59 protein-coding genes and 3 pseudogenes (2 of these 62 only partly in view) are annotated in these 57,466 nt (G+C 51.3%); 11 read left to right on the forward strand and 51 right to left on the reverse strand.

The window, feature by feature from the left end; all coding sequences use genetic code 11:
* Positions 1–408 carry the end of a choline kinase family protein gene (locus tag DQX05_RS12870; RefSeq protein WP_119794027.1) on the forward strand. 540 nt of this gene lie to the left of the window's left edge, so only the last 408 of its 948 coding nucleotides appear in the window; its start codon lies off the left edge, out of view; it ends in the stop codon at positions 406–408.
* Positions 409–1,445: 1,037 nt separating this feature from the next.
* Here the strand turns inward: DQX05_RS12870 and DQX05_RS12880 are convergent.
* The 13 genes from DQX05_RS12880 to DQX05_RS12940 form a co-directional block, all read right to left on the reverse strand.
* Complete coding sequence (locus DQX05_RS12880) at positions 1,446–2,966, reverse strand: thiol-activated cytolysin family protein (protein ID WP_119794028.1); 1,521 nt, start codon at positions 2,964–2,966, stop codon at positions 1,446–1,448.
* Between the two features lie 431 nt (positions 2,967–3,397).
* Positions 3,398–4,600 (reverse strand): macrolide family glycosyltransferase, encoded by a 1,203-nt coding sequence (locus tag DQX05_RS12885; protein ID WP_119794029.1) that lies wholly within the window; start codon positions 4,598–4,600, stop codon positions 3,398–3,400.
* A gap of 228 nt (positions 4,601–4,828) precedes the next feature.
* Positions 4,829–5,725: a LysR family transcriptional regulator gene (locus tag DQX05_RS12890; protein WP_119794030.1), complete on the reverse strand. Its 897-nt coding sequence runs from the start codon at positions 5,723–5,725 to the stop codon at positions 4,829–4,831.
* A 150-nt stretch (positions 5,726–5,875) separates the two neighbouring features.
* A complete protein-coding gene (locus DQX05_RS12895; protein ID WP_119794031.1) occupies positions 5,876–7,414 on the reverse strand; it encodes an acyl-CoA carboxylase subunit beta in 1,539 nt (512 codons plus the stop codon).
* Positions 7,415–7,445: 31 nt separating this feature from the next.
* Positions 7,446–8,228 carry an enoyl-CoA hydratase gene (locus DQX05_RS12900; RefSeq protein ID WP_119794032.1) on the reverse strand — a complete coding sequence of 261 codons (783 nt, stop codon included), beginning with the start codon at positions 8,226–8,228 and terminating at the stop codon, positions 7,446–7,448.
* Positions 8,229–8,265: 37 nt separating this feature from the next.
* Complete coding sequence (locus tag DQX05_RS12905) at positions 8,266–9,168, reverse strand: hydroxymethylglutaryl-CoA lyase (protein WP_119794122.1); 903 nt, start codon at positions 9,166–9,168, stop codon at positions 8,266–8,268.
* A gap of 22 nt (positions 9,169–9,190) precedes the next feature.
* The gene (locus DQX05_RS12910) at positions 9,191–9,403 is read right to left on the reverse strand and encodes an acetyl-CoA carboxylase biotin carboxyl carrier protein subunit (protein WP_006677949.1); all 213 of its coding nucleotides are present in this window, start codon (positions 9,401–9,403) and stop codon (positions 9,191–9,193) included.
* Positions 9,404–9,461: 58 nt separating this feature from the next.
* Positions 9,462–10,808 (reverse strand): acetyl-CoA carboxylase biotin carboxylase subunit, encoded by a 1,347-nt coding sequence (locus DQX05_RS12915; protein ID WP_119794033.1) that lies wholly within the window; start codon positions 10,806–10,808, stop codon positions 9,462–9,464.
* Between the two features lie 14 nt (positions 10,809–10,822).
* Positions 10,823–11,962 carry an acyl-CoA dehydrogenase gene (locus DQX05_RS12920; protein WP_119794034.1) on the reverse strand — a complete coding sequence of 380 codons (1,140 nt, stop codon included), beginning with the start codon at positions 11,960–11,962 and terminating at the stop codon, positions 10,823–10,825.
* Positions 11,963–11,982: 20 nt separating this feature from the next.
* The gene (locus tag DQX05_RS12925; protein ID WP_119794035.1) at positions 11,983–13,158 is read right to left on the reverse strand and encodes a dihydrolipoamide acetyltransferase family protein; all 1,176 of its coding nucleotides are present in this window, start codon (positions 13,156–13,158) and stop codon (positions 11,983–11,985) included.
* Between the two features lie 18 nt (positions 13,159–13,176).
* Positions 13,177–14,160 carry an alpha-ketoacid dehydrogenase subunit beta gene (locus DQX05_RS12930; protein WP_119794036.1) on the reverse strand — a complete coding sequence of 328 codons (984 nt, stop codon included), beginning with the start codon at positions 14,158–14,160 and terminating at the stop codon, positions 13,177–13,179.
* A gap of 12 nt (positions 14,161–14,172) precedes the next feature.
* Positions 14,173–15,186 carry a thiamine pyrophosphate-dependent dehydrogenase E1 component subunit alpha gene (locus DQX05_RS12935; RefSeq protein WP_119794037.1) on the reverse strand — a complete coding sequence of 338 codons (1,014 nt, stop codon included), beginning with the start codon at positions 15,184–15,186 and terminating at the stop codon, positions 14,173–14,175.
* A 250-nt stretch (positions 15,187–15,436) separates the two neighbouring features.
* Positions 15,437–16,564: an NAD(P)/FAD-dependent oxidoreductase gene (locus DQX05_RS12940; RefSeq protein WP_119794123.1), complete on the reverse strand. Its 1,128-nt coding sequence runs from the start codon at positions 16,562–16,564 to the stop codon at positions 15,437–15,439.
* 134 nt (positions 16,565–16,698) lie between these two features.
* Between DQX05_RS12940 and DQX05_RS12945 the strand changes: the two genes are divergently transcribed.
* On the forward strand, positions 16,699–17,343 hold the full coding sequence (locus DQX05_RS12945) for a hypothetical protein (protein ID WP_119794038.1): 645 nt from the start codon (positions 16,699–16,701) through the stop codon (positions 17,341–17,343).
* Between the two features lie 63 nt (positions 17,344–17,406).
* Here DQX05_RS12945 and DQX05_RS12950 read toward each other — a convergent pair whose 3' ends face one another.
* From DQX05_RS12950 to DQX05_RS12990, 9 genes and pseudogenes are all read right to left on the reverse strand, one after another.
* Positions 17,407–17,850: a hypothetical protein gene (locus tag DQX05_RS12950; protein ID WP_119794039.1), complete on the reverse strand. Its 444-nt coding sequence runs from the start codon at positions 17,848–17,850 to the stop codon at positions 17,407–17,409.
* A gap of 122 nt (positions 17,851–17,972) precedes the next feature.
* Positions 17,973–18,542 carry a hypothetical protein gene (locus DQX05_RS12955; RefSeq protein WP_259391960.1) on the reverse strand — a complete coding sequence of 190 codons (570 nt, stop codon included), beginning with the start codon at positions 18,540–18,542 and terminating at the stop codon, positions 17,973–17,975.
* Positions 18,543–20,744: 2,202 nt separating this feature from the next.
* A complete protein-coding gene (locus DQX05_RS12965; RefSeq protein ID WP_119794041.1) occupies positions 20,745–21,476 on the reverse strand; it encodes a hypothetical protein in 732 nt (243 codons plus the stop codon).
* 206 nt (positions 21,477–21,682) lie between these two features.
* Positions 21,683–21,883 (reverse strand): aspartyl-phosphate phosphatase Spo0E family protein, encoded by a 201-nt coding sequence (locus DQX05_RS12970; protein WP_119794042.1) that lies wholly within the window; start codon positions 21,881–21,883, stop codon positions 21,683–21,685.
* Positions 21,884–22,202: 319 nt separating this feature from the next.
* The gene (locus DQX05_RS12975) at positions 22,203–22,958 is read right to left on the reverse strand and encodes a hypothetical protein (RefSeq protein WP_259391961.1); all 756 of its coding nucleotides are present in this window, start codon (positions 22,956–22,958) and stop codon (positions 22,203–22,205) included.
* Between the two features lie 46 nt (positions 22,959–23,004).
* Complete coding sequence (locus DQX05_RS32010) at positions 23,005–23,334, reverse strand: helix-turn-helix domain-containing protein (protein WP_259391962.1); 330 nt, start codon at positions 23,332–23,334, stop codon at positions 23,005–23,007.
* A gap of 416 nt (positions 23,335–23,750) precedes the next feature.
* A pseudogene (locus DQX05_RS12980) lies at positions 23,751–24,137 on the reverse strand (nuclear transport factor 2 family protein); the annotation flags it as partial.
* Between the two features lie 34 nt (positions 24,138–24,171).
* Positions 24,172–24,716, reverse strand: a pseudogene (locus tag DQX05_RS12985) (nitroreductase family protein).
* Complete coding sequence (locus DQX05_RS12990) at positions 24,713–25,318, reverse strand: DsbA family oxidoreductase (RefSeq protein WP_119794043.1); 606 nt, start codon at positions 25,316–25,318, stop codon at positions 24,713–24,715. The pseudogene DQX05_RS12985 and the gene DQX05_RS12990 overlap by 4 nt, the downstream one beginning before the upstream one ends.
* A 283-nt stretch (positions 25,319–25,601) precedes the next feature.
* Here DQX05_RS12990 and DQX05_RS12995 point away from each other — a divergent pair, with 283 nt between their 5' ends.
* Positions 25,602–26,108, forward strand: coding sequence for a DoxX family protein (locus DQX05_RS12995; protein WP_119794044.1), 507 nt, complete (start codon positions 25,602–25,604; stop codon positions 26,106–26,108).
* 411 nt (positions 26,109–26,519) lie between these two features.
* On the opposite strand, the gene DQX05_RS13000 is transcribed toward DQX05_RS12995, so the two are convergent.
* Complete coding sequence (locus DQX05_RS13000) at positions 26,520–27,128, reverse strand: YqaA family protein (RefSeq protein ID WP_119794045.1); 609 nt, start codon at positions 27,126–27,128, stop codon at positions 26,520–26,522.
* A gap of 490 nt (positions 27,129–27,618) precedes the next feature.
* Here DQX05_RS13000 and DQX05_RS13005 point away from each other — a divergent pair, with 490 nt between their 5' ends.
* Positions 27,619–28,302, forward strand: coding sequence for a response regulator transcription factor (locus DQX05_RS13005; protein ID WP_220483176.1), 684 nt, complete (start codon positions 27,619–27,621; stop codon positions 28,300–28,302).
* Positions 28,299–29,612, forward strand: coding sequence for a sensor histidine kinase (locus tag DQX05_RS13010; protein ID WP_119794047.1), 1,314 nt, complete (start codon positions 28,299–28,301; stop codon positions 29,610–29,612). Before DQX05_RS13005 ends, DQX05_RS13010 begins: the two co-directional genes overlap by 4 nt.
* Positions 29,613–29,857: 245 nt before the next feature.
* On the opposite strand, the gene DQX05_RS13015 is transcribed toward DQX05_RS13010, so the two are convergent.
* From DQX05_RS13015 to DQX05_RS13025, 4 genes and pseudogenes are all read right to left on the reverse strand, one after another.
* Positions 29,858–30,238 carry a hypothetical protein gene (locus DQX05_RS13015; RefSeq protein WP_147385182.1) on the reverse strand — a complete coding sequence of 127 codons (381 nt, stop codon included), beginning with the start codon at positions 30,236–30,238 and terminating at the stop codon, positions 29,858–29,860.
* A 139-nt stretch (positions 30,239–30,377) separates the two neighbouring features.
* Positions 30,378–30,530 (reverse strand): hypothetical protein, encoded by a 153-nt coding sequence (locus tag DQX05_RS30710; RefSeq protein ID WP_182914729.1) that lies wholly within the window; start codon positions 30,528–30,530, stop codon positions 30,378–30,380.
* Positions 30,496–31,734, reverse strand: a complete 1,239-nt coding sequence (locus DQX05_RS13020; RefSeq protein WP_119794049.1) for an MFS transporter — start codon at positions 31,732–31,734, stop codon at positions 30,496–30,498. The genes DQX05_RS30710 and DQX05_RS13020 overlap by 35 nt, the downstream gene beginning before the upstream one ends.
* A 2-nt stretch (positions 31,735–31,736) precedes the next feature.
* Positions 31,737–32,019 (reverse strand): annotated as a pseudogene (locus tag DQX05_RS13025) (DUF6530 family protein).
* Between the two features lie 336 nt (positions 32,020–32,355).
* Here DQX05_RS13025 and DQX05_RS13030 point away from each other — a divergent pair.
* Complete coding sequence (locus DQX05_RS13030; RefSeq protein ID WP_259391963.1) at positions 32,356–33,924, forward strand: M2 family metallopeptidase; 1,569 nt, start codon at positions 32,356–32,358, stop codon at positions 33,922–33,924.
* A gap of 88 nt (positions 33,925–34,012) precedes the next feature.
* On the opposite strand, the gene DQX05_RS32015 is transcribed toward DQX05_RS13030, so the two are convergent.
* The 4 genes from DQX05_RS32015 to DQX05_RS13045 form a co-directional block, all read right to left on the reverse strand.
* Entirely contained in the window at positions 34,013–34,144 is a 132-nt protein-coding gene (locus DQX05_RS32015) for a hypothetical protein (protein WP_259391964.1), read from the reverse strand.
* A 16-nt stretch (positions 34,145–34,160) separates the two neighbouring features.
* The gene (locus DQX05_RS13035) at positions 34,161–34,787 is read right to left on the reverse strand and encodes an FMN-dependent NADH-azoreductase (protein ID WP_119794050.1); all 627 of its coding nucleotides are present in this window, start codon (positions 34,785–34,787) and stop codon (positions 34,161–34,163) included.
* A 153-nt stretch (positions 34,788–34,940) separates the two neighbouring features.
* On the reverse strand, positions 34,941–35,321 hold the full coding sequence (locus DQX05_RS13040; protein ID WP_259391965.1) for a LuxR C-terminal-related transcriptional regulator: 381 nt from the start codon (positions 35,319–35,321) through the stop codon (positions 34,941–34,943).
* 154 nt (positions 35,322–35,475) lie between these two features.
* Positions 35,476–35,766, reverse strand: coding sequence for a TFIIB-type zinc ribbon-containing protein (locus DQX05_RS13045; protein ID WP_119794051.1), 291 nt, complete (start codon positions 35,764–35,766; stop codon positions 35,476–35,478).
* Between the two features lie 442 nt (positions 35,767–36,208).
* Here DQX05_RS13045 and DQX05_RS13050 point away from each other — a divergent pair, with 442 nt between their 5' ends.
* Positions 36,209–37,429, forward strand: coding sequence for a GNAT family N-acetyltransferase (locus DQX05_RS13050; protein ID WP_119794052.1), 1,221 nt, complete (start codon positions 36,209–36,211; stop codon positions 37,427–37,429).
* Positions 37,430–37,480: 51 nt separating this feature from the next.
* On the opposite strand, the gene DQX05_RS13055 is transcribed toward DQX05_RS13050, so the two are convergent.
* From DQX05_RS13055 to DQX05_RS13075, 5 genes are all read right to left on the reverse strand, one after another.
* Positions 37,481–38,281: a M15 family metallopeptidase gene (locus DQX05_RS13055; protein ID WP_259391966.1), complete on the reverse strand. Its 801-nt coding sequence runs from the start codon at positions 38,279–38,281 to the stop codon at positions 37,481–37,483.
* A gap of 172 nt (positions 38,282–38,453) precedes the next feature.
* Positions 38,454–39,059 carry a 50S ribosomal protein L25 gene (locus tag DQX05_RS13060; protein ID WP_119794054.1) on the reverse strand — a complete coding sequence of 202 codons (606 nt, stop codon included), beginning with the start codon at positions 39,057–39,059 and terminating at the stop codon, positions 38,454–38,456.
* Positions 39,060–39,221: 162 nt separating this feature from the next.
* Positions 39,222–39,464: a hypothetical protein gene (locus DQX05_RS13065; RefSeq protein WP_119794055.1), complete on the reverse strand. Its 243-nt coding sequence runs from the start codon at positions 39,462–39,464 to the stop codon at positions 39,222–39,224.
* Positions 39,458–39,787 (reverse strand): YbjQ family protein, encoded by a 330-nt coding sequence (locus DQX05_RS13070; RefSeq protein ID WP_119794056.1) that lies wholly within the window; start codon positions 39,785–39,787, stop codon positions 39,458–39,460. The genes DQX05_RS13065 and DQX05_RS13070 overlap by 7 nt, the downstream gene beginning before the upstream one ends.
* A gap of 200 nt (positions 39,788–39,987) precedes the next feature.
* Positions 39,988–41,439: an aminotransferase-like domain-containing protein gene (locus DQX05_RS13075; RefSeq protein WP_119794057.1), complete on the reverse strand. Its 1,452-nt coding sequence runs from the start codon at positions 41,437–41,439 to the stop codon at positions 39,988–39,990.
* Between the two features lie 37 nt (positions 41,440–41,476).
* Between DQX05_RS13075 and DQX05_RS13080 the strand changes: the two genes are divergently transcribed.
* The gene (locus tag DQX05_RS13080; protein WP_119794125.1) at positions 41,477–42,091 is read left to right on the forward strand and encodes a LysE/ArgO family amino acid transporter; all 615 of its coding nucleotides are present in this window, start codon (positions 41,477–41,479) and stop codon (positions 42,089–42,091) included.
* 61 nt (positions 42,092–42,152) lie between these two features.
* Here the strand turns inward: DQX05_RS13080 and DQX05_RS30715 are convergent, their stop codons facing one another.
* Positions 42,153–42,299, reverse strand: coding sequence for a hypothetical protein (locus DQX05_RS30715; protein ID WP_182914730.1), 147 nt, complete (start codon positions 42,297–42,299; stop codon positions 42,153–42,155).
* 240 nt (positions 42,300–42,539) lie between these two features.
* Here DQX05_RS30715 and DQX05_RS13085 point away from each other — a divergent pair, with 240 nt between their 5' ends.
* Positions 42,540–44,285, forward strand: a complete 1,746-nt coding sequence (locus DQX05_RS13085) for an alpha-L-fucosidase (RefSeq protein ID WP_119794058.1) — start codon at positions 42,540–42,542, stop codon at positions 44,283–44,285.
* Positions 44,286–44,333: 48 nt separating this feature from the next.
* Here DQX05_RS13085 and DQX05_RS13090 read toward each other — a convergent pair whose 3' ends face one another.
* The 5 genes from DQX05_RS13090 to DQX05_RS33135 are packed head-to-tail and all read right to left on the reverse strand — an operon-like array spanning position 44,334 to position 46,829.
* Entirely contained in the window at positions 44,334–45,230 is an 897-nt protein-coding gene (locus tag DQX05_RS13090) for a hypothetical protein (protein WP_119794059.1), read from the reverse strand.
* Positions 45,231–45,273: 43 nt separating this feature from the next.
* Positions 45,274–45,951: an AlkZ-related protein gene (locus DQX05_RS13095; protein WP_119794060.1), complete on the reverse strand. Its 678-nt coding sequence runs from the start codon at positions 45,949–45,951 to the stop codon at positions 45,274–45,276.
* Positions 45,952–45,954: 3 nt separating this feature from the next.
* Positions 45,955–46,095: a hypothetical protein gene (locus DQX05_RS33125; RefSeq protein ID WP_397335413.1), complete on the reverse strand. Its 141-nt coding sequence runs from the start codon at positions 46,093–46,095 to the stop codon at positions 45,955–45,957.
* Entirely contained in the window at positions 46,040–46,492 is a 453-nt protein-coding gene (locus DQX05_RS33130; RefSeq protein WP_397335415.1) for a WYL domain-containing protein, read from the reverse strand. Before DQX05_RS33130 ends, DQX05_RS33125 begins: the two co-directional genes overlap by 56 nt.
* Positions 46,374–46,829 carry a helix-turn-helix transcriptional regulator gene (locus DQX05_RS33135; RefSeq protein WP_119794062.1) on the reverse strand — a complete coding sequence of 152 codons (456 nt, stop codon included), beginning with the start codon at positions 46,827–46,829 and terminating at the stop codon, positions 46,374–46,376. The genes DQX05_RS33130 and DQX05_RS33135 overlap by 119 nt, the downstream gene beginning before the upstream one ends.
* Before the next feature lie 300 nt (positions 46,830–47,129).
* Between DQX05_RS33135 and DQX05_RS13110 the strand changes: the two genes are divergently transcribed.
* The gene (locus DQX05_RS13110) at positions 47,130–48,230 is read left to right on the forward strand and encodes a nitric oxide synthase oxygenase (RefSeq protein ID WP_119794063.1); all 1,101 of its coding nucleotides are present in this window, start codon (positions 47,130–47,132) and stop codon (positions 48,228–48,230) included.
* 127 nt (positions 48,231–48,357) lie between these two features.
* Here DQX05_RS13110 and DQX05_RS13115 read toward each other — a convergent pair whose 3' ends face one another.
* Positions 48,358–48,798, reverse strand: coding sequence for a VOC family protein (locus DQX05_RS13115; RefSeq protein ID WP_119794064.1), 441 nt, complete (start codon positions 48,796–48,798; stop codon positions 48,358–48,360).
* A gap of 248 nt (positions 48,799–49,046) precedes the next feature.
* Between DQX05_RS13115 and DQX05_RS13120 the strand changes: the two genes are divergently transcribed.
* Positions 49,047–49,469 (forward strand): AbrB/MazE/SpoVT family DNA-binding domain-containing protein, encoded by a 423-nt coding sequence (locus tag DQX05_RS13120; protein ID WP_119794065.1) that lies wholly within the window; start codon positions 49,047–49,049, stop codon positions 49,467–49,469.
* Between the two features lie 140 nt (positions 49,470–49,609).
* On the opposite strand, the gene DQX05_RS13125 is transcribed toward DQX05_RS13120, so the two are convergent.
* The 8 genes from DQX05_RS13125 to DQX05_RS13160 all read right to left on the reverse strand — a co-directional run.
* Positions 49,610–50,023 carry a thiol-disulfide oxidoreductase DCC family protein gene (locus DQX05_RS13125; RefSeq protein ID WP_119794066.1) on the reverse strand — a complete coding sequence of 138 codons (414 nt, stop codon included), beginning with the start codon at positions 50,021–50,023 and terminating at the stop codon, positions 49,610–49,612.
* A 989-nt stretch (positions 50,024–51,012) separates the two neighbouring features.
* Positions 51,013–51,210: a hypothetical protein gene (locus DQX05_RS13130; RefSeq protein ID WP_119794067.1), complete on the reverse strand. Its 198-nt coding sequence runs from the start codon at positions 51,208–51,210 to the stop codon at positions 51,013–51,015.
* 124 nt (positions 51,211–51,334) lie between these two features.
* Positions 51,335–51,736 (reverse strand): VOC family protein, encoded by a 402-nt coding sequence (locus DQX05_RS13135; protein WP_119794068.1) that lies wholly within the window; start codon positions 51,734–51,736, stop codon positions 51,335–51,337.
* A gap of 250 nt (positions 51,737–51,986) precedes the next feature.
* Positions 51,987–53,123, reverse strand: coding sequence for a hypothetical protein (locus tag DQX05_RS13140; RefSeq protein ID WP_119794069.1), 1,137 nt, complete (start codon positions 53,121–53,123; stop codon positions 51,987–51,989).
* A 268-nt stretch (positions 53,124–53,391) separates the two neighbouring features.
* Positions 53,392–54,081: an LrgB family protein gene (locus DQX05_RS13145; RefSeq protein ID WP_119794070.1), complete on the reverse strand. Its 690-nt coding sequence runs from the start codon at positions 54,079–54,081 to the stop codon at positions 53,392–53,394.
* Complete coding sequence (locus DQX05_RS13150) at positions 54,078–54,464, reverse strand: CidA/LrgA family protein (RefSeq protein ID WP_119794071.1); 387 nt, start codon at positions 54,462–54,464, stop codon at positions 54,078–54,080. Before DQX05_RS13150 ends, DQX05_RS13145 begins: the two co-directional genes overlap by 4 nt.
* Before the next feature lie 174 nt (positions 54,465–54,638).
* Positions 54,639–57,218, reverse strand: a complete 2,580-nt coding sequence (locus DQX05_RS13155) for a flippase-like domain-containing protein (protein WP_119794072.1) — start codon at positions 57,216–57,218, stop codon at positions 54,639–54,641.
* A 100-nt stretch (positions 57,219–57,318) separates the two neighbouring features.
* Positions 57,319–57,466: the end of a tyrosine-type recombinase/integrase gene (locus DQX05_RS13160; protein WP_119794073.1), read on the reverse strand. Its footprint extends 821 nt past the window's final position; the window shows 148 of its 969 coding nt (coding positions 822–969); its start codon lies beyond the right edge, outside the window; the stop codon is at positions 57,319–57,321.

Genomic DNA, 57,466 nt, shown 5'->3' on the forward strand with positions numbered 1-57,466 from the left:
AATGTCAAGAATGAAATTTCCGTACCTTGCCATAATGATACGGTTCCCGAGAATTTTCTCGTAGATGGGAATGGCAGCGTCTATTTGATAGATTGGGAATATTCCGGAATGAACGATCCGGCCTTTGATATTGCCGCATATATCATCGAATCGCGTTTGACAGCAGAGGCGATTGACCAACTGTTTGAAGCCTATTACGGCAATACGTTCACGCAGGATGATCTGATGAAGGTCAAATGTTACATGATGGCCCAGGATTTGTTGTGGACTGTATGGGCCCTGCTGCGTCATTATACGGGGGATGATTACCTGGATTACTGCTCGCTGCGCTATAACCGCCTGCGTCGAAATATTCAAGTATTAAGCATGCAGCCGGATTACCCTATTGCCGACATGGTGATGCGATAGCACTAGTCGTTGCTTGCTCTGGAATGAGAAACTTTCGGAGGTTTAACCAATCCCTTTCAAAACGATTGACCGTTTAGACATATACAAAAACCTGTACTTTCTTATCTGCATGGATAAAAAAGTACAGGTTTTTTGTAATTTGACAATGTGATTCCTGATATAACCCCAAGATCGCGTGCCTATACGGCTGTAAATCTTGGGGTTACTTGCATACGTAAAGAAGTCATCATCTAGGCGAAATCCGCATAACTGCGCGATTGTTCCAGACACGCCGATTCGGTAAGCTTGTTCGGTAAGCAAAATCCTGCTAAAATACAGCAATTCGATATGGACGTCTTCAGCAGAAAGGGAATCCTGCACAACGGCAGCAATTTCACCCGTTTCCCTTCAACTTAGCTCAAAAGGGCCTAAATTGATGTAGCTGTGCAGCAATTTCTCGGAAGGTGGACTCATTGAGCCGAAATTCCTGTAAAATCGCATCAATTCCCTACAATAGATGGCGAAAGACCGCCACAGCTGAAAATAAATTTCGTTCATTACATCTTCGATTTCATTTTTTTCCGTCATCAAAAAGACAACGGAGCGGTAGATTCCGGGGAATGACCATTCATAAATCACTCGATATCCAGATGGCTCCCCCTCCTTCATCCGTTCATCCAATGCTCAATATTGATGTCTTTCATGAAAAAAGGGCCCTCCTTAGTAAGCTTACAATCTATATTGCCTCGTTCATTCGAAAAGGTTCGATGGAAGCCCTAAGAAAATTAAATAAGCACGCCTTCCCAGAATGAATCCTTGATTGCTTTGCAATATCGAGTGCCGGTGTGCAGCTACATTCGGGAACGATTAGTCCAGAACTATTTTTATTCCGATTGTTTGGTTCTTCTGTGATAATGTCACCCTACCCTACTGTTACTATGGGACAGGAGATAATGACATTGACGAAAGCAGAAATGAAGAAGGTACTCCTTGTGGAGAAAATCATAGATACCAAAAAGAAAATCTCCCCAAATGAATGGGAAGATTTTCTGAACTGACTATTCATGACTAATGGATGCTGATGGATGTAACGTTGTTCCCCAAATCGAAACTTTTATATTGCTGGATAACGGAACGTTTGTTTCATTTACAACTGTTCTCCACCATTCCCAGGCAAGACCTGTACATTCTCTTGCAAAGATTTTTATGTTCTTGGCATTAGGCGGAAGTGGAATCTGTGTCGAGAAATGCGCTGTTTTATCTTGCCAATTTCCTTCCCAATTTTTATGAGTAATGATTTCTTTTCCATTTTCATCAAATGTAAACTCGTCCCAAGTTACTTCAAACTGAGCTACATATGCACCACTATGATCAAGCGTTATTTTACCTTTCGAATATTCTGTCGTTTTCGTCTCAATATAGTCTGTATTGTTGTGAACCGCAGCTATGGAATTGTCTTTCAAGAAGACACTGGTATAAGAAATAGGGTAACCTGGATTCTTACTGCTAAATTCTGCATTGTCCTTGATAACATTTTGGATGACATTGAAGTCTTTCGTGACGACCTGGTTATGTGTTTGTGCATCGCCGCCTAATACAACAGCCGTGAACGAGCTGTTTTCATAAATATCTTTGTACTGTCCGCTAGCTTGTATGCTCGGATTATTGAGCAATAATTTAAATGCTGTTTGTACATCATTGCTCTTTGAGGTCGTCTCCAATTTCACGTAAATGGTTCTTCCATAAGCTACATTAGATACCATCAGTGGCGGAGCCTCATTACTTACCCCTTTACGGACTAATTCAGCAAACGTCACACTGTCATCAAACAATTCCGATGGATTGTTAGGAAGCGCTGCGCTTACGGTATAAAAGATTTGCTTATAAGCAGCAATCATCACTTTTTTCTCGCCGCTTATGACCGCGTTAAAGTCGATTCCGAGCGTACCGTTAAGCACTTTAGAATTCACATTCAGTGCAGTCGCAATTTGATTTTGGCTGTAAACCATGGATTCTGCGTACTGTAATCTCGCAGGCAGTGTATGCGTGTCGGAATACTTCTCACCCCAAGTCGACACGAGCTGATCAACGGCACTAGAAACACTGCTGTAAGTTGGATTTTGAACGGTAATTGTATTTTCACTCTTCAACCCGGGCAGATCAATGCTAATATCTAATGGTTTTCTCGCGGCCATAACCAGACTAGGCTGATTATCCGCAAAATCCTTATTTGCAAGCTGTATTGCGCCTGGATAAGTACGATTCGTGATCGAATCAATAATTGAAATATCTACGGGCGAGGTTGTGAGTGATTTTTTCTCCCGTTCAACCACGATAAATTTACCATTGGACTGGACGCCTTCTTTGGGAACATAACTACTGACTTGATCACCATTTACGGCCAAAACTTCATTGCGATCATAATTTAGGCCTGCGATCCCGGCATCAATGTCATTAAGTTCGCTTGTAGCAGCATAGGAAATACTTGAATAACTAAACACTTGTAAACCAATTAATAGACTTAAGAGAACTTTTACTCCTTTCGCATGTTTTGTTTGCCTCTGTTTTGTTTTCCTCATAAATATCTCCTCCTTTTATGTAAAAATTGTATCGGTCTTTTGGTATATAATTATGAGATTTCTAGAAAAATTACAATGCTCCGTAACTTTTATAACACTACTTATATTATTTTGAGTCTAATTAAGAATCTTGTGTAATATATGCCTATTCTTGGGCTTCCCGAATAATTCTAAAATCGTATATGCAACACGATATTTCTAAAAAATACTTAGACTGAATGGATTGCGTATTTCCATTTTTAAAAACGAGAAATGGAAATTTACTTGGGAATCCATCCGATCCGACGTAATTCGGCATACCTTCCCCCTAGAAATCATAATGTCCAATTAGCAAGCCGGCCTCTTGGAAATATAAAGCCGATTTTCCTACTCTAAGGAAGGAAGAATCGGCTTTTGTTCCTTTAATATGCTATCGATATCAGTTACTTCCATCAATCATTCAATCCTAGACTTCGTTTATACGCGAAGATCTCCTCGACGGCTCGATGATACCCACCCGCAGATCGGAACGAATCGCCAATTTCAACACATGCCTTTCGAATTGACGCATCTTGGAGCACACGTTCCGCCGCCTCTCTGAGATCTCCCGCGACTAAGTCTTCTTGATTTAGGTAAATGCCTACACTGATTTCAGCGACACGTCGCGCCACAATCGGTTGATCAGCGCTTTGGGGAAGTACAATCAGCGGCACTCCATAATAAAGGCCCTCACTGGTGCTGTTCATGCCGCCGTGTGTGATAAACAATTTGGCATGTTGCAGTACTTCGAGTTGCGGCACGTAGTTGCGAACGATAAAATTCGCAGGGATGTCTCCCAATTCCGCAATCTGGGTTTGACTGCCGACGGATAAAATCACAGTGTACTTCGTTTCGGCGAACGCCGCAAAACAGAGCTTGTAAAAATCCTTTGCTTGATTGAAAACCGTACCGAGTGAGATGTAAATCAGGTGATCCGTGTCCACATCAGAGAAATCAAATGGACTGTGAGAACGCGGCACGATTGACGGTCCAACAAACTTATACGTCCCATCGAAGCTTTCTCCATCGGGTTGGAAGCGTTTCGACGTGTAGACGATGGTCAATGGCGCGGGATTGCAGAAAACCTCGTAGCCGGAGCTAATCTGCACCTTGTATCTTGATTGCACGTTACTGACCAGTTGTTGAAACTCTTGTTGTGCACGTTCATTCACGTCTGCTGGGAATTGGCGCGAGAGGTGATCTTGCAGATTGTCAAAGCTGTTTTGTTGAATTGCAAAACTCGTGCACGAATTGATTGCTGGCAGGTCGAGTATTTGTGCAAGCAACCGCCCGCAGCCGAACATCGAGTCATGAATGATATAGTCAAAGCGCGCTCCTCTGATTTGCTCCAGGGCACTGGGAATGACGATGTCAGCGGTGCGCAAAAGTCCCCCCACTCGTGCCCAAGGATCTCGTCCTCCGGCAAGGAACGCCTCCACGAATTTGCCGCCATCGAATGTGATCACCTCTGCGCCCGTTGGCTCGACGCGATCACGATATTGTTCCGCGATAAAGTAAACCACCTCTTCGCCACGTCGGATAAGCTCTTGAACCACACCAAGAGTTGGATTGATATGTCCTTCGGAACCTCCATTGATTAGCAAAACGCGTGCCATAGTCATCACCTTTCATAACAAAGTACACCGCTCTGAGCGCCCAACAGCTGCGGTTGATCGGAGCTTGTCCAACCGATGCCGAAGCCAGATCAGAATGTATGCCGTTTAGTTGCTTTTAGTATATCAAAAGGATAACTTCGTTATAAAAAACATCACTAAGCAGATCGACCACCCCAGCGGAGCTGTACGCACAATACGATTGGTCGGGTCATGATGGAACCAGAATGTTCATAATCCCGGCTGATTCGGCGGATTGGCCTGGATATAAGCAATTAACTCTCGGGATGCATAAGAAAGGTATTTATCCCGGGGATAAATAAGCGCCAACTCCCAAGCAATCTCCGGATGGGAAATCGAAACGGCATGAACGGCAAGATGATGCAAACGGTTCGCCATCGATCGGGGGATCAATGAAATTCCTAATTGAGACGCCACCATCTCACAGCAGAAATCCCACAGGGAGGTCATATGAGCTACCTCGGGTTCGAACCCGGCCTGCAAGCAGCCTTGCCACACTACGTCATGAAGGGCGAATTCCTTGGTGAACAGGATAAACGGCTCATTCTTTAATTCAACCAAACTGACGGATTTTCTTCCGGCAAGCCAGTGGCGGCTGCTTACAATGACAACCAGCTCTTCCGTTAACAACGGAACCGTTCGATACATTCGAGTGTTCACCGGCAACACCGTAACCCCAAAATCGATCTTTCCTTGCTCCATCTGCGTCTCTACCTGTTTCGCACTGTACTCTACCATTTGAATCTCAATCCTGGGATATCTTTTCTTGAACCCGGCAATTATTTTGGGGAAAAGCAATGCGCTGATTGTAGGCATGATTCCCATCTTCACTTTTCCCCTTTGTACTTGGACCAGCTCATTAACAGAAGAAGATAACTCCTCTAGCTGTTGCAAAATTTTTAAAGCCTTCTCGTTAACCAGCTGTCCTGTATCCGTGAGTACAACCTCCCTCTCTGAACGATCAAGCAAAATAACTCCCAATTCGTCTTCGAGGCTTTTGATCATCTTGCTGATAGATGGCTGAGAAACAAACAGGACCTGCGAAGCTTTTGTAAAATTTTTATGTTTGGCCACTTCGGTAAAATAATGAAGCTGTCGAATATCCATCTGATCCGGATCTGCCTCCTTCCCCTATAGGCAAAGTGGTAATCCATCCAAACCATTCATCCTCTGGCTCAACATTATGATATGCTGTCAACGCAAAAAACAGCACCGTGCGCCGCTAAACGCTTGGTGCTGTTCGGAAATGCCAGCCAATTATACCGGATATACCGGATGCTTCCGCTCAGAGAAGACGACAACCTTGGATGAATAAGCCTCGAACCGATTCACTAACTCGTCACGCAACGAATTGGCCGGAATAATCCCGTCAATAATCATTTCGGAGGCCAGCCGGTAAATATCAATATCCTGCTTATATTTCTCCCGCTCTTGTGCAATAAAAGAGGCCCGCTCGTTTTCCGGAAGTTGAGCAATTTTATTCGCATAGACGGCGTTGACCGCAGCCTCCGGTCCCATCACCGCAATTTGAGCCGTTGGCAATGCGAGACAGCAATCCGGTTCAAACGCAGGACCAGCCATCGCATACAGGCCTGCTCCGTATGCTTTGCGGACGATCACCGAGATTTTGGGGACGCTCGCTTCGGACATGGCCGAAATCATTTTCGCGCCATGACGGATAATTCCTGCCCGCTCCACCTTGGTGCCGATCATAAAACCGGGAACGTCGGCGAGAAACAGAAGCGGGATATGAAACGCATCGCAAAGGGTAATAAATCGAGCGGCCTTATCCGCCGAATCGTGAAACAGCACGCCTCCTTTTACCCGCGGCTGATTGGCAATAATCCCGACCGTTCTTCCGTTTATTCGGGCCAATCCCGTGATCAGTTCGGCGGCAAACAGCTTCTTCATCTCAAAGAACGAGCCCCTGTCAATAATCCGGTCAATCAAGTCATACATATTAAACGGCGCATTCTGATTGGACGGGATGATTTCTTCTAATGATTGCTCAAAGTATTGAGGTGCCGCTGCTTCCACGACCGGCGGTTTTTCTGAAAAGTTGGCGGGAAAATAGGAGAGATATTGTCGTGCCATCGAAATGGCTTCTTCTTCGTTGTTGGCCAGCACATCGCCGCATCCGGAGACCGAGCAATGCATGCGCGCCCCGCCCATTTCTTCTAACGTCACCTTTTCTCCGATAACCATCTCCGCCATCCGCGGGGAACCGAGATACATGGATGCATTTCCGTCCACCATAATCACGATATCGCAAAATGCCGGAATGTATGCTCCGCCTGCAGCCGAAGGCCCAAAGAGCAGGCAGATTTGAGGAATTTTACCCGACAATTTGACCTGATTGTAAAAAATGCGGCCCGCCCCGCGCCTGCCGGGGAACATCTCGACCTGGTCCGTAATGCGAGCGCCTGCTGAATCCACGAGGTAGATCAACGGCACTCTCATTTTCTCTGCCGTCTCTTGTATGCGAATGATCTTCTCTACCGTACGCGATCCCCAAGAACCGGCTTTTACGGTGGAATCATTGGCCATCACACAGACGATTCTCCCGTTAATCTTGCCAATCGCCGTAACCACGCCATCCGCCGGAAGGTCTTCCGCCGCGCAGTTGGCAAATAACGCATCCTCCAGCTCGAAACCCGGATCTAACAATAGCTTCAACCGGTCGCGAACAAATCGTTTTCCTCGCTCCGCATTCTTTTGATGATAAGCCGGCGTCCCCCCTTGGCGGATCCGTGAACTGCGTTCCTGCAGCTCCTCCCGATTAATTTCCATGGACATCCCCTATTCCTCCTTATCTCCAACATGCTTGTTACTCGCCCTTAAATATGGGGGGACGCTTCTCTTTGAACGCCTGCAGTCCTTCCGAGCGATCCTTTGTCGGAATCGTGACGTCATAGGCATGTTGCTCAATCGCAAGCCCGGTGCTCAGATCCGCATCATATCCCTTATCGATGGCGAACTTGGCCTGCGCCACGGCGATAGGAGCATTTCGAACAATGTTACCTGATATTTCCAGTGCTTTATCGAGAAGGGATTCAGGCGGCGTGACAACCTCTACCACTCCCATGTCCCTTGCCTCGTTGGCATCGATTGTTCTTGCCGTGAAAATGAGCTCTTTGGCGCGCCCCTTCCCGATCATCCTCGGCAACCGCTGCGTTCCGCCTGCGCCTGGAATAATCCCTAGCGAAGTCTCCGCAAGGGCGAATGCTGCCGTGTCGGAAGCGATCCGAATGTCACATGCCAACGCCAATTCCATTCCCCCGCCCACAGCGGCTCCGTTCACGGCGGCAATGACAGGCTGGGGCAGGGCTTCTACATCATTGACAGTCTCGCGGATCATAGTCACCGTCCTCCGCACCCGGTTCATGTCCATTCCCGCGCGCTCTTTTAAATCGGCGCCTGCGCAAAAAGCTTTCTCTCCTGCCCCTGTGACCACGATACAGCGAACAGACCGGTCAAATTTACATGCCGCAGCCGCATCCCGCAATTGTTCCAGCATCTGTATCGATAGCGCATTGGCGGCTTCCGGCCGGTTTAACGTCATGAGCACAATTCCATTTCCCATGTCAGAGACCAATACGGCTTTTTCCATGCTCCCCCTCCTTCCCTGAACCGAATCATGAGTCTGCCTATCCGTTCGAGCTGCCGGCCTGAAGATTGCGGCTTGGCAACTCCCTCCCTATCTTTTCCTGAATAAAACGGGCCGCAGAGAGCAGCTTTTCCTGATTTACCCCCGTGCGAATCCCCATCGCATCCAGCATGTAAAGCAAATCGTCCGAAGCCACATTGCCCGAGGCCCCCGGCGCATACGGGCATCCGCCCAAACCGCCGACCGAGGCATCGAACGTCGTGATCCCCATATCCATAGACACCAGAATGTTTGCCAGAGCCGTCCCGCGCGTATCGTGAAAGTGCAGGGCTAATTTGTTGGCATCAAAACGCTCCAAAAGAATATCCAATACCTCTTGCACCTGCTTCGGATTTGCAATGCCAATCGTATCCCCGAGAGATAACTCGCCAATCCCCATTTCGAACAACGTGTCCGACACCCGGATCACCTCGTCGATGGACACAGGACCTTCATAGGGACAACCGAAGACGGTTGACACATAACCGCGGACTGACTTTCCTGCAGCAAGCGCTTCTTGCGCCACTTCTCTTAGCATAGGAAAGGTAACGCGAATAGACTTGTTTATGTTCCTAAGATTATGAGTTTCGCTGGCGGACATAAAGACGGCTGCTTCATCCACATCGGCTTCCAGCGCCCGCTCCAGACCTTGACGATTCGGAACGAGAGCGGAATAACGGATGCCAGGCATCCGTTCAATTCCTGCCGCAACTTCAGCGGCATCGGCCAGCGCCGGGATCCACTTGGGATTCACGAACGAAGTGATTTCAATGGATTTGAGTCCGGTGCCGGACAATTGGTTGATCCAAGCGATTTTATCCTCTGTTGGCACAAAGACCTTCTCATTCTGTAATCCATCCCTCGGCCCAACCTCTTTGATCGTCACACTCGCCGGCCAGTTCATCTCCCCAACCCCCAGCATACGTTTACTCGAGCTCGATCAATAGATCTCCTTCATTAACAAAGTCGCCTTCGCTCACGATTACTTCCTTCACCGTCCCGCCGGAACCAACCGTGATCGCGATCTCCATTTTCATCGATTCCAACACGACCACGTTTTGTCCCGCTTCGACTTGGTCCCCAGGCTTGACAAGAATTTGATACACATTCCCCGCCATAACCGCCACGATTTTGCTCATCTGAATAACCTCCTGTTCTACGAATAGCCTTCCGGAAGCTCGCCGAGGCTTCGTCATGTCATGTCTTTTCTAGTACATACTTCGCAACGAAACTCGTTGTCGTATCGCCTGAACGGAATGCGGGATGCGCGATGACTTCTTGGAGCATCGGGATGTTCGTTTTGATGCCCTCGACCTGATAATCGGCCAGCGCCTGTTGAAGCCGGTCAATCGCTTCGTCGCGATCCTTCCCTTTGACTATGAGCTTAGCAATCATCGGATCATAGAAAGGAGTGACCATGGAACCATCATGTACAGCCAACTCATGGCGGATTCCGTCTCCTTCAGGTATAGCCAACTTCGTGATCACTCCCGGTGATGGGAAGAACGTCTTCGGATCTTCCGCATAAATTCGCACTTCAATCGCATGACCGTCTCGTGTCACAGCGGATTGGCCAAAATTCAAGCAATGTCCGGCCGCAATTCGCAATTGCTCTGCAACCAAGTCCAAGCCGGTAATCTCTTCTGTAATCGTATGCTCCACCTGTAGACGAGTATTCATTTCAAGGAAATAGAAATTTTTATTCCCGTCAACCAAAAACTCGATGGTTCCTGCATTCCGGTAGCCGATGGATTGAGCCGCCCTTACAGCCGCTTCTCCCATTTTGCTTCTCGTGAGTTCGTCCAAATAGGCAGAAGGGGCTTCCTCCACTACTTTTTGATGACGGCGTTGAATGGAGCACTCCCGTTCCCCTAAGTGGACTGTATTCCCATAGGAATCGGCCAAAATCTGAATTTCGATGTGCCGGGGATTTTCCACAACCTTCTCTATATACATGGCCCCGTCTCCGAAGAAATCAGAGGCGCGTTTCCGGTTCCCTTCAAATGCTTGCTTCATTTCCGATTCGTTATAAACGATCTGCATGCCGATCCCGCCACCGCCGGCCGAAGCCTTGAGCATGACCGGATAGCCGATACGATGGGCTTCCCGTGCTGCTTCTTCCGCATCCGCTAATGGATAGGAAATGCCGGGGACTACAGGCACACCCGCTTTTTCCATGCTATTCCGGGATTCAATTTTACTGCCCATGCGGGAGATGACATCCGCGGATGGACCGATGAATACGATCCCGGCCTCCTCACAGCGGCGGGCAAATTCGGCATTTTCCGAGAGAAGGCCGTATCCGGGGTGAATAGCATCCGCTTTTGAAAGACGGGCGATTTCTAAAATTTTGTCGATTTTTAAATAGCTATCGGTTACTCTGGGATTTCCGCACTCGTAGGCCTCATCCGCCATTGTGACATGAGGGGCTTCCTTATCCACTTTCGAGTATATGCTGACGGTGGCAATGCCCAGCGATTTGCACGTACGGATCACTCGAGCCGCAATTTCGCCCCGGTTAGCGATTAGAATCTTTTTGAACATAGTACCAATCCCCTTTAACAGCCGATCTGGCGTGCAATCACCATTCGTTGCACCTCCGAAGTTCCTTCCCCGATCTCTAACAGCTTGGCGTCCCGGAAGAACCGCTCCACCTGGTATTCCTTCATATAACCATACCCGCCATGAATCTGAACGGCTTGATCGCACACCTTCATACATATTTCCGAAGCAAATAATTTGGCCATCGCCGCTTCCTTCTTAAATCCTCTTCCTTGATCCTTAAGCCATGCCGCTTTATAAACCATGTTGCGTGCGATTTCAATATTCATGGCCATGTCGGCCAGTTTAAATTGGATGGCTTGAAAGGCAGATAAGCTGTGGCCAAATTGTTTTCTTACTTTGGCATATTGGAGCGATTTTTCATAAGCTCCTTGCGCGATCCCGACCGCCATGGCTCCGATCCCGATTCTCCCTCCGTCAAGCGTAGCCAAAAATTGCTTGTATCCATTTCCTTCTTTCCCCAAGAGATTTTCTTTGGGAACGGTTACATTTTCCAAAACTAACTCCGTTGTATTCGAAGCGTGAAGACCCATCTTTTCATAATTGCTAAGGACTGTAAATCCTGGCGCATCGGTAGGCACGATAAACGCACTGATTCCATCCGTCCCTTTGGAGCGATCCGTTACGGCCGTGAGCGCCAGGCTTTTGGCAAAGCTTGCATTGGTAATAAAGCATTTGGAGCCGGAAATCATCCACTGATCCCCATGCAGCTTCGCTGTCGTTCGGGTTCCGCCTGCATCGGAACCGGCATTCGGTTCCGTCAGCCCGAACGCCCCCAAGTATTCTCCTGTACATAGGGGGGTTAAGTATTTTTCCTTTTGCTCGTGCGTTCCGAACAAATGGATGGGTGCCCCGCCTAACGAAATATGGGCAGAATAGGTGATACCCGTGGATGCGCATACCCGGCTTAATTCTTCTACAGCGATAGCAAAGCTTATTGTATCTGCTCCCCCGCCGCCATATTGTTCGGGAAAAGGCAGGCCCATGACTCCCAGCTTCGTTATTTTATCGAACACATCCTCCGGAAATTGCTTTGTGCGATCCCGTTCATCTGCGCCCGGGGCAACCTCGCCTTCCGCAAAATCACGCATCATCTTCTTTATCAACGCTTGTTCCTCGGTTAAATCAAAATACATGATTTCATCGCCCCTTTCCTTTAATCGAGTCCGGTGTCCGCGCTGTAACTCTCGATCTTTTGCTTGACTGTATTCAAGAAGCGGCCGCATACCAGACCGTCCAAAACCCGGTGATCCATGGAAAGACAGATGTTCACCATATCGCGAACAGCAATCATGTTATCGATGACGATCGGACGTTGTACGATGGCTTCCACACTTAAATTCGCCACTTGCGGAGGAATGATGATTGGGGCGGAAAGAACGGAGCCGAAAGAGCCTGTGTTATTAACGGTAAAAGTTCCTCCGGTGGTATCCTCTGGCGTTAACCTGCCCTCCCTCGTCTTCTTGACCAATTCATCTACTGCTTTGGCAAGATCGAAAATGCTTTTTTGGTCGGCGTCCTTAATGACGGGAACGAATAATGCTTGATCCGTGGCCACGGCAATCGAAATATGAACCGCTTTTTTGACGATAATGTGATCATCTGCCCACTGCGAATGTAAGATGGGGAATTCCTTCAAGGCTTCTACTACCGACTTGATAAAGAATGGCAAATAAGTTAAATGGATTCCTTCTTTTTTCTGAAACTCCTCTTTGATCTGGCCCCGATAACGTACCAGATTGGTGACATCGCATTCGACCATAAGCCAGGCGTGGGGGATTTCCTGCTTGCTTTTTAGCATTCGTTGGGCAATCGTTTTGCGGATGGCGGTAACCGGGATCGTCTCGTCGTCAACTGAACTCTTTCCTTGCAAAATCTCCAAGATGTCTTTCCGGGTGATGCGTCCGGCAATGCCTGATCCTTCGATACGGGAAAGATCCAGGTTGTTTTCTTGCGCCAGTTTAAGCACGGCCGGCGAATAGCGTTGGTTCTTGGCTGCTTGCGTTGTCAGATCACTGGTTCCCTGCGTTGTCACATCATCGGCTTCCTGATAGGGAGCGGAGGTCTTGGATTCAACCGGCGTGATCGCATTATCTTCCGCCGCAATACAGCAAATCAAAGCCCCTACCTCTACCGTTTCGCCTTCTTGAACGACAATTTCGGATATCGTGCCGCTAAAAGAAGAAGGAACCTCCGCAATCACTTTATCGGTAATCACTTCGCATACAGGATCATACTTTTTGACTTTATCCCCGATGTTGACGAGCCACTTGGAGATGGTTCCTTCCGTTATACTTTCTCCTAACTGGGGCATAATGATTTTCTCAGCCATATTCTCCTCCCGATCGGATCATAATTGCGCCAATTCTTTCATGGCTTGGTATACTTTATCCGGATTGAGCATGAAGAATTTCTCCATTGGCAAACTGTAAGGTATAGCGGGAACGTCTGGACCGCAAAGGCGTTTGATTGGAGCATCCAATTCAAAAAGGCATTCCTCTGCGAGCACAGCTGCTACTTCAGCCCCTACCCCTCCCTCTTTGTTGTCTTCGTGAATAATCAGCACTTTACCAGTTTTACGAGCGGCCTCTACAATAGATTCCTTATCCAGAGGATAGAGAGTACGCAAATCGAGAATGTGAGCGCTGTATCCTTCTTGGGCGAGCTTTTCTGCCGCTTCCAACGCAAAATGCAAGGCAAGTCCGTAAGAAATAACCGTGAGGTCTTCTCCTTGCCGCTTAATATCCGACTTCCCGATGGGAACAATGTAATCCGAGTCCGGCACTTCTCCTTTGATCAATCGATAGCATCGCTTATGTTCAAAGAAAAGAACAGGATCTTCATCGCGAATGGCTGCTTTTAGCAGTCCTTTGGCATCATAAGGAGTGGAAGGTGTGACCACTTTTAGACCGGGTATGTTGCAAAACATGGCTTCGACGCATTGCGAATGATAGAGGGCGCCGCGAACTCCTCCTCCATAAGGAGCACGAATGACCAAGGGACAGTTCCAATCTCCGTTCGAGCGGTATCTCATTTTGGCTGCTTCATTCACAATTTGATTGACGGCTGGCATGATATACTCGGCAAACTGAATTTCTGCTACTGGCCTCATTCCATAAGCGGCTGCCCCAACCGATACACCTGCAATAGCCGCTTCGGATAGGGGCGTATCGATAACCCGTTGTTCCCCGAACTCCTCATAAAATCCCTGTGTAACCCGAAATACCCCCCCGCGTACCCCAACGTCTTCTCCTAGTACAAATACCCTGGTATCTCGCTGCATTTCCTCCCGAAGAGCTTGAGTCACTGCATCAATATAAGAAATTACAGCCATTTCTCACTCCCCCTATTCTGCATACACGTGCTTAAGGGCATCTTCCGGAGCCGAATCCGGGGCAATCTCCGCATATTCCGTGGCCTCATCGACTTCCATGAGCATCCGGTCATGGATTTCCTTTTCTTTTGATTCATCTAATAGCCCCGCATCTTTAAGATAATTGCTGAAGGTTACTAGCGGATCCTTCTTCCTGGCTTCTTCCACTTCTGCACGGGAACGGTAGGTGCGATCATCGTCGTCGCTGGAATGAGGGACCAAACGATAGACGACCGCCTCGATAAGCGTTGGCCCTTCTCCTCTTCTTGCCCGATCGGCCGCCTCTGTCGTGACCTTATATACCTCCAAAGGATCATTGCCATCCACACTGATGCCGGGAAACCCATAGCCTTGTGCCCGATCCGCGATACTGTCACAAGCCGCCTGCTTTGAAAAGGGGACAGAAATGGCATACTTGTTGTTCTCGCACAAGAAAATGACAGGAAGCTTGTGCACCCCCGCAAAGTTCGCCGCTTCGTGAAACTCCCCTTGATTGCTGCCCCCGTCCCCAAAGGCCGTTAATACGACGAGTTTTTCTCCTTGCATTTTTCCAGATAAAGCGATTCCAACACCATGCGGCACTTGACTCGAGACGACACTGGACCCGGAAAGAATATTCAGTCTTTTACTTCCGTAATGTCCTGGCATTTGGCGTCCGCCACTGTTTGGATCTCCCGCCCTGGCAAAAGCGGAAAGCATCAATTCCTTTGCCGTCATCCCGAATACAATAGCCATACCCATGTCCCGATAATACGGACAAAGAAAATCTTTCATTCGATCCAACGCATAAGCCGCTCCTACTTGTGCTGCTTCATGACCTTGGCAGGACACGAGAAAAGGGATCTTTCCCGCACGATTTAGAATCCACATCCGTTCATCTACTTTGCGCGCCAACACCATATGCTGATACATTTCAAGAACCTGCTGATCCGATAAACCTAGTGCTTTGTGCCGGTTCTTAACTTGGCCAATTTCGGCATTGTTCATATCGTATCCCCCCGACAATTGTACCGCTGCATACTGCGGCTTCCTTTATTTTACACACCCTCATTTCCATCGTGAAATATATATTGTGCATAGAAACTATGCCTAAAAAATATAGGCCGTATTAGAATGCCGGCCGTCTCAATCCTCGGATTACGTCCTCATAATGAAGACAAACCCCCGCGAATGTCCTACATCCGCGGGAGTTCTATATGGTAAGGTTCGGTTTAAGATGCTGACGACATGCATTCATCTAGCATTCATCCATTGCTGTTCGAATATCATAATCATGGATATCAATATCCAGATCCATTCCCAATGCCAGCTTTGCGAGCTGCAATCCAATAAATGGGCCCATCGTCAATCCGGACGCTCCAAGTCCGTTGGCCGTGATCAGGCCATCCCAGCCAGGAACAGCGCCTATTACCGGAAGAAAGCCGGGCGTAAAAGGACGAAAACCGACTCTTACCTCTTGCACCGTGCTGTTGGCTAAGCCCGGTGCCAATCCCAACCCTTTATTCAGGATTTCCTGGATTCCGCCTGCTGTTACCCTTGTATCGTAACCTTCGATGTCATCTTCGTGCGTCGCGCCCATCACGATCTTTTGTGCGTCAAAAGCTAGCAGATATTGATCAGACGGCGGCATCACTACAGGCCAGGTCCCCGTGTCTTGTCTACCCGGAACCTGCAGATGCATGATCTGCGCTTTTTGATAACTTACCTTAAAGTGAATACCTGCAGGCTGCAGCAGTTGATTGGCCCACGCCCCTGCACACACGATGACTTCGTCAGACGAGAAGCTTTCAGCACCGACAGCTGCTCCGGTTACACGGTTCGCTTGATAGTAAAGCGCAGCATCCCCCTCGATCAGGACGGCCCCATTTCTTTGTGCCGATCGGATCAGCGCATCGCGCAGCGCACGGCCATCGATACGGGCTGCCCCGCTAATATGTACAGAATGATACCCTTCCGCCAACAGAGGAAACAGCTCCTGGGTTGCTTGTTCATTCAGCCGGGTAATGTCACCGATTTCCGGCGCATCCGCCTTTCGCAACTGTGCCCGCTCCTCTATCTTGCTGATTTTCTCCATATCGTCATGAATACTTAGTGCACCAACTTGAGCATAGCCGGTTTCTGTTTCGCTCTCGCTGGTCAATTCTTGAATCAATTCGGGGTAAAAACGTGCGCCCGCTGTAGCCAGCCGGTACCAAGCCTGATTGCGCCGCTGCGAGAGCCAGGGGCAGATAATGCCGGCCGCGGCATCCGTAGCCTGCCCTGTATCTTTGCGGTCTATGATAAGGACATCCGCACCCATTTTGGCCAACTGATAAGCTGTCGCTGCCCCAAGAATCCCTGCCCCGATTACGATGACTTTCTTCATATTTACATTCCTTTCCTCAAGCACTGTATCCATTATAGCGAATCCTGCCTGCGTTCCTCTACTCCGAACGATGGCCGGTATAAATCTCCCCATAATATGTAAACTAAAAGCAAATCGAACTAGGAGCTGCACACATGAATACAAAGATTACATCGATATTGTTGTTCGTCATGATTACATTTGCTGCTGCAACACCTCACACTCTGTCCTATGCGCTTGCTCCAACTTGTAAACAACAATTAGAGAATCTGGAACCGCCATCTCCCGTTACATTGCCTAATCCGCCCTTTCATCAGTCACCGGTACCCGGAAATTTACTGCCAATCTCCGATGTAATGAAGAAAGGAAAACCACTGGCCTATGTCGTGATCGCAGATCTTCCCCAATGGACAAGACCGTCTTATTTGCCTTACTGGCATAGCACCTATGAACGCTGGTCGTATGTGCCCAATCGAATACACTTCGCTAAGCATCGGTTATTTACGTCCCCCACGAACGCTTCCGTTCTGTATGACTTTACTCATAACGTGGGCATCGTGACAGAAATGGAGAACGCATATCACAACTTAACGGCGTTACAACTGGATAAAATCCTTGTCGTGATTATGAATACCGATGTGAAAAATATGAAATATCACAACCAGCAAGTCGTCATTGAAGGCAAACCTGTGCATTCCGGCCTGAAAATCGTTACGATCGATAATCCGGCACCTGGGAAGCCAATTTATTTTCAGCTGTCTACATCAAGCGGTGACGAGATTGACTACAGTATTTTTTAACGACAAACGCCGCTAGGCTTCCATACTTGGAAGTCAGCGGCGTTATTAGGCATCCGAAGTGCCCTAATCAATTACGGTATAGCTAAATTTCTTCTTGCCGAATTGAATGGCAGCCTGATAATTGGCTGTAGAATACTTCCCAAAATACACATCCACCCATCTGTAGCTAAGCCCCTGAGTATTGTTCAGATCACCTGTATCCTCCACAATAAACGTGTTCAAGGAAGAGCCGTCGGGAGTCACAATCCGGTTATTTCCTGTTAACACCAACATGGTGCCGAAGGGATAAATGGGTTTGTTCCAGTTGCTGCTCCCCCAGGAGTATGGATGTACGGCGACCCCTCCAATATAGGCAGAAGCGCCGCTGGCGAACACGGGCTTACTCACTCCGGATGGACCCAGATATGCTGTGAAATCTTGATTCGTGTAAGTCGTAGCAGCAGAAGCTGAAATTGGTGATAAGGTTACAAGAGCAACGAGAAGAATCGCCATAAGACTTTTTTTCATTTGCTTACCTCCAAATAAAAATGAGTAATACAACCTGGTTCGATAACCTGTTCCTCTAGAGAGACAAATTCCTTTCGTTACATTCGCCTTTTATGTATACACCACCACCTTACAAGAAAATGTTAATTCATCGTTACGCTTGATGAAGATTCAAATACTATCTTTTGTTGATGTAACGCCTTATCCAAGCCAATCACCGTAATGGTTGATTGGCCATCCAGCACTTGCAAGACAAAGTGATACCCGTTAGCCCAATCCTTACCCGGCAGCAGATCATGCTCTGTCTTGCTCCTGGACAATAATTCGGGGCTATCGAACACAACCTCTTCCCTATTGATGACATGAGTTTCTACAAATGGTCCGACACCTGGATACAGTCCTTCAATAGCGCCTTTACGAATAGCAATAACCGCCCGCTTGTTATCCGGAGTTCCTACTTGCAAATTCCATCGTTCTCTCTTGCCTTGATGTCCGCTACTTGTGCCCAATTCATCGTCTACGCTGGTCAAATAAAAAGGCACAGCGGACGAATCCCATTCCCATGCTGTCGCCATGCCAAGCTCAAGGGCCTCCTGTAAGGTTAAATCTTCGGATTCAGTTCGAGAAGACATGGGGCTGCTAGCTTGCAAGTATACCGTGGTGATAACTGCTGCGATGAAAAGAATGATTGGAACCATGATTTTTTTACTCAAGATCATCACCAACCTTATGATCTAGTAAATTTTACTAGTAATAGATTCAATTTACCATTTCTATTCGTTAGATTCAATAGCTAAAAATGTTAGAAATCGTCGGATTTGATTTTTCTATATTATGATCCTTATCACTGAGGTATCCGGCGATTTCAAGTTTCCCACTAAAAAAGGCTTCCCTTTGGCGAAATGGCGTCGTCGTGACAAGGTGTATGGTTACGAGGGGTTAGAAAAACGAAAACATAAAGATTGCGAGTAGAACTTTACACACTCGCGCCCTGCCCTAAGCTTCATGGTATCCATAGTGTCGTGTGTTGCGTTAGTATACTTTGGGGCAATGGAATATTTGATAGACGAGGAAAACGGGAAGACGGGTTGGCTTGTGGCCGCATTCTTGGGATGGGGTCTAGGAGTGATAAGTAGGCTATTTGTAAAGGACGAGCCACAAAACGGGTGACTGGTCTCGGGTAAGTACTCCTTGACAGGACATAAAAGTAGTTACAAAGCAATTTAAAAGGAACACCCAAAAGGTTTTTTATGTCTGCCTAACCTAAGTTGTTGTTAATGTTTTTCGCCTTTACTATTTTGATGCAGTCAATAACGGCCCGCAAGCGTTAGAGATGATTGGTTCCCGCGTAAAGAAGCAACCTGTCTACGCCACGCCCCACCGGCACTTCCTACGGAATAAGGAATAAGATTACGGACACAGTGAAGTATATTGCAAAATTGATAATGTTGCCCATTCCTTTAATTTCAATCACTCTTATGAAGAAAATGAGTGACACTAAAAGAAAAAACCAAGAGAACTGGAAACCATCAGGACTTGCAAATGAAATTACTGCAAAAACAACCACGCCCACAGTTATGATTAATTCCAAGGTGAGATAAGTTTTTTTTCGGTTTTTGTACGGGTTAATAAACACGACACGTTCCTCCTTATTGAACATTTGATCCCTTCTTATGATTGTAGGCGAACTCGTGGATGTTTTACTGCCAATTATACCCTAAGCGGGCATCACTGAAAATGAAAAAGTCGCAATTCACTTCCGTCAACAGAAGTGAATTGCGACACAAATATATTAGCCAAATACAATAAACGCAGGAGCGTTTGTTTTATGATTTAGACTTCCATCCTTCAATCCACGAAGGCTCGGTAGTAGAAATAATTTTATTGTAACTAGGGCCATCGTAAAACATTAAGACTGTAAATGTCCCATAACCCCAGACACGATAATTCGCTGGGACGTAGTATACATCTTTAGCATTGAAACCTACTGCTCCACTTATTGCAGTGATAATTGTACTGTATGGAACTTTCAACAAAGTAGATAAAGCTGTTGCTACTATTGAAAGAGTTGCTACGTCATTTTTTTCATTTCTCGCATCAATTTTAACCAGTTCTCCAATGTTCTTTCCATCAGGTGCAGTTGCATACGCTCGCGCCCTGCCCTAAGTTTCATAGTATCCATAGTTTCGTGTGTTGCATTAGTATACTTTGGGGGCAATGGAATATCTAATAGACGAGGAAAATGGAAAGACTGGTTGGCTTGTGGCCGCATTCTTGGGATGGGGTCTAGGTGTGATAAGTAGACTATTTGTAAAGGACGAGCCACAAAACGGGTGACTGGTCTCGGATAAGTACCCCTTGATAGGACACAAAAGAGTTACAAAGTAAAAAGGAACACCCCAAAAGTGTTCCTTTTTACTTTAATTACGAACGTTATTGCTTCACCAGCACAAGAAACATACGTGTTTTCCGACTAATACGATAGTGGAGTGTATAACATAAAGCGCAAAGACTTTCATGGCGCAGGACAGATTGTTAAGTCATTAAAATGATTGGAGGTATGTACGTTTAACGAACAAACAAGAATATTGTCAAAGGTGCTCTTGTTTGTTTTTTACATTTTTTTTACCATAGCCTTTATTAGGCGATTTTGACCCTGACTGACCTTGTGAATAACACACTCCCCTAAAAAGGAGGGCATTAAAGCCCTATGGTTCCACAGAATCCGTCATAAGTATAAATTGAACAAGGTTGAAGACAAATAAAATCAGTAGGAATATTACAATCGTCCAAATGATTTTTTTCATTCTTGATTTCTTTTTGTCGTTGTTTTCCATATGATATGAACACCTCCTGTAATCAGTATATAAAACAACGAGCGACTTTATGAATCATCGCTCGTTGTTTGATGTGTATTAGAATCTCATGAATTTATACAATTCCTTCGTCATTATTTTTCCGATGCCCTCAACAATAATATGGAGAGTCAAGTCTCCATAAATATTGGCGTGACCACCAGTCCTATCATCATTCACTATAGCATGAGACCTTTTATCATTATGTTCCCAAGAAGTTCCTGGATGGAAGCCATAATAACCACTATCGGTTTTAGGAGTACCAATAATTTTATCATCCTTGTTAGAGACTTCAGCAATTACAAACGCTTTCATCCAAGATATACCAAGGTCGTTCCACGTCTCCTCGAATATTTTAGTGCGCGTACCTGAATCCGCAAATGTTTGAACAGGGTTTGTCTGTTGGGATTCTACGACCGTAGCGTTTTGTTGCGGCAACGCAGTCAAGTCATTGAAGTAGTTCAAAAGTGCCGCGTACTCATCAACTGAGTTCACAATGATAGCCCCGTTGTTCGATGCGTGTAATTTGTTTGTTCCATGCGTTGGTGCGGCTGTGGAGTATCCAGTTGCTTTATTCACTTCCGCAAAACTACTAAATTTGCCTGCATGCTTTGACAAATACTCAGAAGGCACGATATCACGTACAGACACCTGCTGTTGTGATAAAGAGACCGATCCCTTAGCTGGAGTCGCTGCTGCTTCTGCCCCCGCAGAGAGGGCAAATAAGCTGGGCGTGAATGTTGCAAACGCCATACTTACACTTACTAATGATGCGATCAACCTTTTCTTCAAACAAATCTCCTCCTTTTGTTTAGGTAAAGATATCTCTTCAAAATTGAAAGCAGACTGTGCATCATGTTTTATGCGGAGGAAAAACATTGTATGTAATAGCACTATCTTTTTCTATTGATGGGATGAAGAGCATCTTTCCTAGTAACCTACCATTTATGGTGAAATATAACAAGATCAAAATTATAATCTTATTTTGTTGAAACCTCTTACAAAGCACTTTTTGGCTTCCTTTTATTCGAACTTCTTTTTATGTCTTTTTGAATCTCAAGTATATAAATATCTAGTTGTTGACTAACTCGGACTACTTCGTCATCTGTAAATTTCCCTTTTTCATGTACAATCTCGATTAACTCTTGTTTCAGTCCATTAACTTTATTTAGTGTATCGTCGTGTACAATTGTTATCACCTCACATCACAGTTCTTGATAATGGGGTTATTTATAATAAGTATAATAGGAGTCGTAGGAAATACCATTAAATTCAATTGAAGGAAACGGAGGGGGAATAGCCAAAAAAAAGAGTACCTAATAGGTACTCTTACCATGGATACGTCCCACCAACACCCAAAAATGCGCTCGGAGTTATACCATGTTAATGAAATATTCTGCTCGTAGGTTATTTACCAAGGATGAATTCCGTCCCCACTGAATGCTATTAAAGAAGTTACAGCTTCCCCGATAATGGCAGCGCTCAGAAGACCGATATATAATTTTGCCACGAAATGCTTCACTTTAATCCCTCGAGAAACTCAGTAACACCTCTGTCGAATTCTCCAACAATAATGAAATACTCCGCTCGATGGTAATAATATACAGCCAGTTGTGAAATCATGATGGGATTTTTGTCGCTGATCTGTTGTGGATTAATTGGGTAAGAAAGCAAGTTTCCTTCAATTTCATCTATTCCATGTTCCTTTAAATAAAGAATCATTAAGTGATTCAAAGATTGTAAGGCTATATTTTGATCACACGTTTTTAACAAAGATGTAAATTGGGCTAACGCTCTGCTAATCTTACCCTTCTTGGCATCAAGCATTGCGTTCATCAACAGGGTATTTTCTTTGATGTAAGGAACATCATACTGTGAATAGAGGTGAGTGTAATATTCGGACTTATCGTATTCCCCAATGCGAAAGTATGCCCCCCGCAATATACCGAGAGCATATATATAGTACTCATTGTCTGACTTTGCTTCCTCAATAATAGGAAGGAGAAGATCGATGCTCTGTGAGTACAAAAATAAATTATACGCATGAATACCCAGCTTGTAATAGAGCATGATACGGTCTTCCAAACTTAAAAATTGTGCATACATTACGATATGCTTGCCATTGTCGTATACCTTTCGCAACCGAGTAAAGTCATCCCGTTCGATTAAGTATACCTGAAACATCCCTCTTGCTAGAAAAGGCATGATTCCATGGTCGCGAGAATAGTCAACGATGACTTGATATAGGGCTAATTTAATCTCCTTACTTTCCACGTGGCCCGCGAAGTCATAAAGCCGTTCCACCAAGGCGTGACTATCGTCACTGGGGGTATTCTAAAAATTTTCTCCCTACTTTGGTCACCAGCTCGGCAGTGCCAGAATGCTGAATCACGTCCTGCAACACGAAGAGGAGGGTGTCTGCTCTGTTTTCCACAGTGATGTGCAGTTCGACCAAAGTCTCTAAAGGTATCTGCAATGTTTCTACAAGCGGACGGATGGTCTTATATTCCGGCCTTTTAACGTCCCCGTTTTCGATTTTTGATATTGTACCTTTATGTAAGCCTGTTAATTCAGCTAATTGCGATAAAGTCATGTCCCTTTTATGTCTGTAGCGTTGTATTAATTCCCCAATGGACAATACTTGTGCCACGCTATACACCTTCCCCCATTTCCAATAATTGACCGCCTATATTTTACCATTTCTATTTTAAAATGTAAACATTCCACTTTACGTAAATAACCTATCCGCCGTGCTCCTCCGAGACCCGTCCCCGAGACTTTTTCCCTCTCTCGCTTTGTAACACCCCGAGACCGGGAGACAATACGTTCTAACGCATCAAAGTTCACGAAAAATTTCCCGTAGGTGTCATGGCACTCCTGCGCTGATTAAGAGATTGCAAATAAACCCGCGACACTGGGGGGAGTACGAATTTAGAGGCTGAACAAATAAAAAAATTAAATAAAATCTCTCGTCAAAAGGCTTGTAAACAGTTTACATCGCAGTTTCTTGCGAATGCACAATATGCCGCTCAATAGATGAGCGGCATGCTGCACACAAGAGTTATTCCGTATCGCTTGAACGACGATGTGGCTGTCTACGTATTGCTTGAACCTCACGATCTTCCCGCTTTCCAGCTCCCATATATGGACGAAGTCAGCGCGGATGGATTTCCCCGTAGCTTTATAGACGCCGGTATAGATGCCTTCCGCAATGACGATTTCCTTGTCCTTCACCTCATGATACGTATGCACGGTGGCCGTAAAGCCATCCCATTCCGTACCGAGGCGTTCAAATACATGCTTCTTGATGCTGTCCACGCCATAGTAAGTACCCCCATAGGGATAACCTGCTGCCTCGGTCCACTCTGTACGGTCGCTCAGAGCGGCCAGCAAATGCTCGGGCCCGGCATAGGTACGGCGGATAGTATCGGCATTGTTCGGTTGATTAGACATATTCAATACTCCATGAATCGGTATGATTTGGCCCTTATTGATGGAACTTCACGACATCTTCGAACGGCAAGAAGCTGCGCTCGCCCGGCTGTTCGTCCGGCTCGCCGAATGGCATTTGCGCAATCAAGCTCCATTCTTGCGGAATCCCCCAAGTGTGCTTCACTTCTTCATCGATAATCCGATTGTAATGCTGCAGGGAGGCACCGATACCATCGGCTTCCAACGACATCCATACCGCATATTGCAGCATGGCACTGCCTTGATGGGACCAGAATGGGAATTGTTCCTTATAGCTAGGCGCATTTTCCTGCATGCGCTGAATCGTCGCTTGATCCTCGAAGAACAAGATCGTTCCTGCACCATCGCGGAAGCCCTGCAGTCTTTGCGCGGTCGCTTCAAAATTATCGGCCGGAACGCGGGAACGAAGCGTCTCCTTGACGATATCCCACAATTTCTCATGCTCGCCGTCCATCAGGACGACCATGCGCCCGCTTTGCATATTGAACGAGGACGGAGCATCAGCGATGTCTTCAAAATGTCAGCGATGCGATCCGAAGTGATCGCGGCATTTTTCGTCACTTTGCGATCGCTGCTTCCCGCTCAATGGCCTGAGCCAATCGCTCTTTGCTCGCGAGCCCTTGAATGACTTGGTCGCCGATGATGAAGGTCGGCACGGCCGTAATTCGGGCTTCCTCATACGCATGCTGGATCGCTTCCTGGTGGGCTTCACGGTATTGGCGGGAGACGAGAGCCTCGCGGAATGAGTCGGTGTCCAGCTCCACTTCCCCTGCCAGCTTCGTCAGCACATCGATATCTTCAATGTTTTGCTCCTCCCGGAAAAAGGCCGCGAACACGCGATTCATATAGACGTTGCCTTTCCTGTGCTCTGTCGCAAATTGATATCCTTCAAATGCCAAGTAAGTATACGGATGCGGAGACACGCGAGGTAAACGCATTTCAAGCCCAAGCTTCTCTGCTGTCGGCAAAATAAAGGCATCCCATGAGCTCAGCTTATCCGGCTCGTTCCAAGGATCGATCTTGGGATAAGGCGCCGGGCGCAGCTCAAATGGCATCCACTCTACCTCGACATCCTTTTCTTTCATGATTTCATCCAACGGGCCTTTTCCCAGATAACAAAATGGACATATAAAATCGGAATAAGCCTTGATTTTCACCGTCATTATCGTTCCCTCACCTTCTGAACATTCCGCGTTGTAACTTCTATAGTTACAACTTACTAAAAAGGAGAAGCCGTCATTCACGGCTTGGTGTAACAATTATAGTTACAACATGATGAAAAGTCAACCTCTGTGAATCATGTTCAGCAACGATGAATGAATAATACATTTGGACGTATTTTTTTGCAAAAATAGCCTTCTTGAATCTTGAAATTTTGACACTTGCGCTTTAAAGTGTTTATGTAGCCTTATTATGGCATATTCCCAAAAATTGAAGGAGGAATTATTGATGATCGACTTTTTAAGGAGGAACGTGTGGGCATCCGTGCTGCTTTTGGTAATCCGCATATATGTGGGCTACACCTGGATATCGGCCAGCATTCACAAACTATTCGCCGGAGGCTTTGATGCGAGCGGATTTTTGAAGAGCGCCGTGGCCAAAGCCGGCGGGGAAAGCCCCGTCGTCCAAGGCTGGTGGGCGTCGTTCCTGGAGCATGTTGCGCTTCCCCATGCCAATATGTTCAGCCTCATGGTGCAATGGGGAGAGCTACTCGTTGGCATCGGACTCATCCTGGGGGTTCTGACCCGAACCTCAGCATTCTTCGGTATCGTGATGAATACGTCGTTTTTGCTAAGCGGTTCCATCAGCATCAACCCGGTGATGATGCTCCTTACCATGTTCATCCTGGTTGCCTATACGAACGCCGGCCGCTTCGGTCTTGATCGCTACTTGCTCAGCAAGCTGAAGCCGGCTCGAAGCCAATCACCTCATAGCGCCGCACCATCGGCATAACCCGGCCACGAATGTCCGTAACAGGCAATCGCTCCACCTCAGACCTTTTTTTTCGGCGCATAAATTAAAGCGTATATACTCCTGTCAAAGATAGGCCCATCATACCATACGTGTTTCACATTTATCCAGTCTTATCCGAACGCTCCCCGTGAAGGAACACTTTGAGTCACCAAAGTGAGCTTCTTCACGGGTATTTTTATGAATGCATGAGGCTTGATTCCAACGTAATTGTATGTAAATTTTATCGGCCCGCAATGAGATTGAGCAAGCGCCGCCCGAGACATTTCAACGGCCCTGAGCATGGCGGCCGTTCTGATCGCGCGCCGCCGCTTCCGGACGGCCTAAGCCCTCCCCTCGCCGCCACAACAAAAAGCCGGCTGCCCGATAGACGTCGGTGCCGGCTATGTTTCATCAAATATTATTGCTCGATTGCTCGATATTTTGCGCTGCAGCCGCTTCCTTTCTTTTGAGATACCTTTTGCGAAGCAGCAGAAATACGACAATGATCGGGACGGCGATAACGCAAATGTAAAGGGAGACCTGGTGAACCATCCCTTCAGCCGAACGGCCATAGAGGTAGAACAAGATACCGATGGCATAGAACTTGACCGCTCTTCCCAGCGCAGCATAAGCGATAAGGCGCCATAAAGGGAACTTCAGGCAGCCGGATAAAATGGTGAACACTTTAAAAGGAATCGGCGTGAACGAACCGATGAGGATAGCCGCCTCCCCCCGCTTCTTGAACATCTCGGTGGCGGAATCGACCCATTCCTTTTTGAGAAATTTGTACATAATGGAATGGCCGAGCCCCTTGCCGATCAAATAGCCTAAAGGCGTGCCGAGCAGACAGGCGATATAGCCGATCGTCGCCAACCACAGCGCGTTAGACGGATCGAGCAAGCTGAGCGACACCTGCAGGAAAAACGCCGGTATCGGAAAAATAACCGCATCGGCGAACGCGTGGATGAACAATCCCCAGGCCCCATAATCCATAAAGAAATCAATGATTTGCTGAAACATACTTTGCTCCTATCCGGAAACCCACTTATTTATGCTTGCATCCTTCCCCGCCCTTTCCTTCCTCTCTATAAGCTCTATTCAGAATGAAAAGGGAACAACTTCAACCTAACGCGGATCCGGGGCGATCGAATCAATAGACGAATCCGAAAGACGGCTCCCCTTCACGATGACTATGACTTTTCCCACCGATCCGATCGTTAGACTACCAGCATGCCAGCTCTATTTAAAAATAACATTAACGCAAGCAGAAGAGAACCGTTTTTACGAGAAATGGTCAGGTGCCGCAGGGCAGTCGCTATCCCCTTCCCGTTGAGGTACAATACAACAATAACAACTTTTTCTGAAGCCCGAATAAAAGAAATGTGAAAAATTATGAAGGCTCGGCCGCCCCCCCGCTTCACAATTCTTCATTATCGCTTTATTGTTTTTATAGTTTTTTCGCTTACAGTAGAAGGGGAAAGGATAGCTGCAAAGTGAGGAATAGCAAATGATGAAGCCATGCGTATTAATTGCCGATGATGATAAGGAGATCGTCGATTTGATTGCCGACAGTCTGGAGGACGAAGGCTTTGCTGCCGTCAAGGCGTATTGCGGGCAGGACGTGTTGGAGCTGACGAAGGATCGCTCCTACGCCCTGCTGCTGCTCGATATTATGATGCCGAACGGGAGCGGGATCGAGATCTGCCGCACCATTCGGGACCGCGTGACGGCCCCGATCGTATTCATCACGGCCAAGAGCCGCGATCTGGATAAGGTCGTCGGGTTCGAGATCGGCGCGGATGACTATATTACGAAGCCGTTCAGCATCGATGAACTGGTCGCCCGGGTGAAGGCCCATATCCGAAGGGACCATCGCAGCCAGGCGCGCCGGCAGGAGCGGATTTACGGAAATCTTATCATTGACAAGGATACCTACGAGGTGCTCAAGGACGGCGTAAAGATCGATCTGTCGACCAAGGAATTTCAAATCCTGTCTTACCTTGCGGACCATCACAATAAAGTGCTGTCCCGGGAGCAAATCTATGACGCCGTATGGGGACAGAGCGAATTGGGCGATATGAATACCGTCACCGTTCATATCAAAAATATCCGCAACAAAATCGATCCGGAGAACCGGCTCATCGTGACGGTCTGGGGTGTAGGCTATAAATTTACGGGAGGACTGGCTCCTTGAAATTCAGCATCAAAACCAAAATCGTTCTTGCCTTTTTCATTGTCGCCCTGCTTAACGGCGCTTTCGTCTTCGGCTATTATCAATTCTACTTGGCGGATAAGTTCATGGAGAGCACACAGACCATCGGCAAGGAAAATGCCCAATATCGGCAACAGCTGATAGAGGATATCGTGGCGCTCTACCCCGATGAGGGGGCCATCTCCGCCTTAATCCGGACGGAAGCCGGGACTCAAGATATCCAGATGACGGTGACCGATCTCGATGGCCGTGAAGTAGCGGCAACGGCGGAACACAGGGAAGGCAGCGCCCTCTTGCAAACCAAGGAAGTCGTGCGGATTCAAGGCGAAGCCGTCTATCTGATCGACTTCCAATACCCGGACTGGTACGAGCAAGTGAAGCCGATGAAGAGCCTGCTCCTGCTGGTCATTTCCGTACTTGTACTCTCGGTAATCGGGCTCATCTTTTATTTGCAGAGCCATATCGTGAAGCCGCTCACGTTGCTTCATACCTATATGAAGACATTCCATTTCCAGAATATGAAGCTTCCCAAGCTGGAGCGGCGCCAAGACGAGATCGGAGAGCTGATGAAGGATTTCGCGGAAATGGGACAACGCTTGGAAACGTCGCATAACGAGCAGGTCGACATGATCGCAGCCGTATCCCATGATATTAAGACGCCGCTCACCTCCATTATCGGTTACGTGGAGCGGCTGTCCGGAAGCAAGACGCTGACCGAGGCCAAAAAAGAGGACTATTACCGGATTATTCACCGGAAAGCAAAAGATATCGAAAAGCTGGTCGAGGATTTCTCCGCCTTCAGCGACATGGAGCATGATACGCTCAAAATCGTGACGGAGCGCATCCATGTACGGAGCTTTATCCAGAGCATCTGCACGGAGTATGAGGAAGAGCTGCAAGCGCATCAAGCCCGGCTGGAATGGACCTGTCAGGTGCCTGAGGATGTCCATGTGGAATTGGATATGAAGAAAATAAGACGGGTGTTTGCGAACATCGTGCATAACGCGCTGGTTTATGTCAGTCCACCGGTCCATCTCCGGTTGAGCTGCGAGATTCAAGACGGCAGCCTGTGCATCTCTTTCGAGGACAATGGCGAAGGAGTGCCGGACGAGGAGCTGGAACGGATATTCGATAAGCTGTACCGGGTCGATCCAGCCCGATCCCGCGCTGGCGGCGGCAGCGGGCTGGGCTTGGCGACATGCAAGAGCATGATCGAAGCTCACGGCGGCAGAATTCACGCGTACCGCAATCCGCTGGGAGGCTTAGGAATCTATTTCACCCTTCCGCTGTAGCGCCCCTCCGCATGCCCGGACAAAGCAACTGCTCTCTGGATTCTTCCAGGGAGCAGTTTGTTGTTCTCGGCAACATCGAACATCATATCGGATGGACCGTATTTTGTCACGCCGTGCATTTAACCATCCTGGAGCGCTGCGCGGACGTAGTCCCGGAATTGAATCCAAGCAGATTGGCGCGATTCCGGGCATGACGCTACTTCCAGCGAACCTGCGGCTGCGGTTTTGCAAGGCTCAACCAGCACCTAGAAGGTACGATGTTTCGCCGGACGGCTGAGTTGGGCCGCCTGCTTGAGGCGCTGCGGTGAGCCGGCTGAGCCGCCCCCAACCTCTGTAAAAACAGGAACGACTTTTGCTGGACACGCCCAAGTCTCCATGATTTTAATACTTTGATGTGGAAGGTAGGTTCGCATTGTTCGTTCCGTTTGTCTGGTGCATTCGGCCTCACTATGCTTCCACGGTTCGACTTGCCGAAAGCTGCAAAAATGCAGTTTTCCCTTATAACGTTGATTCCTTAGGAGGAATTCCTGCAAAACAGCATCAATTTCAGCCATGCCAATGGGTCGAAAGCAAAAATTGGCGAAAATGATGTACTTTTGCAGGAACCTCATCAAATAGCGGCTCAAATAACGAAAAAACCTGCGTTTACGCAGGATTTCGACAGTTCTCGGGGATATTCAGCGCTCAGCAGTCTTGGCCGGATCCGGTACAGTTCTTCGCACTCGCCGCAAACAACGAAATCAGGACGCATGGCGCCGAGGAGGACTAGGAAGACGCTGCAAGACGCGTCAAGACGGGGCCAGCGCTGCAGGCAAAGACGCCGAACAGCGACAGCAGCTGCTTCACCTGACCGACACGGTGATCCCGATAAGCTGGACAGGATTCATATACCGCGATTACTGCTCGTATTGCCGCCATGGTTCTGAACCTCTCCCCGCGTTTCATCCTTTCTCAATACGATAGGAAGCAGCAACATCGCACCGGCCATAATCAAGCCACCGCTGATCACATATACCGCGAGCAGGGAAAACGTATCCTTCAGATAGCCGGATATGAACAAGCCAATCACCATCATCCCCATAAAAACTGGCGTGATAGCCCCGGATACCCGGCCAATAAATGCCCCTTCCGTGTTCCGTACAATGAGCGTCTGGATTCCGCCGTGAATACAAGGGTAAAACAAACCGCTGATCATCAAAAGAACAATGGTCAGCCAAATCATCGTAGACGCGCCTATTGCAATTGTACAGACGGCAGCGACAAGCAAGCCTAGCATGAGCAGCAACTGCGGCTTCACCTTTTTGGCTATCCCCATTACGGCCACTCCGCCTGCCAACATGGCTGCCCCATTCGTCATAACAAACCACTGCAGAGATTGTTTTTCTAGTCCTAATTGCTCGATGACAATAAAGATCTGAAGCGGCTGAGTCAGTCCTGACGCCAAGCCGACAGCCGAGAAAGTCACGCTGAGTGTACTTAAAATTGGATTGGACCCGATATAGCGCAGCCCGGCCATCAACTCCTGCATGAATCCGCCAGCATCGCCAGACCGCGGTTCCTCCGCATCACGGGGAAGCGACGCTAATACAAGCGAAGACCCGAGGAACAGAGCGGCCGTCAGGATCAGAGAGACTTCGATTCCTGACTGTATGAAAATAAACGTTCCGATGACAGGACCCAAAACCATAAAGACAGCGACAAGAGTTTGAGATATCGCCATCACACCCTGCAGTTGTTCAGCTGGCACATGCCTCTTGTACAGTTTCATGGCCGAAGGCTGAGAAAATTGGGACAGGCTGGCGGAAACAAAAGAACCGATGAGAAGCGCAGTCCATCCCCCGTCCATGAGGGCAAGCAGCACAGCCACAACGGACAAGGCAGACAACAGATCGCTCCATACCATGGTCCGCTTCGGCCGCGAGCGGTCGGCAAAGGTACCGCCAATAAAGGCGAATAGAAAAATCGGAGCAAACTCCGCAACCGATATCAGTGAGACATACACCGGATTATTATTCGTCAATTCGGTCACATAAAGAAGGACCGCATAATTCCGGATCCAAATTCCCAACTGCAACAGCGCCCGGGAAAAGAGAATCGTTCGAACATAACGATTGGAAAACATTTTTAATACCCCATATCCATTAATATTTTGATTACGTCCGGAGACGTCCGCCAATCATCTCATCATCGTCGCTCAAACCTTGGCCGAACAGCTTACTATCTTCATGAATTCGCTCATTGTCAGCGCATACCGCCACGGTCATCACACCCCCTTGCAGACCAACCCGGCCGATGACTGGCTCCCGCGGATCATATTCACCGTGCTTCGGGCGAGCCGTCCGTCAACCTGCTCATCGTTTTCTGACACGACAACAGGCTTGTGTTTGAAAGCTGTTGGTATTTTCATTTTCTCCCCCTCTCCTCATTCACAATATTACTAACCCACTTATTTACTAAATCACTAAATTACTAAATTACCGCTCCAGTTTAGCTTGCTTTTCACATTAGTCAATCCGTTTTTTGTCTAGGGGCCAAATCGGTTCTTGCGTAAGCTATAATCGGATTCCTTAGCTTGCGGAAAATATCGTTAGAAACTTCTTCTCTTTCACATAAAAGTCAGGATTCAGCGGGCAGCCCTCGTCCAAATATTGGCGTTCTGATCATGTTTCGATCCGGATGCTTTTCTCCCCCGGATGTGCGACAGGAAGGCACCCTGCTTATCGCTCGAATGGAGGTCTATTAGATGGAGTTAGAAGCTTTTTTAAGACGACAGAACGAAGCGGTGAAGGAGCGGCTTGCCAAGATTGACGAAATAGGCTGGAAAGTCACATCTACCGGCGAACAGGAATGGAATGACCGGCTGGAGCAAGCGCAGAACGAATGGAGCCGTTATTGCTCGGACACGGAGCAATTCCAGAAAGTCAAGACGTACAGAGCGCTTCCGAGCCTGTCCCCGCTTCAGCGCCGCCAGCTCGACGAGTTGCTCGCCATGTTCGGCAAGCAGCAGCTGGCTCCGGAGCTTGCCGCCCAATCGGCGGATATGACAAAAAAGCTCGTCGAGGTATTCAATAACTACCGTCCCATACTGGACGGCAAGCCGGTCTCGAACAACGATCTGCGTTCGATACTGGAGAATAGCGCGGATACGGAACTGCGCAAGCGGGCCTGGCTCGCCACCAAGCAGATTGCGGTCCGGGTTGAAGACCAGCTTCTTGCGCTCGTGGAGCAGCGCAATCGGGAAGCACGCTCCCTTGGGTACGATAATTACTATCAGATGAGCTACGCGCTGCAGGAGCTGGATGTGGAGGAATCGTTCGCGATCTTCAACGAGCTGCTGGAGTTAAGCGAGGAGCCCTATCAGGAAGTGAAGCGGGAGGTTGACGAAGACATCTGCCGCCGGTTCGGCATTCGCGGCGGCCCGCTTCGGCCATGGCATTATACGGATCCTTTTTTCCAGATCGCCCCGCCCCAAGGCCAATGGAGCATGAACGATGAACTGCAAGGACGGCGGTTAGAGGTTATCGTCCTGAACACTTTCACCGGTATGGGATTGGAGATCGCCGATATTATGGCCATAAGCGATCTGTATCCGCGGGACAAAAAATACCCGTTCGGCTATTGCACAAGCATGGGCCGGGAAGGCCAGCCCCGCATCATGATGAGCATCGATGCGAGTGAGTTCTGGCTGAGCGCGATGCTGCACGAGTTCGGACATGCGGCGTATGACAAATATATCGATCCGTCGCTGCCGTTCCTGCTGCGCAAGCCTGCCCATACGCTGACGACCGAAGGGATCGCGATGCTGTTCGGCAGAATGACGAAGCAGTCTGAATGGATGAAGCGGTACATTTTCGCGAATCGCCCGCATGCTGTGTTCATACAGGAGGAAGCTTCGGTTGAGCAGGCATTGCGCCGGGATATGCTGGTCAGCATGCGCTGGTATCTCGTGTTCACCATGTTCGAGCGCGAGCTGTACGAGCGCTCCGGCAGCGGGAAGGAGCTGAATGAGCGCTGGTGGCAGCTCGTCCGACGGATTCAGCATCTCCAGCCGCCCGAGCATACCCATTATCCGGACTGGGCGGCGAAGATGCACTTCTCGCTCGCCCCGGTCAGCTATCAGAATTACATATTGGGAGAGCTGACTGCGTCTCAATTGCAGCATTATATCGAGGCCAACATATCGCGGCCTATGTATACCCGGGAGACCGGGGCTTATTTGAAGGAGCGATTCTTCTCCTCCGGTGCGGCGCTGTCCTGGAACGAGAAGCTGCAGGAGGCCACGCAGAGCCGCTCCAGCCGCGTTACTTCGTAGAGCAGTTCGTCCGCCACTCCCGCGCGTAGCTCCCCAACAGTAACAGAGCCTTCATGACGGACATGAAGGCTCTTCTCCTTGGTCCAGGCTAATACAAACGATGGTAGATTCCCATCTGTGCGACATCTCTTGCAGCCAGTATGTTTGGGGGCACCGGCTCATTTTCCCTGCCCAGCTTCAGCAGAAGCCAGAGCAGCGAATCGTCCAGGTATGCCATCATCTCTCTACTCCTCCTCCTAGAAGGCTGCCGCCGTCTTCATCGCGGCCGCTATGCCTTGGTCAATCATGCGCTCCCGATGCTCCGGATATTGCTCATGCCCTTCCACGATGACGGTGACGATGTCTTGAATCCCCAGCAACTCCAGATTATGCTTCATCCAGCTCACGGCCATTTCCTGATCCCCCGCCGGACCGCTGGAATAGACTCCCCCGCAGGCATTCAGCAGCACCGCCTTTTTGTTGCCGAGCATGCCGACAGGGCCCTCGGGCGTGTAACGATAAGCGATGCCCGGCTGGCTCACATAGTCGATATACGTATGCAGAACGGCAGGAACCGTGAAATTCCACATCGGAAAAGCAAACACAATCTTGTCCGCTGTCACGAACGGATCCAGGAAGCTCATGACTCGGCCGACCGCTTCCTTTTCCGCCAATGACAGCTCTGCTCCTGTACGCCGCTTGGCCATGCCGTCCAGCATCACACCGTTGTAATAAGGAAGATCCTCCTGGTATAAATCAAGCTCAATCACCCGATCGGACGGATTGGCTTTCCGGTAATTTTCTAAAAACGCATGATACAGCTTTACGCTTACCGATTGATCGAGGGAACGGCAGTTGGCTTTGACGAATAAGACTTGATTCATTTGACATTCTCCTTTTGCGCATCTCTGCTACTTGAGCTTCCATCTTCAGCATAGCAAGACTCCGGACGAAGCGCGTCGGCAGGAAGGCGGGGACGAGCATACCAAAAAAGCCCGATCAAATATCGGGCTTTTCTACGACTTTAGATGTAGTTGTCACTCGGCCAATCCCCGCTTGACCGCGTATACCGCCGCCTGCGTCCGGGCATTCATCCCCAGTTTGCCCAGCAGATTGCTGACATGCGTCTTCACGGTCTTCTCCTTAATATTGAAGTGGGCCGCGATCTCCTTATTGGTTGAGCCCCGGGCAATCTGCCGCAGCACCTCCACCTCGCGGCTCGTCAGCAATTCCAGCGGCGGATCGCCGTCCTCCGGCGCTTCGCTCGGCTGCGCAGAGAGATGGGACATCAACTGCTCCGTCACATTCGGATGAAGCTTGACCTGCCCTCTATGAACCTCGATGATGGCTTGAACCAGCTCATTTGGCATAATATCCTTCATGACGTAGCCGTTCGCGCCGGCCTTAACCACGGGCATGACGTAATCCTTGTCCGCGAAGGATCCTGAAAGAGGACTACATCCCTAATTCCTTGTGACCGGATGCCATGCCATCATGCCTGAACCGCACAAAACACAGGCCATGGCCTGTGTTTTGCCGTTCCGGGACAATAAGCCGGAGCGAGGAAGCTGCTCAGTCGAACAAATCGCCCAACCGGTCGAGCACCGTTTTTTTCTTGTGCGGCTTGTAGGATGGCGGGCGATGACCCGAATCGTAATGGCCGTAATCTCCCTTATACGGACGATGGTCCCGCTCGTCGTACCATTCCTGATATTCCTTGCGTTCTCTTCGGACGTCGGACATCAGCTTCTCCAGCTCTCCCCGATCCAGCCAGACGCCCTTGCAGCTCGGGCATACATCGATCGCTACGCCTTCCTTCTCCACTTCGCGCATCCGGACATCATTGCAGATTGGACAATTCATATGTCATCCCTCCAACCGATTTTCGATAGGTATGTTGTGTATCTTCTAAGTTGACATTCAGTAAGCTGATAAGCCATCGACGTAAGCTGTGCGGATCACCCCCCCAACAGAATGTAGAACGAAAAAAGGCCTCTACCGTTAGACGGTAAAGGCCTCGATGTATACAAAAAAGACCTCTACCCTGCACATGCGGTAAAGGTCTTGCTTACAACGCTGGCGTTGCCAATAAAGCCGGGGCGCGATAAGCCCGAAATGACGACTTTATTGTAGTAGCTACTCCCCTTCAATGAAGAAAGCGCTATTCGGTTATACCGATTATATAGGTACGTGAGAGGGGATGTCAACCAGCGTTCACGGCCGCAGTCCATTCGCGTTTGCATTCATAAGCATGCTTGGATACACTACTTAATAACGGTAAAGACAAAATGTGGAGGGACATGCGATGAGCCGCCAGAAGCTCCAAGACAGACTGAAAATGAAAAAGGTCGAACCGAAACATGGAGACCAATTCAATGACCTGCTTCGCTATGTATTTCAAGTCACGAACCATGATTTGCAGACGTTCGGCTGGGAGAACCGCGAGATTGCGCAGGCGAAGCTGCCTGTGCTCAAGGAGGCCGATGTGCTCGGCTGGTTCGATGGCGACAAGCTGATCTCCCAGTTGGCCGTGTATCCGTTTCAGGTCAATATTTTCGGAGAGATCTATGATATGGGCGGCTTGACCGGCGTAGGCACTTATCCGGAATACGCCAATCTCGGCCTGATGAGCCAATTGATGCGCCAGGCGCTCGCAAATATGCGCGCACGTAAGCAATCGATATCGTATCTGTACCCGTATTCGATTCCGTTCTACCGCCGCAAGGGCTGGGAGATCATCTCCGACAAAATCTCGTTCGAGGTGAAGGATACGCAGCTCCCGAAGCTCAAGACGGTGCCCGGCAGCGTGGAGCGGCTCTCGATTGATCACCCGGATATTCGCGACGTATACAGACGCTTCGCCATGGCCCATCACGGAGCGATGCTGCGGAGCGATCTCGCATGGGAAGAATATTTGCGCTGGGATCTGGACGATCTGACGGTGGCGGTCTATTATGACGAGGCTCAGAAGCCGCAAGGCTATCTGCTCTATTGGCTTGCGGAAGAAGTGTTCCACATGAAGGAAATGGTGTTCATTGACGGAGAGGCGCGCGCGGGGCTGTGGAATTTCATCAGCGCCCATTTCTCGATGATTACGCGGGTCAAAGGCCATATTTACACGACTGAGCCTCTCGCCTTCCTGCTTGAGGACAGCGACATCAAGGAGACGATCTCCCCATACTATATGGCACGAATCGTCGATATTCACCGCTTCGTGAAGCAATATCCGTTCCTGCCCCAGGCGGCGGAATGCCAACTGACCTTCATGCTTCATGACCCGATGCTGGAATGGAATCAGGGCAAATTCACGCTGAAGGTGGATGAGCAGGGCCACGGCCACTTGACTGAGGGCGGCGGCGTCCCGGTGGCGGCCTTCGATATTCAGACGCTGACGACGATGCTGATGGGCTACAAGCGCCCCGCTTATTTGGCGCGGGCTGGCCGCTTCCAGGCGCAGCAGGCGACGATCGATCAGCTGGAGAAGCTGATCGACCGCCAGACGCCTTATTTCTCTGATTACTTTTGAACGGCTGCGCCATTGGCCCCGTGCCTCCCAGGTACGGGGCCAATCCTTTCCTTATTCGCCTTCGCCGCTATCCGATCCGTAATACTCTTCCATCGTTATCCCCTCTTCCGCTAATCGTCCGGCCAGATCCCGTCCGACATAGCGGAGATGCCACGGTTCATACTGATACCCGGTTATCTCCTCCTTCCCGCGCGGATAGCGGATAATATAGCCGAAGCGGTGCGCATGCTTCCCCAGCCACTTCGCTTCCTTCGTATCCGCGAAGCAGTCCAGGACCGCGCACCGGCCGTCGCTGCCGGACAGATCGACCGCCAAGCCGGTCTCATGCTCGCTGTGGCCCGGGGCAGCGCTGTATGAGCTTGCCCGCCGGGAACCTTCGGTATGGACATATTGGCCGTAGACCGCCGCCTGCGTGCTAGACGAGCGGTAAGCCGAGACGCTGGCCAGATATATATCTTCCCGTTCCGCCGCAGCGAACAGCCGCTCCAGTGCCTGGGCCGCTTCCCGGCGCAGCAAGTACCGCTTCGACTTCATTCCCGTAAGTGTCCGCACCTTCGGGAAGATCAGATCGCGCGGCGCATAACCAGGGGGAAGTCCGTGCCGCTTATTGACGAGAACCCCCGGACTGTCCGCCTCCGGAAGGGGGCGGCTGGCCTGCTGGCCGGATTGCTTATCCCGCTCTGCTGCGGCTTGCGAAGCTTCCGGCGAAGGCGCCTCTCCTTCTCGAATGCCGGCTTGGCCGGCCACCTGCTGCTCCGTTGCTGGCGTCCGGGCCGAGGGAGCCTTGCAGGCGAAGCACATTGTGCAGAACAGACTGCAACAGAGGATGCATATGAAAGCTCTACCAGTCACGTTCAAGGCTCCTTCCTGCATTGGCGACGCTCTACCATACGAGCATAATGATGTCATTAGGTAGTGTGCACCATTTTGCCGGAACCATGAAATCTCTTATACAAAAAAAGCACCTAACAATAGCGGTCAGGTGCTGTGTTCTACCGATATGGATACGAGTCGATTCGCTAAGCTACTTCGCTTCGCCCTCGACAGTCCCTTCTTCCGCCTCCGCCGCCCCGGCGCCGCGCGGAAGAAGAATGGAAGCCAGCAGCTCGGTGCCCGTTCCAGTCAGCTGGATGCCCGCCGGCAGCTTCAATTCGCTGGCCGTCAGCTTGTCCCCCACATTCAGATGAGAAATATCGACGGGAATCGAGGTAGGCAGAGCGGAAGGAAGACCTTCGACTTCAAGCTCTACTTCCTGGGTCTGCAATACGCCGCCCACCTTCGTGCCGGCTGCAACCCCTTGATAATCCAGCGCGATCTTAACGCGCAGCGGCTTGTTCTCGGACACCTCCTGGATATCGAGGTGGATCCAATTGCCCCAGCGCTCATGCACAGCTTTGATAACGGCAGGAATGGTCTTGCCTTCGACCTTCAGGTGGAACAATTCGGAACGACTCGTACGCGCGAACTTATAGACTTCCTTCGCATCCAGATGTATTGGAATTCCCTCCATGGACGGACCGTAGACAACGGCCGGAATCCGCCCGCCCTGACGCAGGCTGCGGGTGGAGGAACGCTTGAAATCCGTTCTCCGTTCAGCGGTAAGTTGAGAAGTATTGCCCTGTGCACTCATGACATAACAACCTCCTTCAATGTTCCCTATGCTCACAGAAGATGTGAAGTATAAATAGGGTTATAGATCAACTTACCCAATACGGAACGGAGTGAAACAGCTTTTTTCTATATTTTCTAAATATTTGATCCTTCCGTTATTTTCTCGAATGGATGGCCGCCTTCACTGCTTCGATTTCGCGTCCTCGTGCAGGTAGTACCGCTTCCCTGTCGCCGGATCATAGTACACGGTAACGATCTGGCCGGTCGACGGATCACGGGATACTTCCCGTGTCGGGATGCAGCCGTCCGGCACCTCCTCCGCCCGCTGCAAATGCAGTCTGCGGTCCTTCTTCCTGGCGACCAGAAGCAGGATCAGGAACAAAATGAGCTGGAAGCCGAAATACGCCAGTATCCACTTCAGCATGGCGTCTCCTCCTCCAGGATCACTGCTGTGCCATAGGCGACAATCTCGCTCATCCGGTTCCCCGCCTCCCCTGAATCGAAGCGCACCATCACGATGCCGTTGGCGCCCATCGTACGAGCGTTGGCCACCATCCGATCCAGCGCCTGCTTGCGCGCATCTTCCAGCATCTCGGTATATTGACGAATCTCCCCGCCGACCAGGCCTTTGAAGGCGGCGGCTATATCTTTGCCGATGCCGCGCGATCTGACTGTCAGTCCGAAGACGGGGCCGATCGCCTCTTTCACTTTCCAGTTCGGGGGACGCTCTGTAGTCACAATGATCATGGGTTTGCTCTCTCCTTATCTTCATTCATGGTATAGATGATACGAGAGAGCCGGGGGCATCGTTCACTTCAACGGAGCAAATTATAATTAATCTCATTAATTAGTTGAAAATGCTTGCTTTCTAGATTTTTAGGATGAAATGTCGAATAGCACTACATTTGGTTTACATAATTTATATTATGTTTTTATTGGCACTCCATTTACCGGCCGCGAATCAGCTGCGGTAGCAGCCTCAGCGCATGCTCCAGCTCAGACAGCGACGCATAGGCATAGGACAAGCGCAGCTGGCGGACCGCGGAACGGTCATACAGCACCCCGGGATTCAATAAGATGCCGTGCTTCAACGCCTGATTGAACAGCCGCTGCACCGGAACCGGCGACCTCAGGCTGACCCAGACATAGAAGCCCCCCTCCGGCTTCGACCAGTCGGCAATATCCGACCAGTGGGCGTCCAGCAGCGCCAGCATGGCGTCGCGCCGCTCCCGCAGCCGCTGCCGTATCTGGTTCAGATGAGGCAGATGCATGCCGGAAGCGAACCACATTTTGGCCGCCTGCTGCGACAAGGAGCTGGAGCCGTAGTCGGTTTGCATTTTAATATCGGCCAACCGCTCGATAACCGGCTCTGGGCCGGCAACCCAGCCGATCCGCAAGCCGGGACTGACCGATTTCGACATCGTGCCGACATGCAGGACGATGCCATGCTCATCGCGTGACTTCAACGGCGCCGGAGGCTCCCTATCAAGCCATAATTCCTGGTATGCGCCGTCTTCCAGCACCGGCAGCCCGATCGTCTCGCATAACGTCAGCAGCTGCTGGCGGCGTGAGTCGCTCATCACCGTTCCGGTCGGATTGTAGAAGGTCGGAATCGTATAGAGCATCGAAGCGCGATAGGTTCGCCAGCACCGCTCCAGCTCGAACAGACGGAGCCCTTCCTCGTCCACCGGCAAGCCAATCAGCTTCATGCCGGCCGATTGGAACGCATGAATCGAATATAAGTATGACGGCTTCTCCAGCAGGATGGCCGACTGGCGCTCCAGCAGCTCGGCCGAGATGAGCTGAAGCGCCTGCAGCGCTCCGGAGACAATGAGAATGGCCGATGGCGACGCCTGGATGCCTTGACGGGATAACTCCCGGCTCAGTAGCTGCCTCAGCTCCTCATCCCCTTGCGGCTGCTCGTAGCCGAGAGAGACGGGACGCTCCGCCAAGGAAGCGAACAGCTCCCGGATCTGTTCCTGCGGCAGAAGCTCGGGCGATAACTCGCCGGTGCCGAGCCGGATGATATCCGGATCGAACTCCAGCCGGTTAATGCTCTGGATCATCGGCAGATTCGGGTAATGCGCCCCTTCTTCGACGTATGCGTTCCAATCCGGCAGATTCATCGGGCGCCGGGCGCGCTGCTCGTCGGGAATGCCGATGACCCGGGTGCCCCCGCGGCCCCGTCCTTCAATCCACCCTTCCGCCATCAGTACTTCCATCGCGGTGACGACCGTGCTTCGATTGACGCCGAAGGCTTCGGCCAGCGTCCGCTGCGGCGGAAGCTTCAAGCCGATGCTCCATTCGCCGCTGCGAATCCTCGCTTGAACATATTGCTCGATCTGTCTGTAGATGGGCAGCGGAAGCCGGGCAGGTATGCTTGACCTTGTCCTGCGCAAGGCGTAACAAGCAACAGGAAGGAAGAGAATGGAACAGATGTGGGAACCTTTTGTACATGGGATATTGCTGGCATTCGGACTGATATTGCCGTTAGGAGTTCAGAACGTATTCATTTTCAATCAGGGAGCGCTGCATTCCCGGCTGTGGAAGGCGGCGCCGGCCGTCATCATCGCCTCCTTGTGCGATACGCTGCTCATCGTGCTGGCCGTTCAAGGCGTGTCGCTGCTGCTTCTCCAATGGATCTGGCTGAAAAATGTGCTGTTCGCCGCCGGATTTCTGTTTCTCCTCTATATCGGGCATAGTCTGTGGAAATCGGCGGGAGACGGCGTTCAGCAGCAGCATCGCGCGGATACGATCAAGCCGCAAATGATCTTTACCGCTTCGGTGTCGCTGTTGAACCCGCACGCGATTATGGACACGATCGGAGTCATCGGCACGAGCTCATTGCAGTATGCGGGAACGGACCGGGTGATATTTTCCGCCGCCGCCGTGCTCGTATCCTGGTTGTGGTTCATCTCCCTGGCGATTGCCGGCAGGGTGCTGCGCAAGCTGGATACGACGGGCCAACGCCTGGCTTGGCCGAACAAAGGATCGGCCGTCTTGATATGGGGAATGGCCGGCTACATGCTGCTGACGATGCTGAAGGGATAGCATGTCTCTTGGCCTGCCGTATCGCGTTGGTTAGAAGAGAGATCTGGCCCGCTGTCATCCGTTACGGTGCGCACGCCACATTCATAAGCAGAAGCGCCAGCAGCAGCACGAGAAAGAGCCTCCTTTTGTTTTGCGCACGCGTCGCCTCCTTTCGTTTTTTTATCATTATATTGCGGCCGTGTTTTTTCAATGCAATCCATTCACCCATTGTTGCCGCCTTGACAGAATGCCCTTGCGGATGACCTCACAGCCGATCGGCTTCGCCCCAATAAACCAGCCGTTCAGAAGAAGAACTGCGCAAAATCTGTGTAGGCAATCGAACCCAAATAGTCCGGGCATAGCGACGCAGCAGTGATGATACAGGCGAAGAGCGAATAATTATGAGGGAAAGAGGCATCACACCATTCATGGCCATACGGTGCCTAATCCATGTCAAGGAGGCGGTGGAATGAATGTGGCAGGGGCGGTTCAACAAGCGAATCGCATGCAGGCAGAGCGGATGAGCTGGTGGACGGAAGCGAAGTTCGGCATGTTCATCCATTGGGGGTTGTATGCCCTTCCCGGAGAAGGCGAATGGCATATGTACGGGTCGAAAATCCCGGTCGCCGAATATGAATCGCTGGCCGAGCAATTCAATCCCGTGCGCTTCAACGCGCGGGAATGGGTGGGGCTGGCCCGGCAGGCGGGCATGAAATACATCGTGATTACCGCCAAGCATCACGACGGGTTTGCGATGTACGGTTCCCAGGCCGAACCGTTCAATATCGTCGATGCGACGCCTTTCCAGCGCGATCCGATGAAGGAGCTGGCGCAGGCCTGTCAGGAGGAAGGCATCCGCCTTTGCTTCTATTATTCACATGTCATCGACTGGCACCATCCGCACTCGGTGCATCAATCCGCCAACAACATATGGGATTACAAAATGGAAGAGAAGCAATTCGATCTGTATTGGAATGAGCTTGTGAAGCCGCAAATCAAGGAGCTGCTCACCGAATACGGTCCGATAGGCCTCATCTGGTTCGATACGGCGGGCGGGTTGTCGAAGGAAGACAGCGAGGACATCGTCGCCCATGTGCGCCGCCTTCAGCCGGATTGTCTCATTAACAGCCGGGTCAGCCATTACCGGGGAATGGGCGATTATCAATCCAAGGGTGACAATGAAACGCCACTGTACGGAGAGGAGTCCCGGCCATGGGAGACGCCGATGACATTGAATGAGACATGGGGATTCTGCCCGAAGGATCAAGTATGGAAGACGGCTGACTCCCTTATTCGCAAGCTCGTGAACATCGTGAGCAAGGGAGGTAACCTGCTGTTAAATGTCGGTCCGTCGCCAAAAGGAACGATACCGGAGCCGGCGGTGGAACGGCTGCGCGAGATCGGGGCGTGGACGGAACGGAATGCGGAAGCGATCTACGGCACAGCGGCGAGCCCCTTCCCTTATGAGTTCGATTGGGGAGCCGTGACGGCGAAGCCGGGACGCCTCTTCCTGCATGTATTCAATGACAAGTGGCCGCGCGGCCAGTTGAAGCTGCAAGGGATGCGCAGCCGCGTAATCAAGGCGTACCTGCTCGCCGATCCGTTGAAAAGAGAGCTGCCCCTCACCCATACCTATCACGGCGGCACGGAACGCCATACTTTATCCGTCTCCCTGCCGGACACGGCCCCGGATCAGTCGGTATCCGTCATCGTGCTGGAAGTCGAGGACGTGAACGATCTCGATACCGGATTCACGGTGCTCCCATCCGGCATGCTGAAGGTTGACGTAACGTCAGGAGAGGTGACGAAGACGGACGGCCTCGGCGATGGGACCATGGCGGCGCGGCGTTCGGCCTGGGACATCGCGATCACCGAGCCTGGCACCTATGCGCTCTCACTGATTAGCTTCAAGCGCTCCGACGCGGCGCTCGCCGATTCCTATGCCGAAGGCATTCGGCTAACGTTCGCCGGCGAGACGATCGAGATGGTGCCGCAGGAAGATTCGATCATCGCCGAATCCGCGGCATGCCAGCATCCTTACAAGGAGGTCCATTCCCGGCTGGCGAAGGTCTTCATTCCGGCTCCCGGCACCTATGAGCTGACGCTCACCTCCAGCCTTATCAAGGATCTCAATCCGAGGTTCACCCAGATCTGGCAGGCGGACAAAGTAAAGCTCCGTTCCGTCATGCTGGAACGGGCCAATTTGCAGGAGTGATAACATCGTTCGTCCCCTGCCGGATCAAGGCAGGGGACGCCATAATGATCAGGAGCGGGGCAATCTGCCGTAGCGGTGAAGCGTCAGCAGGCGGTCGACCGTGACGCTGCCGCGCCATTCGAGCTCGCAGGCGGGGCTCACTGCCGGCCAACTGATCGTCCAGCCGCCGTCCTCTCGCTGCCCCTCCTCCAACGCATCCAGATGCTGATGGATGTCTTCTGGGCTTATGAGCCGGGCACAGTAGCTCCACGGCGATGGAGCCCAATCCAATGCTTTGTGCACATAGCCTTCCGCATGCGGGTCCAGCTCGATGACGCCCGGCTGCTGCAGGACGCGGTTCAATTCCTCCAGCAGCGGCTCCGCCCTGTCCCGATCCGGGACATGCTCAAGGAAGGTGACACACTGAATCAGATCATGGAAGCCGTGAAGATCGGGCTGTCCGATGCGGCTCCATACGAACTCGGCCGCTTGGCGGAACCACGTTTCTTCCATGACCACTTCCAGTCCGGGCTGCTTCATGAGCAGGCCGATAATCCGTCCCGTCGGGTTCAGCGAGGCGTGGCTGTCATCCTCGATCGTCCACCATGGAGCATGCGGATAATCATTCACCGGAAGGAACGCCAGCGGGAAGCCGCCGGTGTCCGGAACGGCAATGCTGCGCAAGTACCGCACGATGCCCGCCATGATGTCCGCATCCACGACGCCAATCTCGTCCATCATCGCCAGCGCCATCTCCGTCGGCACCGGCTGGCTGTGCGGACAGCGGATATCGGGCTCCAACGCATGACCGAACCCGCCATCCTCATTCTGATACGCCCGCAGCGCGGCCAGCACATCCTCGGCGCGGCCGCCCGCAAAATGATACTCGAATCGGCGCCGATCCAACAGCCGGCCGTTGGCATAAAGAAATGAAGCGGCAGCTTCCAAGCGAGATTGTTTTTCCATCCTATTAAACCTCCTTAATATTTAATGTGATTAATAATATAATTCAGAAGCCGAATAATTTCGCGAAGGAAGCCATCGCCTGCGGACTGCTATTCTGCTGCAGCCGCGCTTGCAGACGGCTTGCCGCCTCGTCCGCGGTCATCGGCACGAGCGGAATTCCTGCACCCTCCATCCAATGCTCCAGCGTCTCGAAGCAGGTGCTGTTCCAGCCGTTCACCTCGCCGGCCTCGCTCCGCGGGGCCCTGACGCCGGAGATGACGATATCGAGTCCGGATTGCAGCTCCGCCAATGCCTGATCGAATTCCTTCTTGCTCTCCTTGGCCTTCATACCGGCCGCGGCGCGCAGCGCGCGGGTCTCGATCCCCTGCTCCTCCTCAATCCTGCCGTATACCTCCTTGGCAGCCTTCGACAAGAGGCCGTCGCCATACCGCTCCGCGATGCTGCAGCTGCTTCCGAGCAGCGCCTTCACCGAAGGAATCAGATCGCTTGCGACCAAGATTGCCTTCTTCTTCAAGAACTTGCCGTACGCCGCGACGCCGTCGCCCGGGAACCGGACACGCCAGCGCCAAGGATCCAGCTCGGTGTCGGAATGCCAGCGATCAGGCAGCGTTATGCCGGAGAGAGAAGGATAATCCGGAATTAAGGGCGCCAGCGGCAGGATGCCGTAGGCGCGGACGACTTCGATCGCTTCTTCGTATGTATCAATCATTGGCTGCTTCATATTTCATCCTCCTTCGATGTCTGTCGAACGTTGAGCTCCCCCTGCCGGCTCATCCGCCGCATATCGTTCGCACATGCGTGCCGCCCGCTCACGGATTTCCCGGCGGAGAGCGCCCGGCGCAAGCACCTCTCCATCGGGACCCAGCCCATAGAAGAAGCGGACCGCCCACGCCCATTCGCTGCGCGGACAAGCAATCCCATTCCTCTTCACCGATCTGGAGCACCTGATCGCCAATATGCTCGTCCTTCTCGGCCAGGAGCGCGCCGCGGTACGTCAAGCGGGCACGGATAGGTATCTCGTCCCCGCCGGCATCCCGCGTCTTCTTGATGCGGCTGCGCTTCAGCCGGGCCGCTTCCAGCTCCGCGGCTTCCTCAATCCGTTCGATCTCCTGGAACCGATCGACCCGGAAGGTGCGCTCTTCCTCATGATCGAGGGAGAAGGCTTCGCAATACCAGAAGCCGTGCGCGGTCACGATGCGCAGCGGGCGAAGACGCAGCCAGCGCGCCTGATTGGCGGAGCGGTAATGAGCCCGGATCCAGATGCCTTCCGCCGCACAATCCATGAGCCGGTTCAGCATCGGGACCCGGTAATTCCGCTTCGGCATCGACAAGCTGGGTCATGCCCTGGAGCGCGCACAAGACCGTCATCGCCTCCAACGAACTGAACTGCAATGGCGGGAGCTTATAGCCATCCATCAGCCGGTACCCTCCAACAGGACCGCTCAAGGCGTAGAAGGGAACCCCCATCTCGCTCAGAGCCTGCATGTCGCGCAATATCGTACGCTTCGATACCTCGAACTTGTCGGCCAGCGACTGGGCGGTCTCCGTCCCCGTTTGCAGCGCCATCACAATGGCGGCCAGACGGTCCGAACGTTTCATGGCGGACTCCTCCTTCCGATTCTTGATGTCCTCTTTTCACTGTTGATGTCTGCATTATATCACGGTATTGGTGACAGCTTGCATGTCACCAATATGATGAATTCGTTGCCAGCCTGGGCCGGCGTCAGGATGCGCCTGTGGGCGCCTTTCTCCCATTGGACTTGCCGCCTGGCTGCGGGCATTCCATCTGCCGGCTCGGCAAGCCGTAAAGAAAATGTCGGAAAGGGTCCCCGGATCGGGATTGCGGGTATGATATGCTGAAGGTATTGACGACGGATTGAAGGAAGGACAGCAATAGATATGACGGGAACAAATAGACAGGAAGACAAGCTTATCGAGGCTGCGGCCAGCTTCATCGCACGCTGCTATCACGAGCTCGGCAAGGATGAAGCCGCGGTGCAGCGGCGTATGAGCGAGATTGAGCGGGAGATCGCCGCCCGGGGTACCTATGCCCATACATTCGAGGAATTGGAGCACGGCGCCAAAATGGCCTGGCGCAACAGCAACCGGTGCATCGGGCGCTTATTCTGGCCGTCCCTGCAGGTTATCGACGAGCGGGAAGCGTCCACGGCCGATGAAGTGCTGCAGGCGCTGCGCAGGCATATCGCCTTCGCTACCAATGGCGGCAAGATTCGTCCGACGGTGACGGTGTTCCGGGCGGATGAGCCCGGCTGTGAGCCGATTCGGATTTGGAACCACCAGTTAATCCGATATGCGGGCTATGACAGAGACGGCCGCCGCTGGGGCGATCCGCATTCGCTCCCCTTCACCCGCATCTGCGAAGCGTTGGGCTGGCAGGGCGCCGGCACCTCATTCGACATCCTGCCCCTGATCGTGCAAGTCGGCAGTGAGCCGCCGCAATGGGTGGAGCTCACGCCGGAGGAAGTGCTGCAGGTCCCGCTGACGCATCCGGATTTCGGCTGGTTCGCAGAGCTGGATCTCCGCTGGTATGCGGTTCCGATCATTGCGGATATGCGGCTTGAGATCGGAGGAATTGATTACAAGGCGGCACCGTTCAACGGCTGGTACATGGGCACGGAGATCGGCGCCCGCAACCTGGCGGATGAGCAGCGCTATCATCAGCTGCCTGCCATCGCGGCGCGGATGGGGCTGAACACCGCTTCCAATACGACACTCTGGAAAGATCGGGCTCTGGTCGAGCTGAATGCGGCCGTGCTGCACTCTTTTAAGGAAGCTGGCGTCAGCATCGTCGATCATCATACGGCGGCCCAGCAGTTCAAGCGCTTCGAGCAGCAGGAAGCGGAAGCGAACCGTCCGCTGACCGGCGATTGGACGTGGCTGATTCCGCCGATATCGCCTGCGGCGACCCATATTTTCCATCAATCGTACAGCAATGAACAAGTATCTCCTCTATTCGCCTATCAGACGGCGCCATATTAAGCCTTTCCATGCGATATAACCTTGAACAGGCCCGGAGAACCGTTCTCTGGGCTTGTGTGTGCCGATTGGCCGGGCATTCATCCAAGCACAAATCACGTTCTCTCAGCGTATGTACTATCCCCCTCGTTCAGGAGGCGGGATGCTGCGGCAGGTCCAGCTGCCACCGAATGCCGAATCGGTCCTCGACCACCGCGAATTTCGATTGCCAGAAGGTGATCTGCAATGGCATCAGAACCCGGCCCCCTGCAGACAACCGTTCGTACAGCCGGGTTACCTCCTCCTCGCTGCGGCAGGCGATCGTCAGATGGACGCGATGCTCTTCCGCATGCTGCCCGTGCCCAGGTCCCGTGCTGTCAGCGCAGTAGATCGTCTGACCGCCGACGATGAACTCCCCGTGAATGAGCTTGTCGTAGTCCTCCTCCACGATGCTCCACTCCACATTGCTCCTGGCGTCGCCATAGCGGTTCATCCTCACGATCTCGCCGGAACCGAACGCGTCGATATAATAGTTCATCGCTTCTTCCGCCTCACCTCTGAACATGAGATAAGGAGTAATTTTTGCCTGCATGCACATATGCCTCCCACTTGTTGTGAATAGGATTAATTTACCCGAATAGCCATCCTCTCATGCCCACTCCCTGCCTGTCCCTGATACGCTTCTTGCACATGGAATCAGACTCTTTTATTACGCTCTATTCTTCTTTTTTAAAATGTAATTTTTTTGACAGGATAATAAGCCTTTTTTTTCCATCATTTATTTGTTATACTATTTAAAAATGATATAAAAATGATAGCTAGAAGCGAGAGGGGTGCCTGATGAAGGATACGGGTATGATTCGTAGCTTAGATAGCCTTGGCCGCATTGTTATTCCGGTTGAAATTCGCAACGCGCGCAACATTGAGATTGGAGATGCAGTGGAGTTTTTTGTGCTAGATGATCATATCCTCGTACTGCGAAAATATACTTCGACGGAATGCACCTTCTGCCGGAGTATGGAAAGTGTCTCTTACTACAAGGACCAGTTCATTTGCTCTACCTGTCTAAAGGAACTCGCCGGAGCCCAAGACTTGACACCTATTGCCCCTCAGCCCCAGGCCAAGAAGCGAGCCAAAACGTCCGAACTGATTCAGCGTCTGCGAGAAGCATTCGAAGAACATCCTGGTGCAAGTCAGAAGGAACTGGCCAAACTTCTTGGCGTAAGCCAGGGAAGGATTAGCCAATTAAAAAAGGAAATGTAAGTTGCAGCAAAAAGAAAGCGTTCTCTTCCATTATTGACCTTACTACGCGGCTCCATGCGCCCTCTTTGCTTCCGTAAGGAGTGCATCTGGAGCCGCCGCCTTCTCCGCTCAGCATGGCCCTCCCGCCTGACGGAAGGAACTTATGGAGATGTCCTCCGTTCCAGTTCGCAGCCATCCTCCAGGCATCCGCCTGCAGGCACAATCATCCTGCGGGACGCGATCCAATCATACATTCGCTCGCCGAAGCCAAGCTTGATCGTCAACCAGATTCCTGGGAATAGCATCATAAGCAGCGGCACGCGGGAGCATAGCCGGAGTACTGCGGCGAGTCCGGAATCGATCTCCCCGCTTCCGGTACATCGGACATGCATCCGCGCCTCCAACGCATCCGGCGAGATTCCCCTTGACCTCATCTCGGATACCGCCTGCCCGTCGCGTATCGAGCGGAACCGGAGCGCATGAAGCCAGTCCCATCGTTCCAGCCTGCGCCGGATTGCGGCGCATAACGGACACCATTCATCGTAATATACTTCTAGCTCCTTCCGTTGGCGCATCGGTATCCCTCCTTTCGTTACTCTTCTCCTTCTTCTATTCAGGCTGTTGAGAAGTCCAAGGGATTTTGTGGCACTTCATTTTTTATGTGGTGGATCTCTTCTCTCAGTAGAAAAAATCGATTTAAAACGCGATGGGTCCAAGTTTTGAGTAGGAAAATGAACAATCTCCAACCCTTCGTAAAAAACAGGGGGGTTTCCAACGGCCTGAAAACTGCACCATTTCCCTAGACACGTCTATCCGGTAGGCGAAATCCGCAAAACTGCACCATTTCTACGCCTATTCGGTAAGCGAAGTCTTCAAAACTGCACGATTTCTACACCTATTCGGTAAGCGAAATCCTGCGCAACTACAGCAATTCGATATGGACGACTTTACCAGAAAGGGAATCCTGCAAAACTGCAGGAATTTCACCCGTTTCGCTTCGACTTGAAGCAAAAGGGCCTAAAATGATGTAGATTTGCAGCAATTCCTCGGGATGTGGACTCATTGAGCCGAAATTCCTGTAAAATAGCAGCAATTCCCTCCACACGTTCAAGCCCCAGGAGGCAACGATGCCTCCAGAAGGCAATGATGCTTCCTGAAGGCGATGATGCCCCCAGGATCCGACGCGGTCTCTTGGATCCCGTAAAATCAGGCCGTTGAGAAGCCTATGGGATTTTCGCCATTTCATTTTTTATATAGTGGAGCTCGTCTCTCAGTAGAAAAAATCGACATAAACGCTCTGAGTGCCAAGTTTTGATTGTGTAAATGGACATCTCCACCCCTTCGTAAAAAACGGGGGTTTTCCAACGGCCTGTTTCTATTGTATCACTTCCTTCAATATGTACGCCATGCCGCAGCGGCCCGCCCTTTCCCCCTCACACGGTAAAAGGCCAATCCTCTGGCGGAAGCGCAAAGGTTGGCCTTAAAAGGGGTGAACCGCAATTGGAAAGTTATTCTTTTCACAAAGTTGGGTGTTCAAAGCTATCATTTCTTGAGTCAGCCTCGATTAGGCGTAGTAAGCTTGCAGCAAATCGCGAGTGTCGTCTTGTTGCTCTGGAACGGCTCCATTCTCTTCCCAACACTGTTTGCACTCGTTCTCCGTCGTGCAGCGATGATTGTCGTCGCACATATAGCACAGTTGGAGGTAGTTGCGGGTTACGTTATTGGTATGCTTATGAACGTCGAATGTTTTGAAGGTTTTCATCGTTCTCACTCCTTCTTCTTTATGGTTCTACTATAACATGAATTTGCATTATAATATGTGAAAAAAATCACAATATGATAAAAGAGAGATCGGAGATAACCGCCCTACCTCCGATCCCGCTATATTATCCGTTGTTGGCCAGGTTCAGCTGCCAGGAGACGCCGAATTTGTCATTCACCCAACCGAATTTCTTGCTGAACGACGAAGGAGCCAGCTCCATCAGCACTTGCCCGCCATCCGACAGCTTGGCGTACAGCTCATCAATTTCCTGCTCGCTCTCGCAGTCCACGAACAGCGACATCGAAGGCGTGAAGGCGAACTCATGCTTTATGCTGCTATCGATGCACATAAATGTCTGTCCATTCAGCGTAAAGACCGCGTGCAGCACCTTTCCTTCCTCGCCTCCCCCGCTGCCGTCATGGCGAACGAGACTCACAATCTCACCATCAGCGAACAAAGAGGTGTATAAATTCATCGCCGCTTCAGCCTGTCCTTCGAACATAAGAAAAGTCGTAATTTTTTGCATTCAAGTCATCTCCATTTCTGAATCGGGCTTCATTCTAACTTGCGAAGGGCCGGGCAATTCATTCCGCCGCAGTTCTCATATCATTCTGCTGTACTTTTATCATACCGTAAACTATCCCTAATATCCCCGCCCATAAAATTAGGCTCGACTGCTCCGCTTCGGCATCGGGCTGCCCCATGCCACAAAACGCCCCAACCACGTTGAGGTGTTCCGCTCATCCAATATGCGGCTTCAAGGCCCCTTCATCCCTTCATGATGATTCTTGAACCTGAACCGACTTGTAACCGAGCTTGGCGATGATCTCCGGCGTAATATAAAGCGATCCTTCCTGCAGCAGGCTGTTGCCGCTGTTCAGCTCGACCGACTTGCTGCCATTCGTCAGCTTGTACCGGTAATCGGGAGCCTTAGCCGGCAGCCTCGCAATGCTCCAGCCGAGACTCCCCGCGAGCGCCTTCACCGGAATGCGCATCTGGCCCTGCTCCTCGAACGCAACAGGCACGCCGGCCTCCGCATCGTCAAGCTTCACCATATAAGCCGCGCGGACCTTCACTGGCAGCTTCTCGACCGGAATGGCATCCAGATCGAAATCTTCCGGCAGATCGGACGTCGCATCTCTCGCTTCCGCCGGCTCCGGCAAATATGTCTCCGCTTCCGCCCAGTCCTTGATCGGCTTCGATTCGCCCGTGTTCAAGTTGTACAGGAACAGCGGCCGCTCCGGCTTGTTCTCGGAGTATACGATCAGGCCGGAATCCGGATGAATTCCCTTCAGATTGCCGAGCACCGCTCGTTCCGTTTTGCCGTTCGCCGGGTTATAGACGAGAATTTCTTCCTGCTTTGCCTGATCGCTGATGCGGCTGTATACGATGCGGTTGTCATGCAGCCAGGTGGCCTGCGCGTCTTGATTCGTCTGCAGCCACTCCTTCGTCGCGCCCGTTTTATTGTTTTTCAACAGATAGCTGTATACTGGTTTTCTTCCGCCCTGCTGGCTGGTCTCGGTATATTTGCGCTGATGCAGGCCCCAAGCGCCGTTCGGCGAAGGCTCGAACCATTTGCCCTTTACCACTTCCTGATCATTCGGATCGAACGCGTACTGCATGCCGCCTTCGACATGGTCCTGATATGTAGTCTCCAGCAGAGGCTCGTTCCGTTCCGGCGCCGTATACATGCGGCGAATCTTCTCGTCCCATTGCTTCCATTGCCCATCCGTCGTCTTGACGACGACGCGTTGATCGAAGCCCTTGTCGTCCGCACGCGTTACATTATAATAGATCGCTCCGGTATTCGGGTCCCGGAACGCTTCTTCCGCAGAATAGGTGCCGGCTGCCCCGGCGATCGTAGGGAGACTTAATCCGAGCAGAATTCCCCATGCCCATAGCGTTGCTTTCATTCAGCTTCAACTCCTTTATGTACCATAGTACGAATTACTTTCCGATCAGTTTCTGGTATTTTTTTATAATGATAAACCACTTCCTATTTACCCTGCACCGCCACGATAGAAACATCCGCCCTGACACAAGAGCAGCTTCTTCATGCGAGCGCATATCTTCTCCCATCCAGGCGCATATAGCCTCCCGGTCATATAAAAAGAGAGCCCTCACAGGCTCTCTGCAATGTGAAGCGGTACGCGCTTCGGCGGTTCCTAGTTCCTATTCGACTTACAAAAATAAATAGAGCGGTATGAACAGCACCGATGTAATCAGACCGGCCAGCCCCATAGCCAGGCCGCTGAATGTGCCCTGCATCTCCGATTCAGCCAGGCTGCGCGAGGTGCCGAAGCCGTGTGCGGCCGTTCCCATCGCCAAGCCGAGCGAGACATTGTCCTTGATCCCTGTCCGGCGGAGGAACAGCATCCCGAACATGCTGCCGATGACGCCCGTGACGACGCTGAAGACGGCAGACAGCTCAGGCATGCCGCCGATCGTGCGCGAGATCTCCACAGCGATAGGAGAGCTGACCGACTTCGGAAGAATACTCAGCACGACGTCGCGCGCCCCATCGAGACTGACCATCAGCGCCGCCACGCTGACGACGCCGACGAGGGAGCCGCATGTAATCGAGAGCACGATCGCCTTGAACTGCCGCTTCACGAGATGCCGGTGCTTGTAAATAGGAACCCCAAGCGCAACAGTGGCCGGCCCGAGAAGAAGCGACAGCATATCGGCGCCCACCTGATAATCGGTCAGCGGAATGTCGCCGATCCAGAGGAATCCGATCAGGATGACGGAACAGAACAGAATCGGATGCACCCAGGATACCCGGGAGTGGATCAGCCTGGCCAGAGCATAGACGACAATCGTGGCGGCGATGCCGAACAACGGTTGCTGCGACCAGATCACGTCGGTCATGCCGTCTCCTCCTTCCCATTCACTCGAACTTCCTGGCGGGTGGGCTTCTGGACGGGTTTCTGCAGCTTCGCGGCGGTGAAGCCGGTCACCCACAAGACGAGCAGCGTACTGCCGACAATGCCTGCGGCGATGCTCCATCCATGCGATTCCAGCACGGGAAGGAAGGCGATGACACCCACGACATAAGGTATGAAGAATAAGAGCATATGGTCAAGCAGGAACTGGGCCGACCGCTCTACCCATTCAAGCTTCACCCAGCCGAAGCCGAGCGAGATCAAAAATAAGATGAGACCAATGACGTTCCCCGGAAGCGGCAGATGAAGCAGCGCATGCAATCCGGTCCCCACAAGATGAAAACCAAGCAAAATCGCAAATCCAAGCATACAAAACCACCCTTATTAAGTCTACCGATGATGTCTTTTCCTTACCATTGTAGCAAAGCAGCCCCGAACCGCCCAGAGGCAGATGCGGGTGGAAAGCGGCGTTGTAAGCGGTTTTCTCCATAAAAAAAGACCGGGAGGCGCTCCCAGTCCTTTTGAGTGATTTTCCTAAAAGTTTCATTTCCTCATGCCGGACGATCCTTTCCGCACCTGGCTGAGCGAGCGCGTGATGCGCCATATTGTCCAGTTCAACTGCCGCTGCTTCAGGAAAGCGATATACTGCGGCTCCCAGACGACCGGCCCGAACGCTTCCCACAAGGCGCGCTGCTGAGACAGCGGATACAGATCGCGAATGCGGCGGAATATCGCGGTCGCGGCCCGCTCGGACCAGAGGCGCGGAGCCCGGTTCGTCTCCACATGGGAGAGCGGAATGAGACCGGATACGAGCCGGACGCAGTGATGGCGCTGCCCCTGCCACAGCAGCAGATCGCGCAGTTGGCCGAGCGGCTCCTCATGCTCCGGACGCGCCACGCTGAATCGGGTGCGGATATCCTCGACGATCATCGCCTTCCCGGCTGGGTGAATGCGGTAGACGGCATATCCGATGCAGCGATCCGGTTCGCCATGCAGCAGAAGCAGCCGCAGATCCGGGTCCTCGGTCGACAGCAGGCGCCGAAGCGAAGCCAGGTAGCCCGGGGGCACCGCCTCGTACTGATGCTGGACGACATGCGTCAGCTCCCGGAGGCGCTGCGCATCGAGCGGCAGCGGCAGCAGCTCATGCGGCGCATGGGGCAGGCTGATGCGTGTACCGGGAATATCGAGGCGCGCGCTCTCCCCCATTTTGAAAAAATCATTGCCGAAATCATGCAGCATCGGCATCTCTTCGACGCCGGCCTGCAAGAAGACGATATCGAGGCCGTAGCGATCCGCCTGCTCGTACAGGTCGGCGAGCGATAGCTGCATCGCTTCCGGATGACGCCGGGACGGCGGACATCCGAATAGAATCGCTCTCCGGTTCCGGATCAGGAACGGAAGCGGAAGCTTGCCGGTGCTGGCATTGAAGACCCGCTTGCCCGGCAAGCGGCGGTACAGCCAGCCGTTCGGCCCCTGGAGGAGCGCATCATCCTCCGGAATCCAGGCTCGTCCGAGCGGCTCCCGCTGATGGCGCTCGAAGGCGAAATACGCCATTGAATACAAAAGCAGCGCGGTCACGAGCCCCGTCAGCAGCGTCGTCGTAAATTCCGCATAGCTCAATGTCGAGCTCGCATACGCCGGCTCGAGATGGATCTCGCCGAGCAGATAGCCCATAAGCGCATAGCTGAGCAGGAACAAGGTCATCAAGATGCTAGTGACAATGATCGTCGCCTTCGTGAGCGGGTAGCGGTAGCGGTTGAACTGTGAACGCAACAGCACGAAGACAAGGAGCATACCGACGAGCCACAGCGTATGCCGAATCGTCGTCCCGAGCAGGAACGTCATTATCGTGCATAGGCCGAGCGACAGCAATGTCACGATATAGGCACGGATCGTCCGTTCGAACAGCCCCTTGAGCATGAGCATAATCAAGAGGCTCGCCCCCAGCACGATTCCGTTCACCAGCGGGTAGAAATCTCCGTGATCCCCGTAGATCAGCGGGAGCATGAACGCGCTTCGCTCCCATTGCGGCACGGTGAGCGTGTAGAGCGTAAGAAAAAATGATGTCATGAACATCAGAATGACGACCGACCAGGCGGACAGCGAATTCCACAGCGAGCGCTGGATGAACCAGATAATGCTTCCGGTTTCTATGTAGGAGCCGATCGTCGGATGATCCTCGAACCGCTTGACCGCCACGCCGCCGAATTCGAAGGCGGCGAAGATCAGCCCCAAGGCAAAAGGAATGAAATAATAGACAATCCGGTACAGCAGCAAGGCCGTAAAGACGGTGCTGTCGGCCACGCCAATCGCTTGGAGCCCGATGAGATAAGTAATATCGAAGGTCCCGAAGCCGCCGGGAACCATGCTGATCAGGCCGGCGATCGCGCTGACCGTGAACACGCCGATCACCTCGGGATACGTGACCTCGCTGCCCAGCATGTACAAGATCAGATAAGCGACCGAGCCCGCTGCCAGCCATTCAGCGAACGACACGATCGTATAGCCCAATGTAATCTTCGCATTGGCATGCCGCCGCCCCTTCCATTGCGAGAACAGGATATACGCCGGGAAGAACAGCGCCACCCCGATCAAGGTGATCCAGAGCCATCCTTTGACCGCGAGCAGACTGAACGCGGGAAATACGCCGAACATCACGAGAATGCCGAGAATCGACAACCCGCTAATCATCGACGGAGCCATCCAGGCGATAGCCAGCAGCAAGCGTCCTACTTCTCCGACCGACTCGCGGTAGAGTATCGTCCGCACGCCGACGCCGGCAATGCCGCCGAAGCCGAAGATGCCGTTGAACGTATTGGCGATCCAGGAGACGCGGAACACTCTTCCCCAGCGGAACGGCACCCGGATGGAGCACAGCAGCAGCACATCATAGAAAACCATGCAGGAAACGGCCAAGCCTCCAGCAACAATTAATCCCGTAAAATAATCACCGGACAACAAACGGATCGCATGCAGCGATTTTTTGATCGAGAAATGCGCCAATTCCTTTTTGCCCTGGAAAATAACAAAAACAATAACGGCGATCGGGAACACTATTTTAATGAAATGCATCAGCCTTTTATTCCGAAGCAAGGCTTGCGCGCGCAGCTTGATCAAATTCATCGTGTTCCTCCTCCCGGATTATAGTTTACATAATATATATTATGTTTATTAATAGACGCGAAGGCAGAATCCGGTGCAGAGTGTTCCATTTCACTGTTCCTTAACCGTTATTTCCATCATGCTCGATTTCAGTTCCCTTCATTCTTATATAAGGAAGCAATCGCTCGACCGCTTCTTGCTTCTGCTTGTCAGATACATGAGTGTAGACGGTCGTCGTCTGAATCGAGGCATGTCCGAGCATATCCTGC

It is taken from the genome of Paenibacillus thiaminolyticus (genome assembly GCF_003591545.1).
GTDB classification, from domain to species: domain Bacteria; phylum Bacillota; class Bacilli; order Paenibacillales; family Paenibacillaceae; genus Paenibacillus_B; species Paenibacillus_B thiaminolyticus_A.

Bases quoted from the DNA above. Each gene is read 5' to 3' on its own strand.
- DQX05_RS13050 (WP_119794052.1), top strand. From the start codon at position 36,209: ATGAGCCGCCAGAAGCTCCAAGACAGACTGAAAATGAAAAAGGTCGAA.
- DQX05_RS13145 (WP_119794070.1), bottom strand. From the start codon at position 54,081: ATGACCGACGTGATCTGGTCGCAGCAACCGTTGTTCGGCATCGCCGCC.
- DQX05_RS13020 (WP_119794049.1), bottom strand. From the start codon at position 31,734: ATGTTTTCCAATCGTTATGTTCGAACGATTCTCTTTTCCCGGGCGCTG.
- DQX05_RS13000 (WP_119794045.1), bottom strand. From the start codon at position 27,128: ATGTTTCAGCAAATCATTGATTTCTTTATGGATTATGGGGCCTGGGGA.
- DQX05_RS13115 (WP_119794064.1), bottom strand. From the start codon at position 48,798: ATGCAGGCAAAAATTACTCCTTATCTCATGTTCAGAGGTGAGGCGGAA.
- DQX05_RS32015 (WP_259391964.1), bottom strand. From the start codon at position 34,144: ATGATGGCATACCTGGACGATTCGCTGCTCTGGCTTCTGCTGAAGCTG.
- DQX05_RS13130 (WP_119794067.1), bottom strand. From the start codon at position 51,210: ATGAAAACCTTCAAAACATTCGACGTTCATAAGCATACCAATAACGTA.
- DQX05_RS12990 (WP_119794043.1), bottom strand. From the start codon at position 25,318: ATGACGGTGAAAATCAAGGCTTATTCCGATTTTATATGTCCATTTTGT.
- DQX05_RS13035 (WP_119794050.1), bottom strand. From the start codon at position 34,787: ATGAATCAAGTCTTATTCGTCAAAGCCAACTGCCGTTCCCTCGATCAA.
- DQX05_RS12940 (WP_119794123.1), bottom strand. From the start codon at position 16,564: ATGAAGAAAGTCATCGTAATCGGGGCAGGGATTCTTGGGGCAGCGACA.
- DQX05_RS12885 (WP_119794029.1), bottom strand. From the start codon at position 4,600: ATGGCACGCGTTTTGCTAATCAATGGAGGTTCCGAAGGACATATCAAT.
- DQX05_RS12895 (WP_119794031.1), bottom strand. From the start codon at position 7,414: ATGTCCATGGAAATTAATCGGGAGGAGCTGCAGGAACGCAGTTCACGG.
- DQX05_RS33135 (WP_119794062.1), bottom strand. From the start codon at position 46,829: ATGAAACGTTCGGACCGTCTGGCCGCCATTGTGATGGCGCTGCAAACG.
- DQX05_RS12915 (WP_119794033.1), bottom strand. From the start codon at position 10,808: ATGTTCAAAAAGATTCTAATCGCTAACCGGGGCGAAATTGCGGCTCGA.
- DQX05_RS30710 (WP_182914729.1), bottom strand. From the start codon at position 30,530: ATGGCGGCAATACGAGCAGTAATCGCGGTATATGAATCCTGTCCAGCT.
- DQX05_RS13080 (WP_119794125.1), top strand. From the start codon at position 41,477: ATGTGGGAACCTTTTGTACATGGGATATTGCTGGCATTCGGACTGATA.
- DQX05_RS13090 (WP_119794059.1), bottom strand. From the start codon at position 45,230: ATGGAAAAACAATCTCGCTTGGAAGCTGCCGCTTCATTTCTTTATGCC.
- DQX05_RS12890 (WP_119794030.1), bottom strand. From the start codon at position 5,725: ATGGATATTCGACAGCTTCATTATTTTACCGAAGTGGCCAAACATAAA.
- DQX05_RS12880 (WP_119794028.1), bottom strand. From the start codon at position 2,966: ATGAGGAAAACAAAACAGAGGCAAACAAAACATGCGAAAGGAGTAAAA.
- DQX05_RS13085 (WP_119794058.1), top strand. From the start codon at position 42,540: ATGAATGTGGCAGGGGCGGTTCAACAAGCGAATCGCATGCAGGCAGAG.
- DQX05_RS13120 (WP_119794065.1), top strand. From the start codon at position 49,047: ATGAAGGATACGGGTATGATTCGTAGCTTAGATAGCCTTGGCCGCATT.
- DQX05_RS13135 (WP_119794068.1), bottom strand. From the start codon at position 51,736: ATGCAAAAAATTACGACTTTTCTTATGTTCGAAGGACAGGCTGAAGCG.
- DQX05_RS30715 (WP_182914730.1), bottom strand. From the start codon at position 42,299: ATGGGTGAATGGATTGCATTGAAAAAACACGGCCGCAATATAATGATA.
- DQX05_RS12935 (WP_119794037.1), bottom strand. From the start codon at position 15,186: ATGAACAATGCCGAAATTGGCCAAGTTAAGAACCGGCACAAAGCACTA.
- DQX05_RS12945 (WP_119794038.1), top strand. From the start codon at position 16,699: ATGAATACAAAGATTACATCGATATTGTTGTTCGTCATGATTACATTT.
- DQX05_RS13110 (WP_119794063.1), top strand. From the start codon at position 47,130: ATGACGGGAACAAATAGACAGGAAGACAAGCTTATCGAGGCTGCGGCC.
- DQX05_RS13005 (WP_220483176.1), top strand. From the start codon at position 27,619: ATGAAGCCATGCGTATTAATTGCCGATGATGATAAGGAGATCGTCGAT.
- DQX05_RS13095 (WP_119794060.1), bottom strand. From the start codon at position 45,951: ATGAAGCAGCCAATGATTGATACATACGAAGAAGCGATCGAAGTCGTC.
- DQX05_RS13070 (WP_119794056.1), bottom strand. From the start codon at position 39,787: ATGATCATTGTGACTACAGAGCGTCCCCCGAACTGGAAAGTGAAAGAG.
- DQX05_RS12900 (WP_119794032.1), bottom strand. From the start codon at position 8,228: ATGGAAAAAGCCGTATTGGTCTCTGACATGGGAAATGGAATTGTGCTC.
- DQX05_RS13065 (WP_119794055.1), bottom strand. From the start codon at position 39,464: ATGCTGAAGTGGATACTGGCGTATTTCGGCTTCCAGCTCATTTTGTTC.
- DQX05_RS12905 (WP_119794122.1), bottom strand. From the start codon at position 9,168: ATGAACTGGCCGGCGAGTGTGACGATCAAAGAGGTTGGGCCGAGGGAT.
- DQX05_RS13150 (WP_119794071.1), bottom strand. From the start codon at position 54,464: ATGCTTGGATTTGCGATTTTGCTTGGTTTTCATCTTGTGGGGACCGGA.
- DQX05_RS13125 (WP_119794066.1), bottom strand. From the start codon at position 50,023: ATGCGCCAACGGAAGGAGCTAGAAGTATATTACGATGAATGGTGTCCG.
- DQX05_RS13060 (WP_119794054.1), bottom strand. From the start codon at position 39,059: ATGAGTGCACAGGGCAATACTTCTCAACTTACCGCTGAACGGAGAACG.
- DQX05_RS13030 (WP_259391963.1), top strand. From the start codon at position 32,356: ATGGAGTTAGAAGCTTTTTTAAGACGACAGAACGAAGCGGTGAAGGAG.
- DQX05_RS12910 (WP_006677949.1), bottom strand. From the start codon at position 9,403: ATGAGCAAAATCGTGGCGGTTATGGCGGGGAATGTGTATCAAATTCTT.
- DQX05_RS12930 (WP_119794036.1), bottom strand. From the start codon at position 14,160: ATGGCTGTAATTTCTTATATTGATGCAGTGACTCAAGCTCTTCGGGAG.
- DQX05_RS12950 (WP_119794039.1), bottom strand. From the start codon at position 17,850: ATGAAAAAAAGTCTTATGGCGATTCTTCTCGTTGCTCTTGTAACCTTA.
- DQX05_RS12920 (WP_119794034.1), bottom strand. From the start codon at position 11,962: ATGTATTTTGATTTAACCGAGGAACAAGCGTTGATAAAGAAGATGATG.
- DQX05_RS13155 (WP_119794072.1), bottom strand. From the start codon at position 57,218: ATGAATTTGATCAAGCTGCGCGCGCAAGCCTTGCTTCGGAATAAAAGG.
- DQX05_RS13140 (WP_119794069.1), bottom strand. From the start codon at position 53,123: ATGAAAGCAACGCTATGGGCATGGGGAATTCTGCTCGGATTAAGTCTC.
- DQX05_RS13040 (WP_259391965.1), bottom strand. From the start codon at position 35,321: ATGCCCGTGGTTAAGGCCGGCGCGAACGGCTACGTCATGAAGGATATT.
- DQX05_RS12925 (WP_119794035.1), bottom strand. From the start codon at position 13,158: ATGGCTGAGAAAATCATTATGCCCCAGTTAGGAGAAAGTATAACGGAA.
- DQX05_RS13045 (WP_119794051.1), bottom strand. From the start codon at position 35,766: ATGAATTGTCCAATCTGCAATGATGTCCGGATGCGCGAAGTGGAGAAG.